Here is a 57,671-nt window from a genome sequence, read left to right on the forward strand (position 1 = left end):
TAATCGTGGACCACAGCAAAGGCCGCACCCGTGGCGACCATCAGACTTGCGGCGGCAAGCAGGAGTTGGCGGTGATCGTACCGGGCGCCAAGGAGTCCGACGGCGATGGTCAAGAGCGCTGAACCGAGTAGCGATGCGGTCGCGATGATGCCGACCTGCAGAGGCGTGAAACCCAATGCGAGCAGGTAGACTGGCAACAGAACGGCCACGAACCCATCGCCCATATCGCGCAGGGCTCGGGCCGCAAAAAGAAAGGTCGTCGGGTGGATCCGCTGCACTGGCCTAGCCTACTCTCATGACCTGCGTCGGCGTCACCGCGCTCGGCAGCGACGCTCGGCAAGGCGGAAAGATCATGACGGAGTCGCGTTAGATATTCCAGCGAGGCGAGCATCGGTTTTGTTGGACTGGAACAGAGAGAACCTGTTCCGGGTAGATGGACGGGCGTTTGAGGTACGGATGGATGGATGAAGGAACTTGTTAGGGCCCGTGAGCTCGCACGGTCACTTCATCGAACGGCCGATGCCGAGCGCGTCCGTTTCGCGTGGGCACCTTCTCGCTCGCTCCACGCCTGCGAAATCCGCGGCGAAAATGGTATCGGACCGATTGGTGCTCCAATATGGACATGTAGAGTTGTTGTCTTCGAGCGTTCCGTGAGAAATGGCATCCAGGCAATGACAGACTGCCAGAGGGGGAATAGATGCGTCGCATCGCTCGGATTTCGCTTGCCATCATCCTTTCGCTAGCCGTCGCAATCCTGACTGCCTGGGCCGGACTTGCCATGTGGTATCGTCTGCCTGTGGCTGAGCTTGGACGGGCTCTGGCCGGCGTCCTGTTCACCTTGTTCGGCCTCGCCACTATCATCGCCCTCTTCAGCCGGTTTCGCATCAGGGCGCTTGTCCTGTTTGCAGGTGCGTTAGCTGTGGTTCTGGTTTGGTGGAGCACCATCAGGCTTTTCGATCACGCGGACTGGGCGCCCGACGTCGCCCGTCAGGTAACCGGCACACGCGACGGAAACCTGTTGACGCTGACTGATGTGCGCGACTTCGAGTGGCGTAGCGCTACTGATTTCACCGAACGCTGGACAACGCGGACCTACGACCTCTCCAGCGTTCAGACGGTGGACCTCTTCATGTCTTATTGGTCCGGGACCAAAATCGCCCATGTCATCATAAGCTTCGGCTTTGCAGGAGGTGACTATCTTGCCTGGTCTATTGAGGTGCGGCGCCATGGAGGCGGCAAGTTTTCACCCATGGCAGACCTGTTCAAGAGCAATCCCCTGGTCATTATTGCGGCTGACGAGCGAGACGTCGTCGGCGTCAGGTCAAACGTTCGCGGAGAGGATGTCCAAATCTATCGGCTAAAAGTGTCACCGGAAGCGGCCCGGGCGCTCTTGCTGGAATACGTCTTGGACGCAAATGCACTTTCCACGACTCCAGAATTCTATAATTCCATCACGACGAACTGCACGACCACGATCGTCAAGATGATGCGAGCCGTCGGTGACGTGGTCCCCCTTGACTGGCGCCTCATCGTTAACGGCTATCTTCCCGAATATGCGTATGCACGGGGTGCGCTCGATGTCAGCTTGCCGATGTCGGTTTTGAGGGAGGCAGCCCACATTGACGGCCGTGCGCGGGAGTCGGGCCTTTCGCCAGACTTTTCGAGATCGATCCGGATTGGCGTGCCATCCCCCGGTCCAATTTATTGATCTCTGGAATCGTGTTTGGAAACGCTGGGCGGTTCGAACCGGACCTCATCCCGGCTTCACGGCGCCCTTCTACTTTCTCCACCTGTCGACTCGCATTGGCGGACGCCGCGCCTTGATAAGCACTGCGCCGGGGCGGAGCGATGCAGAAGGACCTGAGCATGCCTGAACAAATTACCCTGACTAAAGTTGAGCAGATCACATTGAACGATGGCTCAGCCATTCCCCAGATCGGCCTTGGCGTTTGGCAGGTCGATCCAGCCATTACGGCCCAAGTCGTGAGTTGGGGAATCGAGGCCGGCTACAGACTGATCGACACCGCCGAAGGCTACCAGAACGAGGAGGGCGTCGGGCAGGCGATCCGCACGGCTGGCGTGCCGAGAAGCGAGCTGTTCATCACCTCGAAGCTGCGAAACGGCGCGCATCAGCGTGACGCCGCCCTGCGGGCTTTCGACGAGACGATGAACAAGCTGGGCATCGAGCAAATCGACCTATTCCTGATCCACTGGCCGGTGCCCAGCCAAGGCAAATATGTCGAGGCGTGGAAGACGCTGATCGAACTCAGGCAATCCGGCCGGATCAAGTCGATTGGCGTTTCGAATTTCAACCAGGACCATCTGGAGCGGATCATCGGCGAGACTGGTGTCACACCCTCAGTCAACCAGATCGAACTCCATCCCCGGTTTCAACAGCGCCAGACCAGAGAATTTCACAGCACGCACAACATCCGCATCGAAAGCTGGAGCCCGCTGGGCAGCGGCCGGCTGTTGAGCGACCCGACCCTCGAAAAGATCGCCGGAAAACACCGCAAGTCCGTGGCGCAGGTGATCATCCGCTGGCATCTTCAGGAAGGGCTGATTGTCATTCCAAAGTCGATCCATCAGGACCGGATTGCCGCCAATTTCGACGTCTTCGATTTCGAGCTGGATTCAAAGGACCTCGAGCTCATTCGAGGCATGGATTCATCAGACGGCCGTACGGGCGCGAACCCGGCCACGGCGGCATTCCTGTTCTGAGGGTCTGAGAGAAGGGAGCCGACAGCGGAGCTGCCAATCTCCCCCCTTGTGGGGGAGATGCCAAGTGGTGGCAAAGAGGGCAGGACAGAGGGGGGCGCTGTCCCGCCGGCGTATCAAGTCGTACCGGCGAGCCCTGCCTCGATCACAATATGCTGGCAGACATTGTCGATGTCGCGAATGACGTCGTCGTTCCAGAAGCGCAGGATGGTCCGGCCGTCTTGTTCAAGACGCTTTGTCCTCGCCTCGTCGCCTGTATTGGCGTCGGCATGCTGCGAACCATCGACTTCGACGACGGGCTTCTTATCCTGACAAGCGAAGTCGACAATGTAACCGGCAATCGGAAATTGAGGTTGGCACTCTACGGCGCCCCCCTCTGTCCTGCCGGACATCTCCCCACTTGGGGGGAGATTGGCAGCTGTGACGATCGCGCTCAGCCTCATATCCCCGACCCATCCAGCAGTGGGACATCTTCTTCGTCCCAAGGGCTCGGCAAAGAACCCTTGCTCAGATTGGCGGTCGGCAGTGGCATCCAGCATTTCAGCTCGGGTTCGGCGTATTCAACCACGCGTCCGGGCGACGAGTCGGAAGCGCGCCAGCCTTCGCTGCCGAACTGGTCGGCTCGAGACCAGTAAGCCAGGTCGACTTCCGCCGGCCCCTGTTCAGACGGCCGAACCGTGACAAGGATTCGGCTGCCATCCCTTGGCGCGCTCGACATGTGACGCCAGCGGTCGGGCTCGTCCATCGTAATCTCCTCGCGCAATCTGCATCTCGGCTGTCCAGACGAATAGTCGCTTCGCGCACAAGGCCGGTCAACCCGAACTTTGCGCCGGCAGTCTATGATTGGCCGCCTGCCGGTTTGGCGCGACATGGCTGCCGGTCATCAGCGCACCTTCGCCTTGACTGCCCAGGCTCTCGTTTTCAGGGGAATGGACCCGTCCTCGCCGCGCGGCAGACTATCGCGGAGCCTCTCCATCAATCTCTGGCGAGCTGCGGGTTCGAGGCTCATGCAATAGCCGGGCGCCGGCCCCGCACCCAGGGTGAAGGGGTGCCAGTAGTCTTGAAAGTCCTTGAACACAGCGGGCATTTCAATCCGGGTGGAGTCGATGGAAACCAGGCCGGCCTTCTCCGCGAGATCGGTCAATCCATCTTGTGTGCAAAATGGAAAACGCCTGTCCTCGGTAAGGTCGATGGCACCGGGGTCAAGCGCCGTTGCAGCGGTCCAGAAGGCCCGCATGAATTCCACCCCGCCGCCAGGATAATCCCACACATAGAATCCAATCGTCGCTCCAGGGCGGGCCACTCGCCGCATCTCGGCGAGCGCCTTTTGCCTGTCGGGGACGAAGTTGAGAACAAGCGCCGACACGACCATGTCCTTGCTGTCCGATTCGACTGCCAAGGCCTGCGCATCGCCTGCGAGAAACGCGACACGCTTGTCCGGCACGTTTGCCCGCGCCTTGGCGAGAAACCCCTCCGACGGGTCTATGGACACCAGGCTCCTGGGATTGCAACGGGCCAGGATGGCTGCCGACAGCGCCCCGGTTCCGCAACCCACTTCCAGCCAGTCCAGACCCTCCACCGCATCGAGCCAATCCAGAAACGGTGGAGCGATCTGACGGCTCCATCGCCCCATATAGAGGTCGTAGCTATCCCCGGCCTGCCAGGCGTCGTGGCGCGTTGCCTCAGCCATCGCATCTCCTCCCCCGCTAATTTCGACCCGTCGGACCGCGAGAATACGCCCGCCGCGCTCGCGGGAACAGGGGCCAGGAAGGTCTGCCCGGAATCGTGCTCGGATGCCCACACGCTCGGCCCCGGGCCGGCAAGGCAGACGATCCGGGCGCTGGACATCTCAGATCCGAAAGCAAACCGCTGCTGCCGTCACCCGGACGCGTTCGTGCTCAGCCTGCCCGGAAGGCGAGGCTCCGCCTCATCAGTTGGATGCTGAGCGCCAGGTCTCCGCTTCCGATGAACCAGGGCGACAGTATCCGGGACGACCTCAGTCCGCGATAGAGCAGATAGGGAAGTCCGAGCGACAGGGCGATCAGCGCCAACTCGGAAGACATCCCGAAGTCACGCAGCGTGAAATGAACGAACTGATGGACGAACATGATCACCAGGGAGGCCGCGCCGATTTCCGCCAGCGGAGCGATGCGCAAGCTCGGCATATGCATGAAGCGGATGAGGGCGAGGATAAAGGTCGAGATCGCCAATGCAACGAGCAGGCCGAGAAGTGGCGGGCCGAAAATGGCGTTCTTCATGCTGAAGGTAAAGTCGGACCCTGTCCGCGCCGCCGCGAGCGCGACCCCGGCAACCGCCACGACAAACACCGCCGACCACAGCGCGCTCATGCCGCGTTCGCGCAGGAAATGTCCGAACCAGAATGCGCCGATGGCGAGCGGCACATTCGTCAGAGCCAGCGGCGCGCGCACCTCCTGCCAGTAGGCCTGGATTGAATAGGCGAGGCCGACGGATGCGCCGACGAAGATCAGCATGCCGGGATCGGTCGGTCCGCTGGTCCTGATCGCGACCTCGTTGTAGACGAGTTGCGTGGCGACGAGGCAGGTGACGAACCAGAACACGCCGAGTTCGCGCGTCAGGTGCCGTCCGCCCAGCAGCGCGTCGATGATGAGTTCCCTGATCTGCCAGGGCGCCGGGGTGTCGCCGCGCAAAAAGTCCACAACGAGCACGCTCGCCATGATCGCGCCGAGAAACATCACATAGGGAATGAGCAGGCCCTGGACGCGCTTCCGGAAAAGCGCCTTCCTCTCCGTGACGGCAAAAAGGTAGCCGGATATGATGAAGAAGAACGGCATGAAGAACAGCGATGCCATAAAGTAAATCGGGTGCGCCCAGCGCCAGGTGCTGTGGTCGAGGACGTGGGCCATGACGACAAGGGTGATTCCCAAGCCCTTGGCGGTGTCCAGCCAGGTCTCACGTATGGGCAGGTTCAACTTCAGCGTTTCCTGGATACGGCTTATCGGCCGGCCCGGTCCTTCGGTTTCGATGGCGATTGTGCACCGCATCATACTTTGTGGCAAGTGCGAACTGGCCCGGCTTGACGGATTGCCGATCGAATTTGCCGCCGACTCAATGTCACATACAGTCGGCGAAATTCTGCATTCCGCTTGATTTTCCGCCGATCTTGACCCATTGTTGCATTGCACAATAACAGGCTGGTGCCGACTATGGCAGTTCAAGCGATAGGAAACCTTGGCCGGCACGGGCTGCCGTTCTTGCAGCCAGGCGGCTGTTGAAATCGATCGCGCTTTGACGTCGGATCGACCAGGTCCGCATCAAGCAGAAAAGGACCAAGATGCTTCGCGACTTGTCCGCCTACAAGAAAATGTTGATGCTCGGCATTGTCGGGCTGGTGCTCGTCGCCATCGTCGACGCCTTCAGCAACCTGCCCGTCGTCTCCGGCTGCGCGTTCTACGGCAATTGCGCGATCGATAGCTCCGTAGAAGCACCGATCGGGCACAGTCAGGATCCGGCGCTGCAATGAAGCCACCCGGGAAGACGGCGCTTATCGTCTATGACGGCGACTGCATCTTCTGCCAGAGCTATGTCCGCTTTGCCCGGCTGCGCGATGCGGTCGGTCCTGTCGAGCTGCTCGACGCGCGCTCCGGCGACCCGCGCGTTGTCGAGTTTCAGCGCCAGGGCTTCGACCTGAACGAGGGCATGCTCTTCGTTTTTGAGGACCGCGTCTACCACGGCGAGGAAGCCATCAATCTCCTGGCGATCCTCAGTTCCTCTTCGACGCTTTTCGGATGGCTCAACCGCAGGATTCTCTCAAACAGGACGGCCGCGCGGCTGATCTATCCGGCGCTCAAGCTCGGACGCCGGGCCACCCTGAGGCTTCGCGGCCGCTCGCTGATTCCTGCCGATCTCGAACGGCGCTAATTCAATTCACGTCGCCCAAAAGCATGCCCTCGGGCCCTGACCCGAGGGTGCGCAGCGGCTTTGCGATAACGACATGAACTTAAAGCGCCGCGTGACTCTTGCAATCGCGACGCGCTTTGGACATTTCACGGCGAAATGGATGGCTTAAGTCGACTGCCCGGCGACATCTATCAGGTTTCGTTCGTGAGAGCGGCGCTCAGTGGGTGCAGGCCTTCGGCCGCGAGAAATCCACCAACTTGAACACAAGCAACTTGCGTTCGATGAGGCTGGGCATTTCGCCCGCGAAGGTCGACGCGTTAGCCCGGGTAATCGTCTCGCCGTCCTTCACGTAAGTCACCCAGGCCTCCGGCTTCCGGCGCAGCTGTTTCTTCAGATCGAGGAGGACGTGGTAATTGCCCGCCAGCGACTGCCGGACGAGATGGGGCTCCGAGGAATCAACGATCTTCACCACCTCGTTTTGATAGTTGAACAGGTATGGTGGCCTGGGAAAGAGCAGATGGTTGGTCTGGCCGGCTTCCGTGTGCAGATTGCTGAACATGTTGATGGAACTCTCCGTCTTGAGCCCGACATAGGGTGACAGGCAGGAGAGGAAGAACAAGCCCGGCACCAAATAGACCCAGAGCGGCTGGCGCGGCGAGGAAACGGTCTGGCAAGGCAGATTCTGCAGAGCCACATGGGCCAGCACGACCATCGCCGCACCGCCCACTACCGCCCAAATGAGGATCCAGACGGAGTGGACCATCATGTCGAAGGAGCGCCCGGGAAAAGCATAGGTGAGCAGAATGACGAGAGTGACCGCGAACAGCATCACGGCCGCGCCCGGCAGCAAGATCCCGATCCGGCCGAACGTCTCGCGCAGCGGATTGGTAAACTCCAGCGAGCTGCGATAGAGCGCCTCGCTGGCGGGCGTGGGGATGCTCAGCACATACAGCGCGAACACCAGGCTGGAAAAGTCCATGTACCAGGAATAGGCCGAGATCGGAATCACGTAATGGAAGACGAGCGCGAGGATGAACCCCACGGCGAAATAGCGCTTCCAGTAGAGAGACACGATCGCGATCGCCTCAATGACGAAGGTGGCGAAGATCGCAAGATACCGGCCAAACAGATTGTCCTCGAGGCCGAACGGACGAGCCAGCGGAGCGTAGAGGCCTACCGCGCAACTCACGGAAGGATCGAGGAAATCGGTGTTGATCTTGTGGAAGATGCCGTAGAAATACATGATGGCGAGCATCGCCCGGGCGACGATCCGGATCTGCTGATAAAGGGCCATCCGGTCCAGGGCGGCGCCGCGGCCAGCGGCCCGTAGATAGAGCACCGCTGCGCTGAGCAGGATAGCCCCATTCATCACCGCCGTGATCGTCTTGTTGTTCGAAGCGACCGGCATGCGCAGCGCGTACAACAGCAGCGATACCATCACGAGCCCGATCAAGAACTCGGTTCGCCGCGGATACAGCAGGAGTAGCAGGCTGAACAGGACGACCGACCAGCTCAGGGCGGCAAAAAGCGGCCCCTTGTAGCCAAGCATGGAATAGATATCACCGGCGATACTGAAGATCGCCGCCATTGCCCAGAAAGGGGCAAATGCGGACAACCCGTCAAATGTGGTGTCCCGTCCGCTGACTTTCGTGATCTTGCCGCGACCAACGTTCCATAACGGCGTCGTGCTCGAGTACTGTGGCTGCCCAATAAACACCAGTTAAGCCCCTCAAGTTCCCCTGCAGGTTCTTTGGCGTCCAACTGGGGACGACTTGCCGCCTTCGGAACCGTTGCTCTATGTTGCAGTGCAATATTGCACTGCAACATCAGCATGAGCGCAGATAAGAGTCAATCCGACGTCGTCGGTAGCTCCTGCTGCCGAGCATCATCCATTGGGAGAGGGTACGGCGGACCCGAAGCGGGATGCGTTTAAATTGAACTGGCCATCCCGTTCCCTTTGTTTCGCCCGCGACTGCATGTCGGTTAAGGCATGCCCTCGGGCCTGACCCGAGGGGGCGCGGCGATGTTAAGACAATGACATGTATGGAAACATGAACTTGAAGCGGCGCATTAATCCTCCGCCTGTGCCGCGCTTTAGGAGTTCGCTCACTGTCGCTGTGTTGCCGTTCTGGGAAATTCCACCACGTCCGCGGGCGGACGCTTGTACTGGGCTGCGACAATTGCATCGATCAGGATGTCCAGGGCGGCACGAGCCGCGCTGCTCGTCTCGTCATCGCCGCGCAAATAGTGGCAGGCTCGTTCAAGATGGAGGTGGGCTGCGGCAAAGTCACTTGTCATGGATTCTCCTTTTGCCCGCCGCCCGACAAGGATGGCCCATTCGATTTACCCAAAGGCGAACATCCACAGCTGGATTTGAATCAAATATGGCCGGTTAACCAGATCTTCAGCATCGCGAGGCGACCTTGCTGCTGCGGACATGTGTTGAGTTCCGCCTCAGGCAACAGACCCGCTCCGGAGACCGGGGCGGGTTTTTGCTTGAATGTCGCCGGGGCAGAATTTGACATGGCTCGACGGCCGGGAGTCCGCCTTGCGTCCAGATTGGCCAACCGACTCTAGCATGCCTGACGTGGAAACCAGCCGGGGATGGAGCTACGCGCGCGCTCTCTTTCGCCCGCCACCAGCAGATCGATGAGGGCGCGCACCCGGTCGGCCTAAAGCGCGCCGCGAGCCGGCCCGACGCAACATCAGCCATGGTATCGATGCTACACGTGCGTGGCAGGCTAGGGCAGCCGGTGCCCGGCATGGCCCTAGCCTGGGCTACTGTTATAGCTGCAGGTATATTAGCGATTTCTTGACAAACGCTCGGAGCTCTGCTTTCCTTGGTTCATTGATAATTAAGTAAGTCGTGCGTTTTTTGGGGACGGTGTTCGCATGTCAACGTTGGTTGTCGCGGACCCGCGGGGGGTATATCTCGCCGGTCTGGAGTGGGTTCTGCGGAAGGCTGGCCACAGCGTTGTGGCAAACTGCCATCGCATAATTGACGTTGTCCCGCATGTAGAGCGTCATCGGCCTGATATTGTCGTCATAGGCGTGGACATTGCCAGTCAGCAGACGGCCAGTCTCTCCTCTCGACTCAGAACTATGAACAGCGCGCTGGGCATAATTTTCATCCTGCAACCAAACGGCGGGTTCGGCGTCAAGGACATACAGGAGCTCGACGCCGACGGTTTGCTGCTGGACGGCATCAGCCATAGCTATCTTGCCGAATGCGTAAATGTCGTAGCGGCCGGTCGAAAATGGGTCGACAACAACATCCTCCAGCATCTTCTAATACCGCGATCGCTGCACCAGGCCGAACACAAGCTCACCGAGCGCGAGAAGGAAGTCGCCGACCTGGTTTCGCGCGGCTTGCGGAACAAGACCATCGCGCAGCGGCTGCATGTTTCCGAAGGCACGGTGAAGATGCACTTGCATCACGTCTACGAGAAGCTCCACCTCGGCAGCAGGGCAGAGCTGGCCTGGGCGGCACATGGCGAAGGCGCCGACCATCGGGGAACAGGCAACAAAGGCCTGCTGTAATATTGCTTTCGACCCGGCGGCGAGGCCGCCGGCGTCGGCAAGCGCCGACAATGGACAGCAAACCGCGTGGCTACCGGGCCCGTCATGCCACAGTGGCAAATTCTCAAGTCGAATCGTGTCGCCGATCTGTCTCTTTTGTTTGAGCATTGGATTTTCCCAAAGCGGTTTCCGCCTTTGGATCATCCAATGCTTTAGCGCGGCTAGCGCAAGCGCCTGTCGCACCCTGATAAATCGAAGGATCTATATCGTTCGATCAGGTGCGGGCATTCACCACAATACTATCGAACCGAGAATGGACGCGTCCTCTCCATCGGCGAACAATAACAATTGAGGGCCGCCAATCAGTACGCGATCGGGGTGCACCCATGCAGGTGCATTCCGGCGTCATCGGATGTCTCAGGTGACTTTGGCCGGATAGTTCGGGGCACCTGGGGGGTGGATCCCTTTTCTTGAAGCGTTTTAACCAAGGAGAATCTCCATGGCACTCGACATCGAGACCCAAGACATCATCATCGACGAGACCACCGGTCTTCAGGACGATGATATTGACCCGTCCGTTTCGCCGCACAGCACCAACGCCACGCTGCTATATCTGCTAAGTCTCGACGATGCGGGCGGGCTGACCTCACCGGAGGTCGCCTTCCAGACCGACTTCGTGGTGGCCTCGGCGAGCGCAGGGGAAACCATCACCTCGGTCGTTCTCGCCCAGAACTCCGACGGGGACCCGTTTTCCACCACCGACGGCGTGAACAGCGGCATTCGGACGGTCGATGGCAATTATGTCTGGCTGTTCCAAGACCCAACTGATCCAAACGTCGTGATCGGCGTCATTGGTACCTCTGATCCGCTCGTCGAGCCCGCTGAGACCGGGCCGCTCGCCTTCTCGTTTGCGCTGATCCCCACCAGCGCCACCAATGCGGACCTGTACACGGTCGAGTATGTGCCGTTGCTCCATCTGGACCCCACCTTGCCGGACGACCAAATCGATCTGACTGATAAGGTGTTCGCCTCTGTCACGGGGACCTCCGTGGTTAATTTCAGCCAGCTTGGTGACGCCCCTCCTGGACACAACAATTGGTATATCCTCGACGCCGACGTAGCGAGCCCGCAGAAGATTCTTGTCACGGCTCACGACAATGGCGTGCAAACTGAAGTCAACATCAGCACGCAAGGCTTCGGTGTCGCATCTCAAGACGTGCGCTTTGGCCGTGAGCTTCAGATCGACCTGATCAACGGCGGCACCCAGAGCGCGGGTAAGAACTTTACCAACGCGCCAATCGCGCCTGACTACATCGACCACATCGAGAACGTCTCCAGCGCGGGTTTTTCAGTCTCGCAGTCCACGCCGACCAACACCGTGGCTGACATCGAGATCCACGCCTATAATAATGACGACAACGCGGAAGGCGCTGCGCTCCCCGGTGATGACAACGATGCGGAGATCAATATCACCGGAGTGACTTTCAAACTGAACGGCGTCGCAACAACAGCCGCGGCCCTGGGCATCACGGTTGATCTCACCGGCACTGGACTGATCCTTCTCGATGTCGGCGAGGGCGTGACGGTCGATTTCACGACCGCAGGCGGGGCTGGCGGAACCTTTGACCGCTTCACCATCAAAAATATCGACACGGAGCATGACTTTTTCGATGTCAAGGAGTTGCACTTTGGCGGTGAAGTAGCCAACGCTCACAACGAAGAGGTCGGCTCCTTCATCAACTTCGACGACGACGGGCCGAGCATTTCGACGACCGGCACCCCGGCGACCCTGACGGTCGACGAGACCGACCTCACGATCGACGCCAGCGCCAGCTTCGCGGCCAACTTCAGCCCGGCCTTCGGCGCCGACGGCGCCGGCACGCTGACCTACGCGCTGAGCGTGGTTGCGGGTCCCTCGGGTTTGGTCGACACGGCGACCAATCAGGCGGTCGTTCTGTCAGTCACCGCCGGCGGCGTCGTTGAAGGCCGCACCGCTGTCAGCGACGACCTGGTGTTCACGGTCAGTGTAGACGGCACCGGCAATGTGACGCTCGACCAGAAGCGTGCGGTCGTGCATACGCCCGAGAGTGGGCCGGACCAGTCGACGACGCTGGCGGCCGCCAACCTCGTTCAGCTCACCGCGACCATCACCGACAAGGACGGGGACGACGAGTCGGCCACCCTCGACATCGGCCAGAACCTCGTCTTCGAGGACGACGCGCCGAGCATCACGGCAAGTGGTACAGAGGCGATTGCCACGGTTGACGAATCTGATCTCGCGACCAACGGCACAGCTAACTTCTCGACAAACTTCAACGGTGTCTATGGTGCCGACGGGGCCGGGACCACGACTTACGCGCTGAGCGTGATCGCGGGCGATTCCGGTCTTGTCGACACGCTGACTGGTGAGGCGGTCAACCTGTCGGTCACTCCCGGCGGCGTTGTCGAGGGCCGTACGGCTATCGGTAACGCGTTGGTGTTCACGGTGACCGTGGACGTCGCCGGCATCGTGACGCTCAACCAGGATCGTGCAGTCATACATGATCCCAATAACGGGCCGAACGATACCGAGACGTTGTCGGCGGATAATCTGGTCCAACTGACGGCGACCATCACCGACAAGGACGGTGATACTGCCGCAGCTGTCCTCAACATCGGCCAGAACCTTGTCTTGACGGATGACGCTCCGACGATCACGGTGCCGTTCGACGGTGACCCCGCTACCGCAGGTATCCAACACGAGACTCTGGCTAACACGCTGAACGCGTCGGGCACCGGAGCCTTCGGGTACGACATCGGCGCGGACAGCCGCCCGGCTTCGTTCTACGACGCCACGCATTCTGACTTTGTCGACGCCAACGGTGCCCTTGCCGGTATCCAGATCGGGCTCACCGGCACGGTCAGCGGCGTGAACCCGGCACCGACGACTCTCCTCTCTCAGGACGTGACGCTCGCGTCGGAGAGTGACACCTCCGCGACGTTCAACTTCACCTTCACCTACGACACGGACCCGGCGGCTGGCGACCAGACGGGCACGGCGGGCGGCACCCTTGTTTTCGACAAGGTCGCCGACACTTACACCATCAACCTGACCGACCCGCTCGAAGGCTTCAGCTTCGACGTTATCCACACCAGTGAGCTCTTGTCCAAGCAGCCCACGAGCAACACGGGCCACCCGCCGATCGTGTTGGAAAAGTTGCAGGCGGATGACCCGGACACGGACCCTGACGAAGACTTCTTCGTGCAGTTCACGGGCAACGCGATCAACAACGCCAACCCGTCGTTCAGCTTGACGAACAATGGCGAGGGGTCATCCGCTGACTCCGTGTTCAACGGCGTTCCTCCTCACGAGATGGTGAGTAACGCCAATGAAACGTGGGTGTCTGCGACGCGGAGCACCAACGGTGTCGCCGGTGACACGATCCAGAAAAACGAACTGCTCACGTTGCGGTTCTTCAACAGCGACGTCGGAATCGCCACCGAGGCTACCACCCCGACGGCGACCGCCGGCACCATGGCCATCAAGTTCGACGGCATCGGCAACAGCGAGGACCTGATGCTGATCCTCGACCTGATCGACAAGAACGGTGCCGACAACATCGCCGGCACCGCGGACGACAACTCCACGATCACGCGGGCTGTGTACGTGTCGAACGCCGACATCTTCAAGACGGGTCAGGTCCCGGCCCCGTACAGTAGCGAGTTCACGCTCGACAATAACGACGGCCTCGTGATCATCGAGCAGAACGACTACAACGCAGCCGGCGAAGACTATGTGATGCAGGGTGCCCAGATCATGCAGTCGGGCAACGGGATCACCGGCACTGCGATCGACCTGACTAGGGCGACCGGCGCTGGCGGCGGCAGCAATGCGACCACCAACCTTGTGGCCTTCGACGCCACCGATAACGACGTGCTGAAGATCACGGACATCGGCTTCACCACGACCGTGACCCAGACGCCGGATGCCAACCTCGACTTCGCCTTCCAAGTGGAGGACGCGGACGCGGACCAGACAGCGATACAGCACATACTTGTTGACGTCGCCTGACACTTGTCCAACGGGGGCAGCTAATGCTGCCCCCGTACTGCCACCCGCGATCTGTTGCACGAGATGTCATCCAAATGATGAAAGCCAACCAACAACAGCCCCCTGCCCTGCAGGTGGTGATGAAAGAGGCCAGACGCGCGATCCGGCCGCTTATCTGGTTCAGCGGCGGCATCAACGTGCTGATGCTGACCGGGGCGCTTTATATGCTCCAAGTCTATCAGCGCGTGTTGTCCAGCCACAGCCTGGAGACGTTGGTGATGCTGTCGCTGATGGCGGCAGGGGCACTCGCGACAATGGCGGCGCTGGAGGTGGTGCGCGGGCGTCTTCTGGCTACCGTCGGATCGTGGATGAACGCGCGGTTGGCACCAGTTCTCCTGACCGCCTCGGTAGAATATGCCGCCTCGGCGCCCGGTCAGGCCAACGCCCGTCCGCTGCGCGACCTGGATCAAGTACGGAATTTCTTCACCAGCCCGAGCATCTTCCCGATCCTTGACGCGCCTTGGGCACCACTATTTTTCATCGCCATATTCTTTATGCACCCTTGGCTGGGTTGGTTGGCGCTGGTCGGCGGGATCGTGTTATTTGCGTTGGCGTTGCTCAACGAACACCTCACACGCAAGCCGCTGACCGAGGCCGCAAGCGCACAGTCGCGGGCATACGTGCAGGCTGAGGCGGCGATCCGCAACGCCGAGGTCGTACAGGCGATGGGCATGTTAAAGCCGCTGCTGGAGGGCTGGAAGGCGCAGCAGGACGAGGCAAACAAAGGACAAGTTCTTGCTGCCAACCGTGGCGGCGTCATCGCGGCCATCGCGCGTTGTCACCGGCTGGCCCTGCAAATGGCCATACTGGGCCTTGGTGCTTATCTAGTACTTCGGAACGAGGCTTCACCCGCTATCATGATCTCCGCCGCAATCCTGATGGGTCGCGCGTTGTCTCCGGTCGAGCAAGCGATCGGCACATGGAAGGCGACGGTCGGCGCGCGTGCCGCTTACCGGCGTCTCACCGCAGTCGCCGGACAGCACCCGGAGGCCACACCGGTTCTGCCACTACCACGTCCGAAAGGTAAGTTTGAGGTCGAGAACATCGTACTCGCCCGACAGGGTGGCGAGCCTATCCTGAAAGGGATTAACTTCCAGCTCAAGCCGGGTGAAGCAATGGCGTTGATCGGCCCGAGCGCGGCCGGCAAGACGAGTCTGGCGCGAATACTGGCCGGTGCTTGGCGTCCATCCGGGGGGCGTGCATTACTGGACGGCATGGACGTTGCCCAATGGGCGGCGGAGGACCGTGGTCATTATGTCGGTTACTTGCCGCAGGACATCGAGCTCTTCGCCGGTACCGTCTCCGAAAACATCTGCCGCTTCGCGCAGCTCAATCCAGCGGTCTTCAACAACGTGGTCAAGGCCGCGCAGTTGGCGGGAGTTCACGAACTGATCAAAGGACTGCCGAAGGGTTACGCCACCGAGATCGGCGAATCCGGCGCGGTGCTGTCAGGCGGGCAGCGCCAACGCATCGGGTTGGCACGGGCACTCTACGGCGACCCGGCACTCATTATCTTGGACGAGCCCAATTCCAACCTCGACCGCGAGGGTGAGGACGCATTGATCGCAGCCCTCAGCACGGTCAAGGCGGCGGGCACGACCATTGTCCTGATCGCGCACCGACCGAACATCATGGAGAAGGTTGACAAGATATTGGTCCTCAATCGGGGCCAACAAGACCTCTTCGGTCCACGTGACTATGTCTTCAACGAACTCGCCGCGCGCATCCGCAAGGTGAGTCAGACGCCAACTATAGTGGCGAACCAGGCATGAAAACGAGAACAGATATGAACGTCGTGCCGTTACCTGTCCCGCCACCCTCCGTACTGGAACCGGTACCCCTGCGTCTCACGGGCGTGACGCGCACCGGGTTCGCGATCATGTTCCTGTTCTTCGGCGTGGCCGGGGGTTGGGCGGCGCTGGCACCGTTGGACAGCGCCGCAGTGGCTCCGGGCGTTATCAAGGTCGCCGGCGACCGCAAGCTCATCCAGCACCTCGAGGGCGGCATCATCGCGGAGTTGAACGCCGCCAACGGTGATATCGTCAAGGCGGGCAAGGTCCTCATCCGACTCGACGACACACAGGCAAAGACGCAGCTTGACCTGCTCCAGAACCGGATAGCAACGCGTGAGGCGCTGGCCGCGCGTCTCAGGACTGAGCGTGACGGCAAGGCCGAGATCGAGTTTGATCCGGCGTTGCTCGCAAACCCCGCCACTGCCGCAAAGGATGCGGTGGCCGCACAGCGTGACGTGTTCGCGGCGAAGCACCACAACTTGAAGGACGAGCGGGAAATGCTCAGTCAGCGCCGTCACCAGACCGAGGAAGAGATAACGGGACTGGAGCAGCTTATCGTCACCGAGGACAAGCAGATCGAGGCGATCGAGGGTGAAAGCAAGGATCTTGAGAGTCTGCTCAAGAGGGGGCTGACCACCCGCGAGCGGAACCTGTTGCTCAGACGACAACAGCGGGAGATCGAGGGGGAGCGCGCTACCAACGTTGCGGCAATCGCTCGTGCCAGAAGCGCCATGGCCGAGATTGGCATGCAAATCTTGAACCTCAACACAGTGCGGCTGAACGAGGCCGTCGAGGAGTTGAGCAAGGTCGAGGCGGAGTTGTTTGACCTCAGACAGGAGGAGCGTTCCGCCAAAGACGTGCTTGCCCGTACCAATGTCGTCGCACCAGTTGACGGCATCGTCATGGAGCTGAAGGTCCACACTGCGGGCGGTGTCGTGAAACCCGGTGAGACGTTGATGACAATCGTGCCGCTCGGACAGCAACTCGTGGTCGAGGCTATGGTCAAACCAGAGGATGTCGAGACGATCGCCCCCGGACAGCGCGCGCGCGTCAGCTTCCCGGCCTTCGCCCGCTACAACCTGCCGCCACTCGACGGCGTCGTGGGGATCGTGTCGGCTGACCGCATGGTGGAGGAGCGCAGCGGGGCACCGTATTTCGCCGCGATCGTGTTGATCGACAAGAGCGAACTCGCCAAGCTGGAGGGCCGTAAGCTGCTGCCCGGCATGTCGAGCGAGACGATGATCCGGACGGGTGCTCGCACCGTGCTTTCTTACCTCGCTGAGCCGATCACGCAGAACTTCCGCCGAGCCATGCGGGAAAAATAGTCACCTCTACTACCCGAGCCGAAGGCAGAACTCGCCGGCCTTTGCCGTGCTGGTCGACGCGCTGCGCTATCGCGGCCGAGCCGACGTACCTTCATGCATCGAAGCGGTCCGCTGCAAAGGGTGCGAGGCGGTCAGGATCGCCGCGTCCGGCAACCAGGTCGGCAACCAAGCGGGCCGTGATCGGCGCCAGAGTGAGGCCGAGATGACCGTGACCGAAGGCATGGATCACCCTGGGGCTGCCACGTGACCGACCGATGACGGGCCGGGAATCGGGCAGCGACGGCCGGAACCCGAGCCATTCGGATGAGGTCCGGCCGAGTGAGGGGAAGAACTGCCTGACACCGCGATCCAGCAGCGCCAGCCGGCGCGGATTTGCCGGCGCTGCAAGCCCGCCGAGCTCGACGGTTCCGGCGACACGCAGCCGGCCGGCCATCGGCGTCATGTAAAAGCCGAGATCGACGGGACAGACCGGACGATTGAGCAAAGGCGCTTCGGTCGGGAATTCGAGATGATAGCCGCGTTCGGTCTCGAGCGGGATGCTGTCGCCGGCCTGCATCGCCAATGCCCGCGATTGCGCACCCGCGGCGATCACCACCGTGCTCGCCTTGATGCGAAGGCCGCAACCGCTGAGCCTGGCACCGTCAGCCTCGACCTGCAGCCCTGATATGGCAGCCTGCGCCACCGACACGCCGCGGGCGGTTGCGGCATCGAGCAGCCGCCGCATCAGCGTCTTTGGATCGGTGACGTTCATCGAATCCGGGAAGTACAGTCCGCGGGCCCCGGCCGGCGGCAGGCTCGGCTCCAGCGCGGCCACCTCTGCCGGCGTCAGAACCTCCTGATGCACGCCAAACCCGGCGCGCAACGCCCTGCCCCCAGCGGCCTTGGCGAAATCGCTCTCGCGACGATACAGGTAGAGGCAGCCGTTGCGGCGCAGCAGGTCGGCCATATCGGCCTCTTTCACCATCTCCTCCCAGGCCGGCAGGGCCTCAGCCAGAAGCCCGGCGAGCGCCATCGCGTTGGCGCGGGTGGCCGCCGGAAGCGACTCTCTGACAAAACTGACCAGCCACGGCGCCAACTGGAACAGAGCCGGCCAGCGCAGCGAAAAAGGGCTGTCTGGATCGAGCAGCAGTTTTGGCAATTGGCGCAGCACGGCCGGGTTGCCGACCGGCATGCAGGCATATTCGGCAATCGTTCCGGCATTGCCGAACGAGGCGCCCGAGCCAGGCTCGTTGGGGTCGATGAGCAGCACCTCGCGCCCCTCGGCCGCAAGCCGGAGTGCCGTTGCCAAACCGACGATGCCGGCGCCGACTATGGCGACTTCCACGGTTTCCGGTGCTGCCATCCTAGACGAAGCCGGGCAGTTGCAGATGGCCGGCCGATAACAGTTCAGCCATGGTATTCAGGGCCGCGCGCAGATCATCGAGCGAGCGCGCGGCGCCAACATTGATGCGCACCCCGTGCTGCACCGGTTCGCGGCCGACAGCGAAGGCATCCCCAGGCAGGACTGCAACACCACGTTCCAGGCAGGTGCGAGCGAAACCCGCGCCCCGCCAGGGTTCTGGAAGACGCAGCCAGGCATGGGTCGAGATGGCGTGGCTCTGGACATCGTAGCGGCCGAGGATTTCGGTCAGCACGGCTTGGCGCTGGCGAAGTTCCTGCTTCTGGGCTTCGATGATGCGTGCCGCCGCGCCCTCCTCTATCAGCCTCGCGCCGATCAGCGCCGTCAAGGGACTGATGCTCCAGCAGTTGATGCGCAAAGCCGCGGCGACCTGGCCGGCTATGGCGCGTGGCGCGATCACAAAACCGAGGCGCAGTCCTGGGGCAAGGCATTTCGACAAGGCGCCGACATGGATCGTCAGTTCGGGCTCGAGGCTGGCAAGCGACGGCGGCGGATTGTCCGCCAGCGGCCGGTAGACGTCGTCCTCGATGATGAGGACGTTGTGGCGTCGGGCGACAGCCACCAGCTCGTGCCGGCGCTCCTCGGATAGCGTGATGGTCGTTGGGTTGTGCAGGGTCGGCACCAGGAAGACCGCGCGCGGGCGGAGCTGCGCGCAGGCCGTCTCGAACGCGTCGGCCCGCATGCCGCCGCGGTCCATGGCGACGCCTCTGAGGTCGAGCCCATGCACCCGGCACAGGGCGTTGATGCCCTGATAGGTCACTTCGTCGGCGAGTACGACCTCGCCCTGCCTGGTCACCGCGCCAAGCACGCAATCCAGCCCATGCTGGGCGCCCGCCGCCAGCACCATCCGGCCGGGATCGCCGTCACCAGCCACCGGCCGCATCCACTCGGCGATTGCCGCCCTCGCCCAAAGCGGCCCCTCGGGCGGGTGATAGTCCTGAAGCGTGGCGTAGTGCCGGTCCTTGGCCAAGCGCGGCAGCAGCAGGGCCAGGGCATCGAGATAGGCCGAGGTCGCTGGTCTGTTGACGGAAAGATCGATGACGCCGCTGTCTTCGCTCGGCGCCGACACGAAACCTGGTCCTTCGCCGCCGTTGCGGGCGGCGACCGTGGTGCCGCGTCCGGGCCGCGCTTCAAGCAGGCCGCGCTGCTGCAGTGTCGACAGCGCGCGCGTCACCGTGGTGACGTTGATGCCAAGTGCGCGAGCAATCTCGCGCTGCGGCGGCAGCCGGTCTCCAACTGCAAGCGTGCCGGCTGCAATCCGTTCGGCAATAGCGTCAGCAAGGCGCCGGTAGACCGGGCCTTCATCCGAGGCGAGTTGCAGGTCCTGAAGCATCCGGATTGGCGGTTTCGGTGTGTTGACGCTCTGGCTACCGGCGCATCTAGCATAAGACAATGCTCCGGACAATAGCACTTGTCCGGTACCTGTTTTCAAAATCCGGTTGGAAAATCTCACACAATCCCGAAGAAATCCGCTTGACGGGCAAACTTGTCTGCATCTATGCTGCTTTAGCGATTGATTGTGTGAGCATACAAGTTTGGTTGCCGCCCTTGCGCGGCCAGCGTCATGCGAGACCGACACATGCACAGCAAGCACCACCTCGTTTCGACAAGCGGCCATTGCCGCCGCTCAACGGATTTCCGTTCGTGATCGCCGAAGCGACAGTCCTGTCAACCGATAGTGCCGCTGCGGCACCAGGCGCCCGCCGGCAGGGATTTGTCGAATTCGTCGATGTCGAGAAATCCTATGACGGCCGCACTTTCGCGGTAACACGGCTGAATCTCAGCGTGGCGCGCGGCGAGTTCCTCACCCTTCTCGGCCCCTCAGGCTCGGGCAAGACGACGACGCTCAACATGCTTGCCGGGTTCGAACGGCCGACCAGCGGCGTCATTACGCTTGAAGGCCGGTCGGTCGACAGGCTGCCACCCTACGAACGCAACATCGGCATGGTGTTCCAGAACTACGCGCTGTTTCCGCACATGAGCGTTGAGGAGAACGTCGCCTTCCCGCTCTCGGTCCGCAAGATCACCAAGGCGGACGTTGCATCCCGCGTCGGCCGCGCACTCGATATGGTGCGGCTGCGGCAGTTCGGCGACCGGCGGCCGGCACAGCTTTCCGGCGGCCAGCAGCAGCGTGTCGCGCTTGCCCGCGCGCTGGTGTTCGAGCCAAGCCTGGTGCTGATGGACGAGCCGCTCGGCGCGCTCGACAAGAAGCTGCGCGAGCACATGCAGATCGAGATCAAGCAGCTGCACACCATGCTCGGCGTCACCATCGTCTATGTGACGCACGACCAGAGCGAGGCGCTGACCATGTCGGACCGCGTTGCCGTATTCAACAATGGCGGGATTGCCCAGCTCGGTTCGCCCGACGATCTCTACAACACGCCAGAGAGCTCGTTCGTCGCCAGCTTCATCGGCGAGAACAACACGCTGGAAGGCAAGGTCGAGCGCGTCTCCGGCAAGGAGTGCCGCGTCGCGCTGCACGGCGGCGGTTCGGTCTCCGCGCTGGCCATCGGCGTCGCCGAAGGCGTGGCTTGCCATGTCGCCATCCGCCCGGAACGGTTGAAGCTTGCGCCCGCTTCGAACGGAGCAAATGCGTTAGCCGCCACGGTCGATGGCCGCATTTATCTCGGCGACCACCAGCGCCTTCTGGCCAGGCTGGAAAGCGGCCAGCTGCTGACCGTCAAGGTCGGCCCCGAAGCGACCATGGGCAACGGGGAACCGGTCACGGTTTCCTGCGCGCCCACCGACTGCCGCGCCTTTCCGGCCGATGCCGGAACGGGCGGTTCCATCTCGAAAACAGGGGAATAAGAACAATGAAAATCACAAAAGCCCGGCTGTTCGCCTTCGCGGCAGCCACAGCATTCATCACCATGGGAAATGCCGCTTTCGCGGAAGAGCTTTCGATCATGGCCAGCGGCGGCGCCTGGCAGGATGCCCAGCGCAAGGCATGGTTCGAGCCGTTCAGCAAGGAAACCGGGATCAAGATCGTCGAGCAGGAATATCTTGGCGATCTCGGCAAGGTCAAAGCGATGGTCGATACCGGCAACGTGCCGATCGATCTGGTGACGGTCGAGACCGCGACCGTGCTGCAGGGTTGCGACGCCGGCATTCTCGAGCGGCTCGACTATTCCAGGATCGCCCCGCGTGAAAAGTTCATCGAAGGTTCGGCGCTCGACTGCGGCGTCGGTCTCGACGCCTATGGCGATGTCCTTGCCTATGACCCCAACGTGCTGAAGGAGGCGCCAACCTCGGTCCTCGACATCTTCGACACGACGAAGTTTCCGGGCAAGCGCGCGATGCGCAAGTTTCCGGCACAGAACCTCGAATGGGCACTGATGGCCGACGGGGTCGCGGCGGCCGATGTCTACGAGGTGCTGGCAACCCCCGAAGGCGTCAACCGCGCTTTCAAGAAGCTCGACACCATCAAGCAGGACATCGTCTGGTGGGATGCCGGCGCACAGCCGCCGCAGCTCCTCGCATCCAAGGAAGTGGTGATGACCACCGCCTGGAACGGCCGTATCCAGAACGCCATCGACAAGGACGGGGCGCCGTTCAAGATCGTCTGGAACAACCAGATCCTCGAATATGATATGATCGCCATTCCGAAGGGCGCCAAGAACCCGGATCTGGCCTACAAATACCTTGCCTATATCAGCCAGCCGGAAATCAACGCCAAGCTCGCCAGCTACATCACCTACGGGCCGGTGCGCATCGATGCGGCCTCCTTCGTCGCGCCGGACGCCCTGCCGAAATTGCCGAACGCACCCGACCACATGACCGCTTACCTGGTCGCCGATACCGAATTCTGGGGCGACTATGGCGAGGATCTGGTCAAGCGCTTCAACGCCTGGCTCGCGCAGTAGGGAAAATGTCGGCGCTCGAGCCCACGAAACTGGACCGGCCGCGGGCAAGCCGCGACTGGTCGGCCGCCGATTCCGGCGCAGCAAAGTCGGTTGCGGCAGCACTTCGCCGCGCCGATCTCGGCGACCACCTGCGATCGCTGACGCTGGCAGCACCTTTGCTCGTGCTGCTGGCATTGAGCTTCGGCATCCCGATCGTCCTGCTTCTGTCGCGCGCCGTCTATGATCCGACGATTGCCGACGCCTTGCCGCAGACCAGTCAGGCCTTGCGCGGCTGGAGCGGCACCGGACTGCCCGACGACGCTGCGTTCTTGGCCCTTGCCGCCGATCTCCGCAGCAACCAGGCCAAGGGCACCGCCTACGAACTCGCCAAGAGCCTCAACGCTCGCCTGCCCGGCGCGCGCAGCCAGGTGCTCAAGACGGTGCGTCAACTGGAGGCTGCCGACAGGCCGCCGCTGGAGGTGATGAAAGCGGTGCCGTTCTGGTCGGCGCCGGGCACATGGCCGGTCATCGAGAGCGGCACCCATAGCGTCACGTCGTTCTATCTGCTGAGCGCGCTTGATCTGCGCTGGAATGCCGATGGCGGCATCGAAAGAGTGCCACCCGAACAGGCGATCTTCGTGCAGGTGTTCATGCGCACATTTTTGGTCGCCGCAGCGGTGACGCTGGCCACGCTGGTCCTGGGCTTCCCCCTCGCCTATCTCATCGCCTCCGTGCCCAAGGGCCTCGCCGCCATCCTCATCGTTGCGGTGCTGCTGCCGTTCTGGACGTCGATCCTGGTGCGAACCGCGGCCTGGACGGTGCTGCTGCAGAAATTCGGCCTGGTCAACGACCTGCTGCTGTGGCTCGGCGTCGCCGACCACCGGCTCGATTTGATGTACAGCCGCATCGGCCTGATCATCGCCATGACCCACATCCAGCTGCCGTTCACCCTGCTGCCGATCTACAGCGTCATGCGCACCATCCAGCCCTCGCAGATGAAGGCTGCCTATTCGCTCGGCGCAAAACCGTTCACCGCCTTTCGCCGCGTCTACCTTCCACAGGTCTTTCCGGGCGTCATGGCCGGTTGCCTGCTCACCTTCATCCTTTGCCTCGGCTATTACATCACGCCGGCGCTGATCGGCGGCGCCAGCGACCAGCTGATCAGCAATTTCATCGCCAGCTATGTCAATGTCGAACTGAATTGGGAGATGGCGGCGGCGCTCAGCTTCATCCTGCTCGTCTTCACCCTGGCGATGTTCGGCATCTTCGCCCGCATCCTCGGCCTCGACCGCCTCAAGCTGGTGTAGCCATGTTGCTGTCTCCCTATCCAACGACAGGCGAAAGAATCCGCATCACCCTGCTCTGGCTGTGGTGCGGCATGGTGATCCTGTTCCTCCTCGTGCCGATCCTCATTCCCGTTCCCTTGTCGTTCAACAGCGGCGCCTTCTTCATCTTTCCGCTGGAGGGAATTTCGACGCGCTGGTACGAGGTCGTGCTCGGAACCCAGCGCTGGCAGGCAGCCATCGGCAACAGCCTGATCGTTGCCTTCGGGACGACGCTGATCGCAACGATACTCGGCACGTTGACGGCGATCGCACTTTCCGACGAAAAATTTCCCGGCCGCCGCATCGTCATGCCGCTGCTGCTGTCGCCGTTGATCGTGCCGGTGGTGATCACCGCCGTCGGCTCGTATCTGTTCTATGCGCGCGTCGGCCTCGCCAGCACCTATGCCGGCATCATCCTGGCGCATACCGCACTCGCCAGCCCCTTCGTCGTCGTCACGGTGGGGGCGAGCCTCTCCGGCTTCGACCGCAATCTGATGCGCGCCGCCGCCATCTCCGGCGCAAGACCCATCACATCGTTCTTCAGGGTGATGCTGCCGCTGATCCTGCCCGGCGTGCTGTCAGGGGCGGCCTTTGCGTTCGTCACCTCGTTCGACGAGGTCGTCGTGGTGCAGTTCCTGGCCAGCGCCAATCAGCGCACCATGCCGCTCGAGATGTTCATCGGCCTGCGCGAGAAGCTGAGCCCGGCAATCACCGCCGCCGCGACGCTGATGATGGCACTGTCAATCGTGCTGCTCGTCGTCGCCAATGTCCTGGCCCGCCGTGGCAAGCAGCGACAGCGCATCGACTAGCCGTGCGGCGGTCGGCCGAGCCGCTATAGGTCTGCCCGCGCCAGGCCGCTTTACGCTGCGATTTCCATGTCTCGTGCTGCTTGCCCCACTGTTGAACCCGAGGGAACGCGACGTCGTCGCCTATCACGAAATGGGCCATGCGTTGGTAGCCATGGCGCTGCCCGGGGTGGATCCCGTGCACAAGGTATCGATCATCCCGCGCGGCGTCGGCGCCTTGGGCTACACGATCCAGCGGCCGACCGAGGACCGATTCCTCATGACGCGCGAGGAACTGGAGAACAAGATGGCGGTGCTGCTCGGCGGCAGGGCGGCCGAGCAGATCGTGTTCGGGCATCTGTCCACGGGGGCCGCCGATGACCTGGCCAAAGTGACCGATATCGCCCGCGCCATGGTGACGCGTTACGGCATGTCGGAAAGGCTCGGCCATGTGGCGCTGGAAAAGGACCAGCGCTCCTTCCTGAGCCCCAACCCACTTGCCGGCGGTCCGCGCGAGCACGATTACGGCGAGGCCACCGCCGAGGCTATCGACGCGGAAGTTCGCAGCATCGTCGACACAGCTTTCGCGCGAACCGTCGGGCTCCTCACCGAGCGACGGGATCTGCTGGAAAAGACGGCGCGCAAGCTGCTCGAGATCGAGACGCTCAGCGAGGCCGAGCTCGCATCGCTCGTCGGAAACGTCGCGACACCGGATCGCACAGCGGCATCCGAACCGCAATCGAGGAAGCGACCGATACGACGAGGCAAGGCTGCGGCGACAAATTTTTCGCGCCGGGCCGAGTGAATACGCACGTTGAACCGAGCACTTCGTGCTGCAGACCGCCGCGCAGCCGGCCCGCCCCCCTACGCCGGTTGCAATTCCCTGCGGCGGGAAGGCGACCGCGGCAAGCAGAATCGCAATCCCTCATCAATCCATTGATTCATGCTGGTAAAGCTCATCCATGCTGAGCGTCGCCAGAGCGGCGAAAGGCGCCTGCTTTTTCACGCGACCGCCGCTGAGGATCACCACGTCGTCGCAGAATGAGATGGTGCTGTGATGATGACTGATCACTATGGTCGTGCGGCGGCCTGCCCTCGACTTCAAGGTCTCGACGATTGCCGCTTCCGACAGCCCGTCCACCGCATTGGTGGCTTCGTCCAGGATGAGGATATCGGGATCGCGCACCAATGCTCTCGCCAGTGCGATCCGCTGCCGCTGTCCCGCTGAAAGATTGACGCCCCTGTAGCCGACGACCGTCTGGTAGCCTTGCGGCAGATGTTCAATGAATTCATGCGCTTCGGCCAGCTTTGCAGCACGCTGGGCGTCGCCGGCCGAGGCTGCGTCCTGCCCGTAGATTATGTTCTCAAAAATGGTGCCATCCACCAGTTCCAAATCTTGGCTGGCAAGTGCGATATGCCTTCGCCAGTGGCTGGGATCGATCTGGTCGAGGGGTGATCCATCGACGAGAATCCTACCGGCATCAGGCTCGACGAAGCGGCACAGGAGATTGACGATCGTCGTCTTGCCTGCGCCTGAGCGGCCGATGAGCGCCGTCGAGCGGCCGCTGCGGATCTCGAATGCCGCCGAATGCAGCACCACGGCACGCTGGTGCTTGCCGGAATAGGTAAAGGTCACGTCATCGAACTTGATCCCTTGCGCCAAGCCCTGGAACGGTCGGTGTCCTCGCGGAGGTTCGGGCTTGTCGGTCGGGTCCAGCATCCAGACCACCTCTTCAAGCGATCCGCTCAAGCCTTGCAGCTGGCTCCAGGCCATTTGCAGGGCCCGCATATACGGCTGCAGCCTGTAGAGCAGGATGACGAACGCGACGATCAGCGGGAAACTCACGCCCACGAACCAGGCGCCGATCACCACCGCAAGAAACAGCATCGCGTGGAGAACCTCGGTCAGCGGCGGCAACGCGCCCTGACGCGTAAGCAGGACGAAAGCTGCCCGGCGAACCGCGTCCGACGCCTGATCGAATGTCGCCTTCTCGCGGCTCTCCTGTCCGAAAATGCGGATCAGACGCCCGGCATGCACGAGGTGGAGCATCTGCGATGCAAGATCGCTGTTGCGCGAGGCGACGCTGCGGCTCGGCGCCTTCAAATTGGCTGACAGCACGGCGTGCGCGATCTGAACGACGACCAACCCGAGCGTGACCAACAGTGTCATCTGCCATGAAAGCAGGAGCAGAAAAGCCAGCAGAATGATTGCGGCCGATGCGCTGACGATGGCCGTCAGCATGAGCTGGATCGCATCCGATGCCCGCCAGGATTCGTTGGAGATGATGTTGAGCAGCCGTCCGGGACTTTGCTGCAGGAAGAATGGATAACCGACCCGCAGCAACTGCTCCGACAGTGCGCTGCGGATCGAATGGCTGGCCTTGCCATAGATGAAGGTCGTCAGCAGCGTGTTTGCGAAGGCGAAGACGTTCTTCAGGACGATCGAGGCGAGAATAGCGGCCGAGATGACGATCAGCCGGTCGCGCTCGCTCAGGTCAGATCCGAAATGCTGGAACACGGCAGAAAAGCCGGCCATTCCGGTTTGATCCCCCTGCCCCATGATGATGCCCAGCAAGGGGATGATCAGGCCTATGCCGAAGCCTTCAAGGGCCGCGCTGGCAAGACCCAGCATCACCACGGCAGGAAGCAGCCGCAGTTGTTTACTTCCAAGCGCGCGGCGCAGCATCGGCAGGCTCGGCGGTACCAGTCGCATTACGGCGTATTCACCCTCGCCTGGGCATTTGCCCGTTGATCCTGTGCTTGTTGATCCTGCCGCACTTGCGGCGCCTCTGGGCGTCTCGCCAACAAAAGAACCGCGAACTTGGCCGCGCCGAGCAGATTCATGACGACGATCGGCCAGTGCGACAGCTTGAGTTCGCAATCGAACCGAGGCCCGTTCACCAATTCCCGGAAAGCCGATCGCACGGCCCAGTAGAAATGGCGAAGCAGCCAAGGCGCATGGCGAACATGTTTCAGGCACAGCCCGCCATTGCCCAGGCAGTAGTCGCGGTGGAGCTTTTCGATGGCCTTGCGATCTCGCCGGCCGTGATGGTGGAAAATCGTCATGTCGGGCACATATTCGACTGGGATTCCGAGCAGCACCGCTCGCACAAGATAGTCCGTATCTTCCGCGGAGCGCAGCGGGCCGCCTGCGCCGAACCGCTCGTCGAAAAGGCCGATACGGGTAGCAGCATCGCGGTGCATCGTCATGTTGCAGCCGAGCACAAAACCGCCGGGATGAACATCCGATGTAAGCCGCTCGCGGACCAACGATCGCTTGATCGTGAACGGCAGATCCCTGGCATCGCCGATCTCGACGCGGCCTCCCCGGACGACCCGTTCCCCGGTCCCATAATGTCGCTGCAAATCACTGAGGTAGTCGCCATGGACCTGGCAATCATCATCGACGAAGACCAGCACACGGCCCCGTGCACGCGCCAGACCGGCGTTGCGGGCCGCCGCCAATCCGCGTCGTGGCTCGCAAACAGCCGTCAATGGGATGTCCGACAGTTCGGCGATGCTGGCCAGGCGTTCTGCCGTGCGGTCGGTCGATCCGTTGTCGACAACCACGAGTTCGGCCGCGAAGGCAGGATGGGCGCGGCACGCAGCCTGGATCGACTTGATGCAAGGCTCGAGCACCGCAACGCGGTTGCGCGTGCAGACGATGAAGCTGACCTCCGGTGCGGGGCCGTGCTGCGGCCGGGGATCGGCCGAAATGGGCGCAAGCATACTCGAGCGACTGTGCTGCAGAGGCTGGTGGGATTTGACTGTCATTCTAGCTCGACCCAAGGGAAGGCAGAACCGCCGCGGCCGGCACGGATTGCAAGTACCGCGACAAGGCGTCTACCTGCCTGGTCGCCGACATCGAGACGAGACTGAACCGCGGCGCGTAGGCGCCGGCACGCAATGCGTACCGCTCGCGACGCCGAATGCGGTCCCATTTGGCAGTCCGCGTCAGGAACTCATGCGTCAACAGCGGTTGCATCTCATCGCCTATGAGTTGGTAGAGGAAATAAAACAGGTTCAGCGTGCCGGCCTCATAGCTCGGCCTCGTTTCCGCCGGCAGTCCGGAAATCCTCTCCTGCAGCGCAAGCATCCAATCGGCGGCACGGCGGACCGTGTCCATTGAGGCAGCATCACCGATGTCGCGGAGGTCCCGCGCGTTTGGCGCGAGGCCTTCCCGCTCAAGGGTTTCGGCCACGATCTTCAAATGCGTCCTTCGCATCTCCCGCTTGTGCCGGTTCGTCACGCTGTCGCCATGGATACGATAGGCGATCAGGTTTTCGGGGATCATAGCCGCTGGGTAACGGTCGGTAAGCCGTCTGAAGAGATCGAAATCTTCGGCATGGGTATAGCTCTCGTCGTAATATAGATCGCCGTCCTTTATGGCGTTCCTATTAAAAACTACTGTAGGATGCATGAATATCGTGAAGAACATTGACAATATGCCCAGGATATTTTCCTGAAGAGCTGGATCAGGCAGGCCTTTGACGATGCGGTTGCCAAGCAGGAAATCGACACCTGCGCCGCACAGGGCGAGGTCGGGCCGCCGGTTGAAGAGTGCGACCTGACGCGATAGGCGCCAGGGATAGGCGATATCGTCGGCGTCCATCCTGGCGACCAGATCACCCCGAGCCACCGCCAGCCCTTCATTCAGGGTTGCGATGAGGCCCCGGTTTTCGCGTGAGACGATGGAGATGCGGTTGTCAGATTTGCGGAAATTCTGCAGGATCTGCAGGGAATTATCCGTCGATCCGTCATCGGTCGCGATGATCTCCAGGCGATCGTAATCCTGCCGCAGGATGCTGGCGAGCGCGGCTGCCAGAAAAGGTCCGGCATTATAGATCGGCAGCAGAACGGACACCAAGGGAGCTGCCATGGTCAGCTCCGATCCGTTCGCGGGAGGTCGCGTGCCAGGGATGCTTTGCGGCCATCGAGCGGGCCGCTGAAATAAGCTCCTGTTGTCCTTCCAAGCCACCCGGCGTCATTCGATTTGACACCTGTCAGGATGACGGCGCCAGTTCCTGGAGTAGCATAGGGGAAGTAGCGCTTGAGGCTGTTGAGCGGCTTTTCGAAAAGCAGCCATGAGACCGAAGCCACAATGATGGTCGCCGCTCCCGCAACCAGGAATCGCCCCGGCCCTTGCTCAGAGACGTTGAGCGGGATCCAGGGCTGGGACATGACCGCGAGTGACAGGACGATGGGATGGTAGAGATAAACCCCGTAGCTGATGCGGCCGAGCGCCAGCAGCGGTGGCAGGTTGAGAAACTTCCCCCGATAACCGTCAATGCCGGAGGAACAGCTCGCAACGACCACGACCAGCGGCGCGAGAGGCAGGACTTCCAAGAGCAGCCAGCGGCCCCATTCCTGCACGGAATTTGCCGGCGTCGGAGCAAACCACTGCAGGACGAAAAAGGCGGCCGCGAGCGCCGGCCAGCCAAATCGCAGCCACTGAGGCAAGACAGCGGTTCTGGTTCGGTAGACTGCAAGCAGCGCACCTGACGCCAGCGCGTCCATCGATGCTGGCGGAAGCAGGTCGCGCGCGAGGTCGGGACTTCCGGTGATCGGCCAATAAAAGCGATACGACAACGACAGCAGGATGACGCCGATACAGATCGACTGAAGACGCCGGAGCGGCGCCAGCAAAACGATCAATGGCCAGACGATATAGAACTGCTCCTCGATGCTCAGGCTCCAAAGATGGGCGAGCACCCAAGGCGTCCATTCGTTGCGCAGCGCGAACCAGAAATTCGACAGATAAAGCGCATGCCAGACCAGCGATCCCCTCGACTGCTCCAGGTCGACCAGCCAAACGAAAGCCAACACGGCAAAGTAGGGAGGGAATATACGCAGCGCCCGCCTGATGTAGAAGGATTTGAGTGCGGGTGCGGTTTCGAATTCAGCGGCCGCGCGCGCGTCCAGAAGAAGCCGCGTGATCAGAAAGCCGCTCAGTACGAAGAACAGTCGCACGCCGATGTGGCCCCAGAAGGAAGACCCTCCCGCCGCAAAGAAATGCGAATACATTACCATCGTCACGGCGATGGCCCTCAGCGCGTCCAATTGCGTGTCGCGTCTCATCGGCCGCTTCCGCCAGTTAGATGTCTCCGATGACATCGTTGCCGCGGGTCGCCGCTGCTCACTCTGCGGACAGCGGCGCCTGCGCAATGCGGCTGATCGTTTTCGCTCAAAGCGCTGCGTCTCGCGCGGGCTGCGGAGGTTCGGGCGGAGCGACCAAATGGCTCTGCGCCATCCCCCGCCAGTGGGCCCACGAGATTGCAGATTGCCTCAACACCACGGAGTCTCTTCACGCCATCAAATGCCCCAGCGCGACGATAGGAAAAAAATGCTGCGTCGCAACACAAAATGTTAACGCGTTTGAAATAGTCGCGTGAGGCACGGCCTGAGAAATGCGCGAAAACCGCCCGAATCTGGCTATTTTTGACAGTTTTTGACCGAATCTCGGACTTACTCACACTTCACGTTGGCGCGACCGTGCTGCATTGCAGCATTATCGATCGCTAATAGGGATGAGAACTCGGGTCCTGCACAGACCTGAGCTCGCAGAGCAAACTCCCATCGTGGGCGATGGAAGCCTCGTAACTGGGGGTCAAAAGCCGGCATAGCCGATGTCCGCTTTCGACCCCCTGCGTTCCCCTCTCCGCCAATCCTTAAGCCGGTTGCAATTCCCTGCGCGGCAGCCGCGGGAAGGCGATCGCCACCGCCACCGCGCCGAGCCCGACAAGGGCCGAGCCGATGAACAGCCAGGAATAGCTGGCATAGGCGTCGAACACCATGCCGCCGGCGAGCGGGCCGAAAGCCATGCCGATGCTGGACAGCATGGTAACCGCACCAAACACGGTGCCGAGGATGCGCTGGCCGAAATATTCGCGCGCCAGCACCGCATAGAGCGGCATCACGCCGCCATAGGTGGCGCCGAAGATGACGGCGAGCGTGTAGAATTGACCAAGCTCACTGACCGCAAGATAGGCTGCAATGACCACCGACTGTATCGCCAGACCGGTAATCAGCACCGGCTTGACCCCCAGCCGGTCGGCAAGCACGCCGTATAAAAGCCTGCCGCCCAGTCCAGCCAGGCCCTCGATGCTGTAAATGCTGACCGCCGCCATCGGCGCTATGCCGCACAGCATCGCATAGCTCACCATGTGGAAAATTGGCCCGGAATGCGCCGCGCAGCAGGCAAAGAAGGTCAGTGCCAGAACGATGAATTGCGGCGAGCGCAGCGCCTGTGGAACCGACATGCCGGTATCGTCGGCGGCAAGATCGGAGGCGGCGTCGTCAGCGGCAGGCTTGGGCGGCTGGCGCACCAGCAATGCGGCCGGCACCAGCAGCGCCCACGCCGCGATACCAATGACCAGCATGGCGGTGCGCCAGTCATAGGCCGAGATCAGCCAGCGCGCGAAGGGCGAGATCGTCATTGGTGCCACGCCCATGCCGGCCGAAACCAGCGAAACCGCAAGGCTGCGGTTCTTGTCGAACCACGCCGTGGTCAGCGCGATCATCGGCGCAAAAAAGGCGCTTGCCGCGAGGCCGACGAGCACGCCATAGGTGATCTGGAAGACAAGCAGCGAGCCGGTGCGGCTGGCCAGCACCAGCGCCAGCCCGAGCAGCACCGCCCCTGTCATCACGACGATGCGGGCGCCGTAGCGATCGTAAATGGCGCCCCAGGCGAAACCGCCGAGGCCCATCACCAGGAAGTTCAGCGTCATCGCGCTCGATATGCCGGCGCGCGACCAATCCGTGTCGAGCGCCATCGGTTCGAGGAAGATCGCCAGCGAGAACATCGCCCCGAGGGCGACGCAGGTCATCAGGGCGCCAGCCGCGACGATGACCCACCGATAGGAAATGCGCATATTTTTCTCCCGAGATCGTTTGGACACGGCGCGACTTCTTTCGAGATTCGTCACGCCGCTTGCGTCCGAAGGACGACGGCGACATTTCCAATCCTACAATCCGGTTGCATTTTTTATCCAGTCGCGAAATCGCGCCACTCGATTGCTCCATTGCCCACTCGATTGTCCATTGCATTGACCGTGCGCCGTCCTGGGCTAGATTTCCAACCTGGCGATCAGGAGCTATCAGGCATGGAACTTCATCGCGGCCGTCTCATCGACCACGTCCAGTTGGTGGTCAGCGATCTCACGGCAAGCCGGCGCTTCTACGAGGCGGTTTTAAAGGTGCTCGATGTTCCCATCGGCGGCAGCGCCGAGGATTATTTCTGGGCCGACGAGCTGTTCGTCTCCAGCATCGACAGCCGGGCGGCCAACGGACAACTGACCGGCCGCCACCACCTTGCCTTCCAGGCCAAGGACCGCGCGATGGTCGACGCCTTCTACAAGGCCGGCCTCGTCGCCGGCGGCGCGGACAACGGCGCGCCGGGCGAGCGGCAGCACTACCATCCCGGTTACTACGCCGCCTTCCTGCTCGATCCCGACGGCAACAACATCGAGGCCGTCTTTCACGGGCCGGCCAACCGCAGCGCCGCTTCGGTGAAGATTACGTTTTAGGCTGCGGCCAGCCCCTTCTCCCCGTCATTATACGGGGAGAAGGGGCCGGCAGGCGGATGAGGGGCGGCGCCAACGCTTGATATTAAAACTTCAACGCCGAACTCTGTGGCTGTTTTTCGGGATTTCAGCCCGGCACACGCTTCAGCGCCTGCGCCATGCAGTGGATGCCGCCGCCGGTCTTCGAGATCTCGCTCATGTCGACCGCCGCCACCTCGAAGCCGCGCGCCTTGAGCTGACCGATCAGCGTCTGGCTCGAGGTCGGCGCGATCACCCGGTCCTTGCCCAGCGACATGAAGTTGCAGCCGAGCGCCATCGTGTCCTGGAACGGCACGTCGATGATCTCGTGGCCCTTGCCCTTCAGCCAGTCGACAATGCCCGGCTCGGTGCAGGCGAGGCAGACGGCGGTCAGTTTCTCGGCGATCGGCACCACCATCAGATCGATATGGACGTAATATTCGTCGATGAAGGCGATGCGGGTTTCCCAGCCCTCCTTGTCGAACCAGGCATGGACCTGACGCGCGCCCTCCTCCTGGGTGCGGGCGCCGCCACAGCCGATCAGCACCACGCCGTCCTCGATGACGTTGAAGTCGCCGCCTTCGAAAGTGCCCGCGGTGACCATGTCGTAGATCGGAATGCCAAGCTTCTCATAGGTGCGGATCGCCGCATAATTCTCGCCGCGCCGCCACCATTGGGACATCGCGGTGATGATGGCGCCATACGGCGTCATGACGCTGGAATCGCGCGAATAGACCTGCATCGGCAGCTCCGGCGTCGGCTCGTGCCAGTGGATGTTGACGCCGAAATGCTCGTAGGCGGCGACCAAATCCTTGTGCTGCGCCTGCGCGATCTGGACGTTGCACGGCGCCTCGCGCAGATGCTTGCGCGACAGCGAGCTGGTCGAGAGATGGCGCAGGAAATTCGGCGAGCCGAGCAGCACGTCGGTCAGGACGTCGGTCTCGTTGGCAAAGCCCCAGGCGGTCAATGGCTTGGTGCCGCCGGCCGGATTGCGGCGCTGCAATGAAAACGGTTCTGCTACGATGCGGTCATGGACGGTCATGGCATTCTCCTGGCTTCGAGTGATCACGCGGCTTGCGGTTGCTTGGTATCCACCAGTCCCGTCCGCGCGGGGTGGCGACATATTCCGGCCAGCGGAAATGGATCGGCGGTTCGTAGTCGCAGAGCGGCGCCAGCCAATTGCCGCCACCAATGCCGCCGCCGGTGCGGGCGACGAATTCGTCCATCGCCGCATCGCGGGCCGCCTTGTCTTCCAGCAGGCGAAGGGCTGCCAACGCAATCGTCTTCGACGCGCAGGTGACCATCGGATCGATCGTCGCGGAAATGCCGCCCAGCGCGTTCATCGCCCAGGACGGATACGCCTGGCCGTTTTGCGAACGCAGCGCCGGGCGGGCGACGTAGAACCGCGCCGTCGGCGTCTGCCACGACATGTCGGTGTAATCATCGGAGGTGGAATTCAGTTGCGACGGCGGCAAGTCGCGGCGCAGCAACGCCTCCGCCTCCTCAGGCGCAATCAGCTGCTCCAACTCGGCGATGAACGGCTCGTCGGTCGCCGCACCGCTGGCATTGACCTGGATTTCGCGGGCAATCGCCTTGGCCGTCTCGTCCCAGCGCGGCGGCCCGACGGTCGACAGCGCCTCATAGGCAATACCCGCCATGGCATGATTGGCGAGCCCCGGCCGCGACTTCGACACCCAGTGCCGCTCGTGGCGGCAGCCGCTCATCTTGGCGGCGGCCTCCGCGTTGTGGTCGAGCACGGCGACAACCTGCTCGGCCATGGCAATCGTCGGCACGCGGATCATGTACTGGATCTCGGCCAGTCCGGCCGGCAGATTGTCGGCGGTCGCCTGGCCCGCGGTCAGGATCGCCTCGCTGATCGACCAGCCGCCCTGATGCGGCAGCATGGAATCGCGCAGCGCTTTGGACGCCATGTACATCATGACAAGCGCGTCGTTGGCGCCGGGCGCCCTGACCGCCGAATGCGCCTGCGGAATCGGTGCACCATCGTTTGCGCGGACCCAATTTTCGGGTTCATCGCACACAAAGCGATAAATCATCGCATAGGCCGCGCCGCAATGGGTGTCCCAGCGCGCCGTGTTGCAGAGCGGCAGCATGTAGAAAGGATGGAAGGAGATCATGCCGGCAAGGCCATCGTAGTAGCCTTTTGCGGCATGGATCGGCTTCGACCCCCGCACCTTCTCCGCCGGCTCGCCGGTGAAGCGCAGCGTGCCTGATATGCCGTGGCGCTGCATCGCCGCTTTGGTCGCCAAAAGCCCGCCCAGGCTGGCAACGCCGAGTCCGGAATGCGGATCGGTGTGGCCGCCGGCCTCAGCGCCGAGCCCCGGGCGTGGTCGCTTGACGGTCGCCGCGTCCTGGCAATTGCCCGGCACCGCGTCATACTCGGCATACATGCCGATCGTCGGCCCGGTGCCGTTGGTCCAGTGGGCGCAAAAGGCGGTCGGCATCCCGCCGGAGCCTTCCTCGACCGAAAAACCCTCATGCTTCAGACGCTCGACATACCAGGCGGCCGACTGGTATTCGCGCCAGGCGGTCTCGCCGAAATCGAAGATCGTCCGCGTCCATGCCGACAGCGACGGCTGAATATCGTCCAGACAGGCAAGCGCGGTCGCTTGAGCCGAGTTCGTCACCGGATCCTCCATCGGTCAAAGAAAGCAGTGAAGCGCCTCGCCAAAAAGTGATATGTTTTCCCGGCTCATGCAAATTCGGTTCACCTCTTGAGAATTCCCTCGACTCAGGCGCTGCGCGCCCTCGACAGTTTCGCCCGCCACGGCAGCGTCTGGCGCGCCGCCGACGAACTGCATCTGACCCGCAGCGCGGTCAGTCATCAATTGCGGCTGCTCGAACGCGATCTCGGCTTCGACCTGCTCGAGCGCATCGGCAAGGGCGTGGCGCTGACGCCGCGCGGCCAGCGTTACGCCAGTGACGTGCGCAAGGCGCTGACGGTGCTCGGCGATGCGGTAACGCGCCATGCCGGCACCGGCGTCGGCGGCTCGTTCAGCGTCAGCTGCACGCCGGGCTTCGCCTCGCTGTTCCTGTGCACGCACATCGGCGAATTCCGGCAGATGTACCCCGATGTCGCGCTGCGCATCCTGACGCCGCGGCGGCTGGACGACGTCAGCAATGCCGAGGCCGACGCCTTCATCGCCTTCGGCGTCGGCAACTGGCCGAACCGGGCGGTCGAGCTGTTGTGCGAGATCTCGTTCACGCCGCTGTGCAGCCCGACGCTGCTCAACAAGATCGGCGGGTTTTCCAAGCCGGCCGACGTGCTGCGCGCCAATCTCCTGCATCTCGGCGACACCGAGGACTGGGCGCGCTGGCTGGCGCTGTCGAAGGTCGAAAATCCCGACACCGAGGGCGGCATTTTCTTTTCCGACATGAACCTGGTCTTTTCGGCTGCCATCGCCGGCCAGGGCATCGCCATGGGCGACGAGCTGACCAGCCGCCGGGCGCTGAGCGAAGGCAGGCTGGTGCGCCCCTTCGACATCGCAATCAGTTCGCCACGCTCCTATTTTCTCGTTTCCGAGCATGCCAAGGCGGCGCATCCGGTGCTGGAGACGTTCGGGAGGTGGCTGAGGTCGAAACTGTCGGAGAACAGAATCCATCCGTATTGAGCGGGACGATGGAGCGCCAATCTCCCCCCTCGTGGGGGAGATGCCCGGCAGGGCAGAGGGGGGNGCGAAGGATCGCTACCTTTTGCAGCAACTCTGAAACCACGATGGGCAGCTCCAAATAGTTGATAGGCTGGCGGGACAGCGCCCCCCTCTGTCCTGCCGGACATCTCCCCCACACGGGGGGAGATTGGCAGCTCGAGCGTCCCGCTCGCCTCTCCCGCGTCGACAATAGATGAATCAAATTTGCCGGTCAGGCGAAAACTATTCGGTTGCGGTGAGCCGCCGCCCTGCCTACGATTTCAATCAGCATTGAGGACAAGGCAGGATGCAACAACCCGGCCGTGCCGCAGAGATCAAGGCAATCGGGATCGGCAAGAGCTTCGGCTCGTTCCGTGCACTGGACGATCTGACGCTCGATATCGGCCGCGGTGAGTTCCTGACCCTGCTCGGGCCGTCGGGTTCGGGCAAGACCACCTTCCTGATGATCCTTGCCGGTTTCGTGCAGCCGACCGACGGCCGCCTTTACAGCGACGGCGTCGATATCACCGAGCGGCCGGCCGAGCAGCGCGCTGCCGGCATGGTGTTCCAAGGCTATGCCCTGTTCCCGCATATGAGCGTCGAGGCCAACATCGCCTTCCCGCTCAAGGTGCGCAAGAAGTCGGCGGCCGAGATCAAGCGTCGCGTCAGTGAGATGGTCGAGCGCGTTGGGCTGAAGGGCCACGAGAAGAAACTGCCGTCGCAATTGTCCGGCGGCCAGCAGCAGCGCGTGGCGCTGGCGCGTGCCTTGGTGTTCGAGCCGGGTGTGCTTTTGCTCGACGAGCCGTTCTCGGCGCTCGACAAGGGCCTGCGCGGCCAGATGCAGGCCGAGATGAAGCGGCTGCACCAGGAAACCGGCACCACCTTCGTCTTCGTCACCCATGATCAGAGCGAGGCGCTGGCGCTATCGTCGCGCGTCGCCATCTTCAACCACGGCAAGCTACTGCAGGTCGGGGCGCCTGACGAGGTCTACGACCGGCCGGCCAACCGCTTCGTCGCCGAGTTCCTCGGCGAGATCAACATGCTGCCGCTGAAGGGCGTGCGCAACGCCGACAACGGCGCCACCGGCCTGTGCGAAGACCGCACCATCACCCTGCGCGGCAATGCAAGCGCCGTCGGCAGCAACGCCATCCTGGCGATCCGGCCCGAATACATGTCGATCGCCCCCGAAGCGACAGCCGGCGAGAACGGCATCGCCGCGACTGCGGTCGCCTCGACCTATCTCGGCGCTGCGACGCGGCTCGATCTCACCACGCGCCAAGGTGCCAAGGTGACGGTCTCGGTACCGAACGAGGTCGCCGCTTCGGCACTCAGCAAGGGCAATTCCGTATGGCTGACATGGCCGGCGGAAAAAGGGTTCCTCCTTCCGGACGGAGGACAATGACGATCGGCGTGGCGAAGCTGAAATTCGCCAGGCTGGCTTTCGGGAAATATCAACGACAAAAAAAGGGGAACTGACATGACAAACAATTCAGAGATGAGCGAAACCAGGAAACACGCCATCGAGACGCTGTCCGCAAGGGCGGTGCGCGGCGAGATCTCGCGCCGACAGTTCACGCAGCTGGCTGCGCTCGTGCTGGCCGGCACGCCGATGCTGCTGCGCTCGACCGGCGCCTTCGCGCAAGCCAAGGAACTGGTGCTGGTCAACTGGGGCGGCGACGCCATCACCGCCTATGACGCGGCCTATGGCCAGGCCTTCACCAAGGAGACCGGCATCACCGTCAAGATGGACGGCTCCGGTCCGACCGAGGGTGCGATCGCCGCACAATTCAAGAGCGGCGCCCCGACCTGGGACCTGGTCGACGTCGACCCGTTCTCGGCGATCACGCTCGGCGCGCAGGGCATGCTCGAGCCGATCGACTATTCGATCGTCGACAAGAACAAGATGCGGCCTGGCTTCGGCTGGGAGCACGCCGCCTCGACCTATTTCTTCTCCTATGTCATCGCCTACGATTCCGAGAAATTCGGCAGCCAGGCACCGACCGGCATGGCCGACTTCTTCGACGTGACGAAATTCCCCGGCAAGCGCTCGCTCTACAAATGGGGCGTGTCGAGCTGGGAAGCGGCACTGCTGGCCGACGGCATCGCGCCGGCCTCGCTCTACCCGCTCGACCTCAAGCGCGCGCACGACAAGATCGCCGCCTTCAAGGAAAACGTCGTGGCCTACTGGGGCGGCGGCGCCGAAAGCCAGAGCGTGCTGCTCGACGGCGAGGCTTCGATGGCCATCGTCTGGTCGACGCGAGCCTCGCTGATCGAGCAGGATTCCGGCGGCAAGATCAAGTTCATCTGGGACCAGGGCCTGATCTCGCCCGGCGCGCTCGCCGTGCTCAAGGGCAATCCCGGCGGCAAGGACGCGGCGATGAAGTTCATTGCCAGCGCCCAGGATCCGGAGAAGCAACTGATCATGTTCGACAAGCTCGGCCAGGGCCCGGCCAATCCGGCCACCGACGCGCTGATCCCCGCCGACAAGAAGCGCATCAACCCGGTCGACCCGGAAAACATGAAGAAGCAGATCCCGCTCGACATGGAGTGGTACGCCAAGAACTACGGGGCCGCACTCGACGAATACACGAAGATCATCTCCGCCTGATAGACCGGGATAACCGGAGCCGAGATGAAAGCATATCTCTCCGACAGGATGGGCGCGGCGCTGTTGATGGCGCCGCTGCTGCTGTTCCTTGGCGCCTCCTACGCCTGGCCATTCTTCGGCGTCGTCAATTGGAGCTTCACCCTGCCCGAGCCGGGGCTCGGGCAATATGGCACGCTGCTTAGCGACCCACTGGTGCAGTCGGTGTTTGTCCGCACGCTGCGCATCGCCGCGATCGTCACGATTGTTTCGGTTGCCGCCGCCTACGCCATCACCGTGGTGTGGGTGCGCGGCACGCCGGCGCAGCGGGTGATCGCCGAGTTCTGCATCCTGGTGCCGTTCTGGATCTCGGTGCTGACGCGCGCCTTCGGCTGGGTGGCGCTGCTTTCCAATCGCGGCCTGTTCAACACCTGGCTGCAGGCGATCGGCTTCATCTCGGAACCGCTGACGCTGGTGCGCAACGAATTCGGCGTTATCGTCGGCATGACGCATTTCCTCATTCCCTTCGCCGTATTTCCGCTGGCGTCTTCGATGCGCAGCCTCGACGACCGCGTGCTGCTGGCGGCGCGCGGGCTCGGCTCCAGCCGCATGCGCACCTTCTGGTCGGTGTTCGTGCCGATGACCCGCTCCGGCATCATCGGCTCGGCGCTCATCGTCTTCGTGTTTTCGCTCGGCTTCTTCGTGACGCCGGCGATCCTTGGCGGCGGCCGCAGCGTGATGGTCGCCGAGCTGATCTATCTGCGCATCTTCCAGAGCCCGGATTGGGGGCTGGGGGCGGCGATCAGCGTCGTGCTGGTGCTGTTCGTCGGCGCGCTGATGGCGCTGCTGTTCCGCTATGTCAGACCGAAGCAGCTGATCTGATGCCGACCTACCGCCCCGGCCCCGTCTCGCTGATCCTCGCCGCACTGGTGGCGCTGTTCCTGCTGTTGCCGCTGATCGCCGTCATCCCGGTGTCGCTGACGCCGACCCGCATGCTGGCGATGCCGTCCGGCGAATTGTCGCTGCGTCATTACCGGGCGCTGATCGAAGATCCGCGCTGGATCAATTCGATCCTGCTCTCGATCAGGATCGGCGTCGTCAGCAGCGCCTTTTCCACCGTGCTGGCATTGTGCTTCAGCCTCGGCGTGTGGATGTTCCAGCCGCGCTTCACGGCCGCGCTGGTCGGCTTCGTGCTGCTGCCGATGGTGGTGCCGCCGGTGGTCTCGGCGATCACACTCTACTTCCTGCTGACCTCGATCTCCGGGGTCTCTTCGTTCTTCGGCTACGACACCTGGCTCGGTGTCGCCATGGCGCATGCGGTGATGACGGTGCCCTTCGCAACGGTGCTGATCCTGGTGTCGCTCAGCCAGCTCGACCGGCGCATCGACCTTGCCGCGCGCGGTCTCGGCGCCACCGTGTGGGAACGCGCCACCCGCATCATCATGCCCAACATCAAATTCGGCATCGTCACTGCCGCCCTGCTGTCCTTCGTGCTGTCCTGGGAAGAGATCGGCGTCACCCTGTTCATCACCTCGGTCAACGCCATCACGCTGCCCAGGCTGATGTGGATGGGCCTGCGCGACAACATCGACCCGGCGATCGCCGCCCTCTCGGTGATCCTGATCATCATCACGGTGCTGGTGCTGGCGGCGCGCAGTGCCGTGGTCAGGCTGCGCGCGGGGCAGTAGGGCGACCGAAGCTTGGAAAAAACCGATCAAGTCAAAGGGTGGCAATCCTTCGCGCCCCCCTCTGTCCTGCCGGACAGAACTTGGGTTCCTCGCCCCGCGCGAAGCGGGGGGAGAGAGGTGGCCGCGAAGCGGTCGGAGAGGGGTCTTTCTTTGCAGGCGCAGTCCCCTCTCCGTCGCGGCTTTGCCGCGCCTCCCCACTTTCGTGGGGCGAGGAACCCAAGTCCTTGGCCAGCAGGTCAGAGGGGGGCGCTGTCCCGCCAACTGTCGAGCGATATGCGCTCCGCTTCGGGCGACGGTCTTCTACCCCATTGCGTGGCGAATGGTCTTGGACAGACGGCTCAGGAATGCCGGTCTAGACGATGCGTCGAGCTTCCACGACACCACCGCCGTCGCCAGTTTCCGCGGCAGCACCCCGACCGACAGGAACCAGGCGGCAAGGACGGCGCGCCGGCGCAGCGACGCGGTCATTTCGAGGCTGGCGACGGCGCCCGCCGCCCCAAGCGCCAGCCGGGAATCATTGGCCACGGGGTGCCGGCGCCTGTCCGCGCACAGCGACGCCAGCCGCTCTTCCAGGTGGACCGGATCGTGGCGGACAGCCTCCGACGGGACGATGGTCAGGCCGATCCCGGAGGCTTGGTCCGACAGCGCCTGCATGCGGCGGAAGTCGTGGGTTACCCGCCAGCGTGCCCGCTCGGCGAGCTTTTCACCGAACACCGAATGGTTGGCGCCGTGGATCCGGTAGGCGCCGACGCATTCGTCGATGGACTGGACGTGTCCGTACATGGGCGCCAGCGTTACAAGGTAGCCATCGGCGCCCTGGCGGAACTCCGCCTCCGGTATAGGCATGATCGATTCGAGGGTTGTGCGATCAAAGGCCAGCCCGCTGGTCACAGTCGTCTGATAGCGGCCCTTGTGCAGGAGTTTCGGCATGACGTCACCGCTGTCGAAGGGCAGTTCGGGCGGCGGAAAGACGTCCTTGATGCGTTGTCGTTCGTCGACGATATGCAGCCTTGACTGCACCTGGGCGGTTGCCGCATCCCAGGTGTCGACGATCCTGGAAATGGCGGTCGGATAAAGAAAATCGTCGGCGTCGAGGAACAGGACGATCTTGCCCGAGCTTGCCGCGAACCCGGTGTTGAACGCCGCCGCATGCCCGCCATTTCGCGCGCGCGGGCAGGCGCGGATCCTGTCCCCATATGATCCCATGATTGTCGTGGAATTGTCCTGCGAGGCATCATCGACGACGATGACTTCGACATCCGCGTAGTCCTGCTCGAGGGCGCTATCGATGCTGCGTTTGAGGAAACGCGCGTAATTGTAGTTCGGAATGATGATGGATACCGGAATCCTCGGGACAGACTGCATCGCATTTGACCTCGCATCTTGCTTTGGTTTCAGCAAACCCGCGCGCGGGCCTGGTTCCTCCTCAAGCGCGTCCCACGAATTCCTGGGAGAAGGCTCGTGCCTTTCGTCAGGACGGGTCACGTCTCTTGCTTTGCGACTTCATGCTGAGGCCGCCATTGCCTTCAAGAGCTGCCGCCGAGATCATGGTCGACGGCAGCAAGGGCTCCGACGGTTCGGCTCGGATGACACGACAACCGAGCCTGACGGAAAGGCTTGAGTCGCGATCAGGTCGGGACCGAAGCGGACAGGCACCTTGAAGGCATGGCGGATACTGGCCTTCAAATGCGGCTGGAGCAAGCCCCACGCCAAGACCAAAGGCTCACAAGCCTGTTACGTCTCAGGCGGCATGCAGCGTTGGAATGGCGCTGACATCCACTTCGCGCTCCGCGTGCCAGGCATCATAAGCGGCCTGCATCCGGAGCCAGATCGCGGCGCCGTCGCCGAACATCTTTCCAAGGCGGGCGGCGACAGCCGGCGACACCGGCTTCTTCTCGCGGATGATGTCGTAAAGCTGCTGGCGCGAGATTCCGAGCAGATTGGCGATTTCCACCTTGGTCTTTCCGGTTGCCGGGATAATGTCGTCGAGCAGCGCTCCAGGGTGGGAGGGGCAGCGCTTCATCGGACGCGTCGGCTCATACACGCTCATATCCGATTTCTCCAATCTATCGCGCGGCAACCGGCAGGATACGACCTGCGACGATCGGCTTACAAGGCCGATGGTCTTTCCCGGAGCCGGCGAACCGGCTCCGGGCCGTATGGTGGTAGGCCTGAACAGTCACGCAGCCTGCAGCCCCGGCAGCGACAGATCGGCTTCCTCAGGCAAGTCGCCGGCCATCGCGGCAGCGAACCTGGTCTGGTCGAGTTCCCCTTCCCAGCGCGCCACGACCACGGTCGCCACCGCATTGCCGATGAAGTTGGTCAGCGCCCGGCATTCCGACATGAAGCGGTCGACGCCGAGGATCAGCGCCATGCCGGCGACCGGCACTGCAGGCACGACCGAGAGCGTCGCGGCCAGCGTGATGAAGCCGGCGCCGGTAATGCCGGCGGCGCCCTTGGAACTCAGCATGGCGACGGCGAGCAGCAGGATCTGGTCGCCGAGGGTGAGCGGCGTGTCGGTCGCCTGGGCGATGAACAGCGCGGCCAGCGTCATGTAGATATTGGTGCCGTCGAGGTTGAAGGAATAGCCGGTTGGAACGACCAGCCCGACCACCGAGCGGTTGCAGCCGGCGCGCTCCATCTTGGCCATCAGGCCCGGCAGTGCCGCTTCCGAGGACGAGGTGCCAAGCACCAGCAGCAACTCTTCCTTGACGTAGCGGATCAGCGCCAGGATCGAGAAGCCGTTGTAGCGGGCGACCGCGCCCAGCACCACCAGCACGAACAGCAGCGAGGTCAGGTAGAAGGTGCCGATCAGCATGGCGAGGTTGGCGATCGAGCCGATGCCGTATTTGCCGATGGTGAAGGCCATGGCGCCGAAAGCGCCGATCGGCGCGGCCTTCATCAGGATGGCGACGAGGCGGAAGATCGGCGTGGTCAGTGCCTGCAGGAAATCGACGACAGGGCGGCCGCGATCGCCGACCGCGGCAAGAGCCAGCCCGAACAGCACCGAAAAGAACAGCACCTGCAGGATGTCGCCCTTTGCGAAAGCGCCGGTGATCGTGTCGGGGATGATGTTCATCAGGAAACCGACGATGCTGGTGTCGTGCGCTTTTTCGGTGTAGGTCGCCACCTTTGTGGCATCGAGCGTGGCCGGATCGATATGCATGCCGGCGCCCGGCTGGACGACGTTCGAGACGACGAGGCCGACGACAAGCGCCAGCGTCGAGAATGCCAGGAAGTAGATCATCGCCTTGCCGGCGACGCGGCCCACCTTCTGCAGGTCGGAAACGCCGGCGATGCCGGTCGCCACCGTCAGGAAGATCACCGGTGCGATCACCATCTTCACCAGCTTGATGAAGGCGTCGCCGAACGGCTTCATCGCTTCGCCGGTTTCGGGATAGAAGTGGCCGAGCAGCACGCCGGCGGCGATCGCCGCCAGCACCTGCACATAGAGATGCCGGTAGAACGGAAGTTTGCCGCGCGGCGCGGCGGCAGCGAATGCTGTCTGCATGACGTCCTCCATTGTGCTCCGATCGAAAGCTCGACCTCCCGGAGCGTTTGCATTTGACCCCCAGCAGCCTCGTGACCGCTGAAGTCGTGTTTGCAACTGCCGTGCCAAGTGCGCGGAAAAGAGCCTCTCCCTTTGATTTTATTGGTATTCCAGAACTGGCAGTTCGTCTCGCACACACACAAAGTGCGGATGTTCGCATGGCCGAATTGTGCTTTGTGCGAAATCATGCACAAATGGGCGATGCTGCAACGCCCCGCCGCTGCCTTGCCTTCGACGCCCGAGCAACTCGGCAGGCGAGCGCGCCGTGCCTGGCTGCTGTTTGCGGCCATCGCCCTTGCGACGGCCACGGCCGCACTTTACGGCGCCGGTCTCTATGGCCGTACCACGGAGCTCAGGGGACTGGCGGCGCAGGGCCGCACCGACGCCAATTTGAAGGTCGCGCTATTGCGCGCCGTTCTGGAAAGCCCGCGCGCCCTGCCCCTGCTTTTGTCGGAAGACCAGCAGGTGCGTGACGCGCTGGCGCAGAAAAGTGCTGCTGCAATCGATGTGCTGAATCGCAAGCTTGAAGGGCTGGTCTCCGGCACCAAGGCCTCAGTACTCTATGTCATCGGCACCGACGGGCTGGCGATCGCCTCCAGCAACTGGCGCGACCCGATCAGCTTTGTCGGCAACGACTACCGATTCCGCGACTATTTCTCCGCGGCGATGCAATCCGGAACCGCCGAATATTTCGCGCTCGGCAATATCAGCAAACGCCCAGGCCTCTACATCTCGCGCCGCGTCGGCGATGCTGCCGCACCGCTGGGCGTCGTCGTCGTCAAGGCGGAGTTCGATCAGCTCGAGGCCGACTGGCACGAGGTGAACCGCCCGGCCTATGTCAGCGACGAGCGCGGTATCGTCCTGATCACCAGCGTGCGGTCCTGGCGCTTCATGACGACGGCGCCGATTGCCGCGTCTGATCTTGTCGCCATCCAGAACAGCCAGCAGTTCGGCGATGCACCGCTGATGCCGTTGCCGATCACGCGCCCGCAGGCGCTCAGCCCGGACACATCCATCGTCCACGCGGTGACGCCCGGTGGCAGCGACGCGGAATACCTCAGACTTTCAGCCCCGGTTCCTTCGACCCCCTGGCGGCTCGACTATCTCGTCCCGGCCGAGGCGCCGATCGCCGCCGCGGCGCGTGAAATGCGGCTCCTTGCGCTCGGCGTCTTGGTCCCGTTGCTCGGCCTTGCTGCGTATCTGTTGTGGCGCCGGCAGTCGGGACAAATGCGGATTGCCGCCGAACAGGCGGCGCGCACCGAACTTGAGCGCCGCGTCGTCGAACGAACCGAGGATCTGAGCCGTGCCCGCGATCGGCTGCAGGCGGAGATATCAGACCATCGCAGCACGGAAGCCAAGCTGCAGGTGGTGCAGCAGGATCTGGTCCAGGCCAACCGCCTCGCCATCCTCGGCCAGGTCGCCGCCGGCGTCGCCCATGAGATCAACCAGCCGGTTGCCACCATACGCGCCTATGCCGACAACGCCCGCGTCTTCCTCGACAGGAAGCAGACCGCGCCCGCCGAGGAGAACCTCGGCGCCATCGCAGCACTGACCGAGCGCATCGGCACCATCACCGAAGAATTGAAGGCCTTTGCCCGCAAGGGCCGCACCGCCGCCGAGCCTGTCGAATTGCGCGGCGTCATCGAGGGCGCCGTCGTGCTGTTGAGAAGCCGCTTTGCCGGCCGGCTCGACGCACTGGCGATCGACCTGCCACCGCCGAGCCTCAAGGTCATGGGCAACCGGGTCCGGCTCGAACAGGTGCTGATCAACCTCTTCCAGAACGCGCTTGAAGCGCTGGACGGCCGCAACGACGCTCATGTGCGGGTTTCGGTCGAGGAGACCGCGGACGGCGTGACGGTCGGCGTGTCCGATAACGGACCTGGCATTCCGCCAGGGATTCTCAAATCGCTGTTCACGCCGTTCAATACATCCAAGGAAAAAGGCCTCGGTCTTGGCCTTGTCATCTCGAAGGATATCGTCGCCGACTACGGCGGACGCATCGAGGTTTCGAGCGACGGCAGCGGCACCCGCTTCGCCATCCATCTCTTGAAAGCAGCATAGTGGCCAAGGCAGCATGACGAACGACGACGCAGCGCCGGTCATCCTGGTCGATGACGACAGCGATCTCCTCAAGGCCACCGCGCAGACGCTCGAGCTTGCCGGCTTTTCGGTCTCGCCTTTTTCGGTGGCGGCCGAGGCGCTGGCCAGGCTCGACACCGGTTTTGCCGGCGTGGTGGTGTCGGATATCCGCATGCCTGAGATTGACGGCTTGCAGCTTTTCAACCGCATCCTGCGGCTGGACCCGGACATTCCGGTCATCCTCGTCACCGGGCATGGCGACATCGTGGTTGCCGTCAAGGCGATCAAGGACGGCGCCTACGACTTCATCACAAAACCCTTCGCCGCCGACCGGCTGGTGCAGAGCGTGCGCCGCGCCGCGGAAAAGCGCCGTCTGGTGATGGAGAACCGCGCCTTGCGCGAGGCGGCCGGAGAGGCGCAGGACGGCCTGCCGCTGATCGGCCAGACGCCGGCGATGGAAAGGCTGCGCCGCACGCTGCGCCAGATCGCCGACACCGATGTCGACGTGCTGGTGACCGGCGAGACCGGTTCCGGCAAGGAAGTGGTGGCCAGCCTTTTGCATCGCTGGAGTCGCCGCGCCAAGGGCAATTTCGTCGCGCTGAACTGTGGCACGCTGCCCGAAACGGTCATCGAGAGCGAATTGTTCGGCCACGAGGCCGGCGCCTTCACCGGCGCGCAGAAGAAGCGGATCGGCCGTATCGAGCATGCCAGCGGCGGCACGCTGTTCCTCGACGAGATCGAAAGCATGCCGGTCTCGACACAGGTGCAGATGCTGCGCGTGCTGGAAATGCGCGAGGTCACCCCGCTCGGCACCAACGAAATGCGGCCGGTCGACCTGCGCGTCGTTGCGGCCGCCAAGGTCGATCTCGGCGATCCGCGCCAGCGCGGCGCTTTCCGCGAGGATCTCTATTACCGGCTCAACGTGGTGACGATCTCCATTCCGCCGCTGCGCGAGCGCCGCGACGACGTCGCACTGCTGTTCTTCTACTTCGCCGAGCGCGCCGCCGCCCGCTTCCGGCGTCCGCTGCCGGCGGTGCCGGCCGCGGTGCACCGCCATCTCAGGGAGCATGACTGGCCTGGCAATGTACGCGAGCTCGCGCATTTCGCCGAACGCTTCGTGCTTGGACTGGAGGAAGACGCAGGAGTGGCATCCCCTGCCCCAGCCCAGCCGGATGCCGCCATGAAACTGCCGGAACGGCTGGAGCGCTACGAGGCCGACATCATCCGCGAGACGCTTAACCGCAACGAGGGCGACGTCAGGCGCACGATCGAAGCGCTGGGGATTCCGCGCAAGACCTTTTATGACAAGCTGCAGCGCCACGGCATCGTGCGCAGCGAGTTTTCGAGGTAGAGGGGCCAATGTCGGCGCTGCCCCTCATTGCCCTGCCGGGCATTTCTCCCCGTAGAACCGGGAGAAAGAAGCCTTCGCCGAAGATTTCGCCAAAAACCAACGTTGCAGAAAGAGCGCCCGAGGTTGCAGCCAGCCCCTTCTCCCCGTTCTACGGGGAGAAGGTCCCGGCAGGGGGATGAGGGGCAGCGCCAACGTCTGCAAACGTCCCTCCCGCAGCAACTCTCCTGACGCGAACCCGATTCCGGTTTTCGCCATCCTGCGCTACACTTGGTCCACTTCAACCGGACCACTCTCATGATTGTCCAGACCTGCATCAATGGCGCGCGCAGCGCCGATTTCCATCCGCAGCTGCCGCTTGACGCGGACGCCATGGCGCGTGACGGCGCCGCCTGCGTGGCCGCCGGGGCGGCCGAGCTGCATGTCCATGCGCGCGGACCCGACGGCCGCGAAAGCCTTGCCCCGGCGACGATGGACCGGACCGTGTTGGCGCTGCGCCGCGCCTGCCCGGGAACGCTGATTGGCGTGTCGACCGGCGCGTGGATCGAGAACGACGACGAGCGCACACTTGACGCGATCGCCGGCTGGAGCGAATTGCCCGACTACGCCTCGGTCAATCTGAGCGAGAAGGCCGCGCCCGAGATCATGCAGGGACTGCGGCAGCGCGACATCGGCATCGAGGCCGGGCTCGCCTCCGTCGCTGACGCCGAACGCCTGGTCCGCCTCGACCACGGCAGCCAGGTTCTGCGCATCCTGATCGAGATTTCCGAGCAGGAGTTGGACGAGGCGCTGGAAGCCTGCGACGGCATGGCCGCGGTGCTCGACCACGCCGGGCTGCGTCGCGCCATCCTGCTGCACGGCGCCGACGCCACGGTCTGGCCGTTCGTGCACCGGGCGGCGGAGCGGCGCTGGTCGACGCGTGTCGGGCTGGAGGACGGCAAGGCGCTTCCGGACGGCACTACTGCATCAGGCAATGCCGCGCTGACGGCTGCTGCGGTTGCGATCTTCCGGGCCGGTCGTTGATTCATCCCGTAGGCTTCAGGCGCCTTGCCGATCTTCTCGGGATGCTGCGTCAGGCCACGTCCCGCAAAGTCGAACGCGGCGTAGCCGATTTCGCGGTTGCGGGATCCTCGTGAAGCGCGAACCCTGCTGCGCCCGGGTCGCCCAGTTCAGAGCGGAGCTGCATGCTTGGGATGTGATAGTCGCCGCCATTCTGCTGCCGATAGGGAATGGGTCGGGTTGTCTCGAGCGTCCGCATCCTTTCGCGCAGCCGCTCCGCGACAGGCTCGAAATCGGCCTCGCCAAAACGATCCACTCTGTAGACGACGAAAGGCGGAAGCACGTCGTAGCCCGGATAGTAAAGGATCCCGTGATTGATCGGGAACAGCAGGTCGTCGATCGGGCCATTGACGCCGCGGGCGGAATAATGCTCCTCCCAGCCGCCGGCGGTCACGATCAGCATCGCGCGCCTGCCGGCGAGCGTTCCCTCGCCAAAGCGGTCACCCCACCGCTTGTCGCTGTGCTCGCCGACACCATAGGCGAAGCCGTAGGCGTACACCCGATCGACCCAGCCCTTGAGGATTGCCGGCATGGCGTACCACCACAGCGGGAACTGGAGGATCAGCGTGTCGGCCCACAGCAGCTTGTCGATCTCTGCTTTAACATCTTCGGTTAGCCTGTTGGTTGCAAAAGCCTTTTTGGATGCCACAGCCGGCAGGAAGCGTGCTTCGGGCGGCCACGACGGAAAGTCGGCACGGTCCACCTCGGCTTTCCAGCCATCGGCATAGAGGTCCGATATCAGCACTTCATGGCCCTGGGCCTCGAGTTCCCTGATGGCGACGTCACGCAATGCGCCGTTGAGCGAACGCGGTTCAGGATGAGCAAAAACAAGCAGGACTTTCATGGGGCCACTCCGAAGAAGGATGATGGCACTGAAGGTAGCTAGGCCAGAGATGATCCGCTACATCTGAGCAATGCATAAGATTATGCCGAATAATGGATAGGTCTGACGTCACACTCGAGCGCATGCGCACCTTCGTTCGCGTCGCCGAGCGCGGCAGCCTGTCGGCGGTGGCGCGCGAGCTCGGGGTTGGGCAGTCGACAGTCACGCGGCATTTGCGCGAGCTCGAAGACGCCGTCGGGGTGCCCTTGCTCAGCAGGACCACCCGGCGTGTCACGATGACCGATGAAGGCAGCCGTTACTATGCCGACAGCGTCCAGATCCTGCGCCTCGTCGAGCAGGCCGGCGACGAGGCACGGGGCACGCGCGGGGCTTCGGCCGGCACGATCCGGATATCCTGCACGGCGGCGCTCGGGGTCTTGCACGTCAGCCGGCTGATCTTCGCCTTTCAGGACCGCTTCCCCGACATCGGTGTCGATCTCAGCCTCACCGACGAGCGCATCGACCTTGTGCGGGAGGGCGTCGACATCGCGCTTCGCCTCGGTCCGCTCACCGACAGCTCGATGAAACTGCGGGCGCTCGGCCAGTCCCGGCGACTGCTGGTGGCGGCGCCCGCCTATCTGGCGGCGCGGGGCAGACCGGCCGTCCCACAGGATCTGCCTGGCCATGAAGGCATCCGGATGTCGAACATCGCGGGAAGCGACACGCTCGCCCTGCAGGGGCCGGGCGGCGACCGCCATGCCGTGCCCTTTGGCGGCCGATTTCGGGTCGACCATGGGCTTGCCGCACGCGAAGCCCTCGTCGCCGGGCGCGGTATCGCACCTGCCCATCACTGGCTTGTCGACGACCTCCTCGCCGCCGGCCGGCTGGAAGTCATCCTGCCGGACTACGCCCCGCCTCCCATACCGCTGAGCATGCTGATCGTCCCGGAGCGCGCAGGCATTGCCAGGGTCCGGCTGCTGGTCGATTTTCTCGCCGAGCGGATCGGCGGCATTCCGGGGATCGAGAAACCGCGTTAGTCGGCATGCCCTCGGTCGGCTCCGGCTGGCAAAATTCTCCCGTCTTCCGGGATGCGGCCTTGTTGACAGCGGCCGAACGCTCTTGCGATTTAAAAAGATATACCCTAAGCTGTTTTCATATCAGAAAGAAAACTCGATAAATTCTTTCCATTTATGAAAGCCTGAGTGCTTGCGGGAACATCTCGATCAGACTGACCGGCGACTGGTCAAGCTGCTGTCGCAGGATGCGCAGCTTGGCGTCAATCGGCTCGCAGAGAAGATGGCCGTCTCGGTGCCTACGGTGCGCATGCGGCTGCGCAACCTGCTTGACCGCAACCTGCTCAAGATCGTCGGGCTGCTCAACCTGACCGAGCGCCCAGAATTGATCTCGGCGATCGTCGGCATCAATGCGCAGGGGCGCGGCCGCGCCCGGGAACTGGCGCAGCGCATCGCCGAACTGCCTTTCGTGAACTCAGCCTCGGTGGTCACCGGACGCTTCGACATCATCGTTGACGTGACGGTGGCCGGCGATGTCGCCGATCTCTATCGCGTCACCAGCGAGCTGATCCCCGGCGCCGGCGAGCCGGGCGAAGTCGTGCGCAGCGAGACGTTCGTCGTCATGGCCTCCTGCAACAAATGGGTCAGCCTGCCGGAAGGCTGCTGGTCGGACGAGACCAAGCGCGACGAAACTGGGCGCGACGAAACTGGGCGAAAGGAAATACCATGAAGGTCGCGGTTCTCGGCGGCCTCGGCCTGCAAGGCCGGGCGGCGATCGCCGATCTTGTCGCCAGCGCCGGTGTCGAAGAAGTCGTCTGCGTCGATACCGCCCGGGATGGCGCAGCCCGGCTTGGCGGCCTGACCGACCTTGCCCGCGTGCGTTTCGTCGTGCCCGAAGGCGCGATCGCCCCTGTGTTGGCGAACGTGCTGGCGGGTGTCGACGCCGCCATCGACCTGTTGCCGCAGCCGCTGATGCGCGAGGCGGTGCTGGCCGCGATCGCGACGCGAACGCCGCTGGTCACCACCAATTACGGCAAGACGATCGCCGACCTTGCCCCGGCAGCGGAAGCGGCCGGCGTTTCGATCATGACCGAATGCGGGCTCGACCCCGGCATCGACCTTGTGCTCTACGCGCGCGCCGCCCGTCAGCTCGACGCCATCACCGCGATCGATTCCTATTGCGGCGGTATCCCCGAGCCGAAGGCGATGGCCAAGCCGCTATGCTACAAGGTGAGCTGGAATTTCGACATGGTTCTGATGAGCCAGAACCGCGACAGCGTGGTGGTCGAGGACGGCAAGCGGGTCGATGTGCCGGCGAGCCGCCAGCACGACAATCCGTTCATCCATCAGATCGAGATCGCTGGGCTCGGCAGGCTGGAAGCCTTCCCCAATGGCGATGCGCCGCATTATGCGGGCATGCTTGCTGCCGCCAAGGGGCTGCAGCGCTCCGGCCGCTATTCGTTGCGCTGGCCGGGTTGGTCGGCGTTCTGGGCGCCGCTGAAGGAGCTTGGCTTCCTTTCCGAAGACAAGGTGCCCGGCGTTGGCGCCAGCCCACGTGAATTTCTCGGCCGGCTGCTCGCCCCGCAACTGCAATACGGCGCCGACGAGAAGGACCTGTGCGTGATGCGCAATGTCTTTACCGGCACCCAAGATGGCCGCCGCAAGACGGTGATGTCGGACCTGGTCATCGAACGCGACCTCGCCTCCGGGCTGTTCGGCATGAGCCTCGGCGTCGGCTATCCCGCCAGCATCGTGGCGCAGATGCTGGCGCGGGGCGAAATTACCGAGCCCGGCCTGCTCAACCCGCTGTTGCATGTGCCCGACGGCCGCTTTCTCGATGAACTGGCCAGACGCGGTATACGCGTATCCGAAACGATCGACTGGGACTGAAGGATTTTCGAACGGTGGCCGCCGCCGGCAACGGCGCTGCCGCTCAAAAAGCACCCCCAAAGGGGTGAACAACAAAGTGAAAATAACAAACGACAACAAGGAGGAATGCCCAATGACTATTGCCAAGCTTTTCATCGCAGGCCTTGCGCTCGCCGGCCTCACTGCCGCGGCCAGTGCCGGAACGCTCGACGAGATCACCAAGCGCGGCGAGTTGCGCGTTGCCGTGCAGACGCAGGGACCGCCCTTCTCGCTGGTCGGCGCTGCCGGCGAGCGCACCGGCAGTTCGGTCGAGCTTGCCGAACTGATGGCCAAGGAAATGGGCGTCAAGATCACCTTTTTGGATTTCGATTGGGACGGCCTGATCCCGGCGCTGCTGTCGGGCAAGGCCGATCTTCTGGTCGCCGACATGACGCCGACGCTGGCACGGGCGATGAAGGTCGCCTTCACCAAGCCTTACATGTACACCGGCAGCACCGTCTTCACCAAGGCGGACGGCAAGTTCAAATCCACCGAGGATTGCAAGGCCAAGGGTACCAAGATCGCCGTGCTGCTCGGCGCCACCGGCGAGAAGGAGGCCAAGAAGGCCTTCCCCGACGCCGACATCAAGAGCTACAAGGGCGGCGGCCCACTGCTGCTCGACGCCGTCAACAACGGCCAGGCCGATTGCGGCGTCAACGACGTCTCGGCGGTCAAGGGCCAGTCGACCGCCTATCCTGCCGGCAGCTTCACCATCATGCCGGAGATGCTATCGAAGGAGCCGCTGGCCTTCGCCACGCGCTATGACGAGCAGGACCTGCTGACCTGGATGAACCTGTTCCTCGATCAGGTCAGCCTCGACGGCCGCCTGCAGAAGAACCTCGACTACTGGGTTAATTCCGACGACTGGAAGAAGGATCACTGAGCATAGTGAATAGTGAATAGTGAGTAGTGGGTAGTAAATCGCTACTCACTACTCGCTATTCGCTAATCCCTATTCACCATTCACTACTCCCTATTTCACTATTCACCATTCACCATTCACCGCCCAGCGATGCTCGAAAATTTCAGCTTCCGCACCATTGTCGAATATCTGCCCCTGTTCGGGCAGGGCCTCGTCACGACCGTGTGGCTGTCTGTCCTCGCCTTTGCCGGGGCGCTCGCCGTCGGCATCGCGCTCGCCGCCATGAACCTGCAGCGCGGCCGGCTGTTCCGCATGCCGGCCAAGGCCTATATCGACGCGGTGCGCGCCACGCCCTTGCTGGCGCAGCTTTATTTCCTCTATTTCGGCCTGCCGCGGCTCGGCATCATCCTGCCTGAGCTCGTCGTCGGCATCCTTGCTTTGTCGCTGAACAGCGGCGCCTATGTCGCAGAGATCATCCGCGCCGGCATTCTGTCGATCCCGCGCGGCCAGGTCGAGGCCGGCGTCGCCTCGGGGATGACCTATGTCCAGCGCATGCGCTTCGTTATCCTGCCCCAGGCATTCAAGGTGACGATCCCGCCGCTGCTCGGCCAGGCGATCGTGCTGGTCAAGGATTCCGCTCTGCTGTCGCTGATCGCGGTCGCGGAATTGACGCGCGCCGGACAATTGCTCGCCTCCGACCGCTTCATGCCGGCGGAAGGTTTTATCACCATCGCCGCCTTCTACCTGCTGCTCTATTACGGGCTGAAGGGACTGGCGGCGCTGTCCGGGCGCTGGCTCGGCCTGGCGGGGGCACGGACATGATCTGGCAGCAGCTGCAAAGCCTCGCCGGCAGCTATCCCCTCGCCCTGCGCGGCCTCGGCATGACCGTGATGCTGTCGCTGGTCAGCCTGGTGCTGGGCACGCTGATCGGCTTTGGCCTCGGCATCCTGCGGACCGGCGGCAACCGGCTGATCAGCGGTGTAATCGGCGCCTGGGTCGACCTGATCCGCGGCACGCCGTTCCTGGTGCAGATCTTCCTGATCTTCTTCATCCTGCCGGAACTCGGCATCGAGCTCGATGCCTTCACTGCCGGCATCATCGCGCTGACCAATCTGGCCGCCTGCTTCATCTGCGAGATCGTCGTCGCCGGCATCCGCTCGGTGCCGACCGGCCAGGTCGAGGCGGCGCTGGCGTCCGGCCTGTCGCGTTGGCAGCGCATGCGCCAGGTGGTGCTGCCGCAGGCGATGCGCATCGTGCTGCCGCCGCTGGTCGGGCAATATGTGCTGCTGATCAAGGATTCCTCCGTCGTTTCGGCTATCGGGCTCACCGACCTCACCCGCGTCGGCTGGCTGGTGGTGCAACGCGTGCCGAACGGCCTGCTGGTCTTCTTCCTCGTCGGCGTCGGCTATTTCATCGTCTGTTATCCGCTGATCCTGCTGGCGCGCCGGCTTGAGCAGCGCATGGGTGCGGCCCATGGCGAGGTGCAGTTGTGACGTTGAACCTCAGCAAAAATGGTACCGGTATGATCGAGTTTCGCGGCGTCAACAAATGGTTCGGCGCGCTCAATGTGCTCAAGGAGATCACGCTCAGCGTCGAGCCGCGCGAAGTGGTCGTCGTCTGCGGGCCGAGCGGTTCGGGCAAGAGCACGCTGATCCGCTGCATTAACGGTCTGGAGACGATCCGCGACGGCGACCTGGTGGTCGACGGCCAGCGCCTCGGCGACCCCGCCACCGACATGACGCGGCTGCGCACCGAGATCGGCTTCGTCTTCCAGTCCTTCAACCTCTATCCGCACAAGACCGCGCTCGAGAACGTCACGCTGGCGCCGATCCATGTCCGCAAGATCCCGCGCGCTGAGGCCGAGAAGGCCGGGCGCGAGCTTCTCGCCAAGGTCGGCCTTGCCGACAAGGTCAACGCCTATCCAGCGCAACTCTCAGGCGGCCAGCAGCAGCGCGTGGCGATCGCCCGCTGCCTCGGCATGCGCCCCAAGATCATGCTGTTCGACGAGCCGACTTCGGCGCTCGATCCAGAGATGATCTCGGAGGTGCTCGACGTCATGGTCGCGGTGGCCGAGGAAGGCATGACCATGATGGTGGTGACCCACGAAATGGGCTTTGCCCGCAAGGTGGCCCAGCGCGTGGTGTTCATGGACGCCGGCGCCATCGTCGAAAGCGGCACGCCCGACGAATTCTTCTCGCACCCCAAGACCGACCGCAGCCGCGCCTTCCTGAGCAAGATTCTGCGGCATTAGAGTCAAAACTCACCCAGCTGGCTGTCGCCAATGGCCGAGACGGGTGGAATGCTGCCCATTCGTCTCGTCGATGGGAACGAGCAATTAGCGCCATGACCCGACATTTGTGCTGGATGCAGCGAAGGTCGCGATCCGGTCCTCGCGGAGGTCCTTCAATCCGGAAGCATATCGCCCGATCCGCCGAGTTCCTCAGGCAGGTCTTTCAGCTTGGCAAGGCCATCCTTCATTGGGAGAACCGTCTCCTGGTTTGGACGTGAACTGCCGGTTCGAACTTGAGCGACGGAATGAGCGGGGCGTACAGGTCGACACGGTTCCAGGCCGGCAGTTCGGAGAAAAGGTGCCCACCGCAGGCCGTGCACCAGCGGCGCAGATTCCTTCCGCTACGACTGTAGGTCGCGATGTTTTCGGCTCCCTTCAATATGGTCAAGGCGGACGGGGGCCAAAGAGTGAAGCCGTTGACAGGTGCCCCCGACCAATGGCGACAGGAATTGCAGTGACAATAGCCCATCGCGACCGGTTGCCCAGTGACGCTGAATTCGACTGAACCGCAAAAGCATTTTCCCGAATGCGTTTCAGCGCTGCTCATGACAGGCTCCCGCACGAACGAGGGGTGCTAAGTTCCCAGACGATGTTGCCAACGATCGACGGCGGAGGCAATAGATATCGAGGAGTTCGGCCCGAAACCATGGTCTTGCCGTACCGGGAGGTAGCCGTGCCGCAACGCGTTATCAGACGGCTGGCAGCGATCGTCGCACTTGACGTCGTCGCTACAGCCGACTTACCGGCCTCGACGAGGAAGGAACGTTGGCCCGTCTAAAGATATTGCGGGACGCCATCATCGAGCCGGCGATCGCAGATGCACATGGGCGCATCGTCAAGACAATGGGTGACGGGCTTCTGATCGAATTCCCGAGTTCTGTGGATGCCGTTCGTTGTGCCATCGCGATCCAAAGCGGGATGGCGACCCGCAGTTCTGATACCGAGGCGGACCGGCGCGTGGAGTTGCGCATCGGAATTCACGCCGGCGACGTCGTGGTCGATGACACCGACCTCCTTGGGGAGGGCGTCAACATTGCCGCACGGCTCGAGGGTGTAGCTCCCGCAGGCGGGGTCTCGATCTCTGAGGACGTCTGGCGCCAGGTCGACGGCAAGGTACCCACCACCTTCTCTGACATGGGCGAGGTCGTTCTGAAGAACATCTCGCGACCCGTCCGCGTCTATCGCGCCAACCTTGCAAGGAAAGCACGGACCAGCCCCCGTCGCATGCGATGACTCGGGAAGATCTGCCGACGATCGCCGTGATGCCGTTCTCAAACCTGAGCGGCGATCCGGAACAGGAGTTCTTTGCAGATGGCCTCGCCGAGGACATCATCACCACCCTGTCCAAGCTCTCGGGCCTGCGGGTGATCGCCCGCAATTCCAGCTTCATCTATAATGGCCGGGTCGCTGACGTCCGCAACGTAGCCAAGCAACTGGGCGTGCGCCATGTCCTTGAGGGCAGCGTCCGGCGGAGCGGCTCCCGCATTCGCATCTCGGTGCAGCTTATCGACGGGCGGTCCGGCTCTCCCATCTGGGCTGAGCGCTACGACCGCACCATCGCTGACATCTTCGCTGTCCAGGACGAGATCACCCTCGTCCTTG

49 protein-coding genes and 3 pseudogenes (1 of these 52 running past the window's edge) are annotated in these 57,671 nt (G+C 62.9%); 31 read left to right on the forward strand and 21 right to left on the reverse strand.

The genetic code is table 11. The features are described 5' to 3' along the window. A pseudogene (locus M727_RS37520) lies at positions 1–224 on the reverse strand (MFS transporter); the annotation flags it as partial. A 473-nt stretch (positions 225–697) separates the two neighbouring features. Here M727_RS37520 and M727_RS0125885 point away from each other — a divergent pair. Together M727_RS0125885 and M727_RS0125890 are read left to right on the forward strand one after the other, a co-directional pair. Next, a complete protein-coding gene (locus M727_RS0125885; protein ID WP_027155065.1) occupies positions 698–1,708 on the forward strand; it encodes a DUF4105 domain-containing protein in 1,011 nt (336 codons plus the stop codon). Between the two features lie 158 nt (positions 1,709–1,866). Continuing rightward, a complete protein-coding gene (locus tag M727_RS0125890) occupies positions 1,867–2,721 on the forward strand; it encodes an aldo/keto reductase (RefSeq protein ID WP_027155066.1) in 855 nt (284 codons plus the stop codon). Positions 2,722–2,834: 113 nt separating this feature from the next. On the opposite strand, the gene M727_RS37525 is transcribed toward M727_RS0125890, so the two are convergent. The 4 genes from M727_RS37525 to M727_RS0125910 all read right to left on the reverse strand — a co-directional run bounded on the left by M727_RS37525 (position 2,835) and on the right by M727_RS0125910 (position 5,669). Further along, the gene (locus M727_RS37525; RefSeq protein ID WP_036263515.1) at positions 2,835–3,110 is read right to left on the reverse strand and encodes a DUF559 domain-containing protein; all 276 of its coding nucleotides are present in this window, start codon (positions 3,108–3,110) and stop codon (positions 2,835–2,837) included. 47 nt (positions 3,111–3,157) lie between these two features. Then, positions 3,158–3,463, reverse strand: a complete 306-nt coding sequence (locus M727_RS0125900) for a hypothetical protein (protein WP_023799134.1) — start codon at positions 3,461–3,463, stop codon at positions 3,158–3,160. A gap of 138 nt (positions 3,464–3,601) precedes the next feature. After that, positions 3,602–4,408 (reverse strand): class I SAM-dependent methyltransferase, encoded by an 807-nt coding sequence (locus M727_RS0125905; protein ID WP_027155067.1) that lies wholly within the window; start codon positions 4,406–4,408, stop codon positions 3,602–3,604. 208 nt (positions 4,409–4,616) lie between these two features. Continuing rightward, positions 4,617–5,669 carry an acyltransferase family protein gene (locus M727_RS0125910; protein ID WP_198032696.1) on the reverse strand — a complete coding sequence of 351 codons (1,053 nt, stop codon included), beginning with the start codon at positions 5,667–5,669 and terminating at the stop codon, positions 4,617–4,619. Positions 5,670–6,067: 398 nt separating this feature from the next. On the opposite strand from M727_RS0125910, the gene M727_RS0125915 reads away from it, so the two are divergent. Together M727_RS0125915 and M727_RS37530 are read left to right on the forward strand one after the other, a co-directional pair. Continuing rightward, complete coding sequence (locus M727_RS0125915; RefSeq protein WP_198032697.1) at positions 6,068–6,220, forward strand: hypothetical protein; 153 nt, start codon at positions 6,068–6,070, stop codon at positions 6,218–6,220. Then, positions 6,217–6,618: a DCC1-like thiol-disulfide oxidoreductase family protein gene (locus M727_RS37530; protein WP_036263505.1), complete on the forward strand. Its 402-nt coding sequence runs from the start codon at positions 6,217–6,219 to the stop codon at positions 6,616–6,618. Before M727_RS0125915 ends, M727_RS37530 begins: the two co-directional genes overlap by 4 nt. A gap of 196 nt (positions 6,619–6,814) precedes the next feature. On the opposite strand, the gene M727_RS0125925 is transcribed toward M727_RS37530, so the two are convergent. Both M727_RS0125925 and M727_RS0125930 read right to left on the reverse strand, forming a co-directional pair. Next, on the reverse strand, positions 6,815–8,314 hold the full coding sequence (locus M727_RS0125925; RefSeq protein WP_198032698.1) for a thiol-disulfide oxidoreductase: 1,500 nt from the start codon (positions 8,312–8,314) through the stop codon (positions 6,815–6,817). 389 nt (positions 8,315–8,703) lie between these two features. Next, entirely contained in the window at positions 8,704–8,895 is a 192-nt protein-coding gene (locus M727_RS0125930) for a hypothetical protein (RefSeq protein WP_027155071.1), read from the reverse strand. A gap of 804 nt (positions 8,896–9,699) precedes the next feature. On the opposite strand from M727_RS0125930, the gene M727_RS0125935 reads away from it, so the two are divergent. The 4 genes from M727_RS0125935 to M727_RS0125950 all read left to right on the forward strand — a co-directional run bounded on the left by M727_RS0125935 (position 9,700) and on the right by M727_RS0125950 (position 17,324). Next, positions 9,700–10,137: a response regulator transcription factor gene (locus M727_RS0125935; RefSeq protein ID WP_245269008.1), complete on the forward strand. Its 438-nt coding sequence runs from the start codon at positions 9,700–9,702 to the stop codon at positions 10,135–10,137. 478 nt (positions 10,138–10,615) lie between these two features. Continuing rightward, the gene (locus M727_RS0125940; protein ID WP_027155073.1) at positions 10,616–14,167 is read left to right on the forward strand and encodes a DUF5801 repeats-in-toxin domain-containing protein; all 3,552 of its coding nucleotides are present in this window, start codon (positions 10,616–10,618) and stop codon (positions 14,165–14,167) included. 77 nt (positions 14,168–14,244) lie between these two features. Further along, the gene (locus M727_RS0125945) at positions 14,245–15,978 is read left to right on the forward strand and encodes a type I secretion system permease/ATPase (protein WP_027155074.1); all 1,734 of its coding nucleotides are present in this window, start codon (positions 14,245–14,247) and stop codon (positions 15,976–15,978) included. A 14-nt stretch (positions 15,979–15,992) separates the two neighbouring features. Then, positions 15,993–17,324 carry an HlyD family type I secretion periplasmic adaptor subunit gene (locus tag M727_RS0125950; RefSeq protein WP_245269009.1) on the forward strand — a complete coding sequence of 444 codons (1,332 nt, stop codon included), beginning with the start codon at positions 15,993–15,995 and terminating at the stop codon, positions 17,322–17,324. 91 nt (positions 17,325–17,415) lie between these two features. On the opposite strand, the gene M727_RS0125955 is transcribed toward M727_RS0125950, so the two are convergent. Beyond that, positions 17,416–18,666 carry an FAD-dependent oxidoreductase gene (locus tag M727_RS0125955; protein WP_027155076.1) on the reverse strand — a complete coding sequence of 417 codons (1,251 nt, stop codon included), beginning with the start codon at positions 18,664–18,666 and terminating at the stop codon, positions 17,416–17,418. Position 18,667: 1 nt separating this feature from the next. Then, positions 18,668–20,056, reverse strand: coding sequence for a PLP-dependent aminotransferase family protein (locus M727_RS0125960; protein WP_027155077.1), 1,389 nt, complete (start codon positions 20,054–20,056; stop codon positions 18,668–18,670). A 332-nt stretch (positions 20,057–20,388) separates the two neighbouring features. Here M727_RS0125960 and M727_RS37535 point away from each other — a divergent pair, with 332 nt between their 5' ends. The 5 genes and pseudogenes from M727_RS37535 to M727_RS0125985 form a co-directional block, all read left to right on the forward strand. Continuing rightward, a complete protein-coding gene (locus tag M727_RS37535) occupies positions 20,389–21,531 on the forward strand; it encodes an ABC transporter ATP-binding protein (RefSeq protein WP_036263524.1) in 1,143 nt (380 codons plus the stop codon). Between the two features lie 5 nt (positions 21,532–21,536). Continuing rightward, positions 21,537–22,586, forward strand: coding sequence for an ABC transporter substrate-binding protein (locus M727_RS0125970; RefSeq protein ID WP_051505746.1), 1,050 nt, complete (start codon positions 21,537–21,539; stop codon positions 22,584–22,586). Positions 22,587–22,591: 5 nt separating this feature from the next. Beyond that, a complete protein-coding gene (locus tag M727_RS0125975) occupies positions 22,592–23,872 on the forward strand; it encodes an ABC transporter permease (RefSeq protein WP_027155079.1) in 1,281 nt (426 codons plus the stop codon). 2 nt (positions 23,873–23,874) lie between these two features. Continuing rightward, positions 23,875–24,699, forward strand: coding sequence for an ABC transporter permease (locus M727_RS0125980; RefSeq protein WP_027155080.1), 825 nt, complete (start codon positions 23,875–23,877; stop codon positions 24,697–24,699). Between the two features lie 88 nt (positions 24,700–24,787). Further along, positions 24,788–25,480 (forward strand): annotated as a pseudogene (locus M727_RS0125985) (cell division protein FtsH); the annotation flags it as partial. A 123-nt stretch (positions 25,481–25,603) separates the two neighbouring features. Here the strand turns inward: M727_RS0125985 and M727_RS0125990 are convergent. The 5 genes from M727_RS0125990 to M727_RS0126010 all read right to left on the reverse strand — a co-directional run bounded on the left by M727_RS0125990 (position 25,604) and on the right by M727_RS0126010 (position 32,546). Beyond that, positions 25,604–27,388: an ABC transporter ATP-binding protein gene (locus M727_RS0125990; RefSeq protein ID WP_027155082.1), complete on the reverse strand. Its 1,785-nt coding sequence runs from the start codon at positions 27,386–27,388 to the stop codon at positions 25,604–25,606. Beyond that, positions 27,388–28,404, reverse strand: a complete 1,017-nt coding sequence (locus M727_RS0125995) for a glycosyltransferase (RefSeq protein WP_051505747.1) — start codon at positions 28,402–28,404, stop codon at positions 27,388–27,390. Before M727_RS0125995 ends, M727_RS0125990 begins: the two co-directional genes overlap by 1 nt. Positions 28,405–28,450: 46 nt before the next feature. After that, positions 28,451–29,554: a glycosyltransferase gene (locus tag M727_RS0126000; RefSeq protein WP_027155084.1), complete on the reverse strand. Its 1,104-nt coding sequence runs from the start codon at positions 29,552–29,554 to the stop codon at positions 28,451–28,453. Positions 29,555–29,556: 2 nt separating this feature from the next. Beyond that, positions 29,557–30,753 carry an acyltransferase gene (locus M727_RS0126005; protein WP_027155085.1) on the reverse strand — a complete coding sequence of 399 codons (1,197 nt, stop codon included), beginning with the start codon at positions 30,751–30,753 and terminating at the stop codon, positions 29,557–29,559. A gap of 590 nt (positions 30,754–31,343) precedes the next feature. Next, on the reverse strand, positions 31,344–32,546 hold the full coding sequence (locus M727_RS0126010; protein ID WP_027155086.1) for an MFS transporter: 1,203 nt from the start codon (positions 32,544–32,546) through the stop codon (positions 31,344–31,346). Between the two features lie 231 nt (positions 32,547–32,777). On the opposite strand from M727_RS0126010, the gene M727_RS0126015 reads away from it, so the two are divergent. Further along, the gene (locus tag M727_RS0126015; protein ID WP_027155087.1) at positions 32,778–33,200 is read left to right on the forward strand and encodes a VOC family protein; all 423 of its coding nucleotides are present in this window, start codon (positions 32,778–32,780) and stop codon (positions 33,198–33,200) included. Between the two features lie 124 nt (positions 33,201–33,324). On the opposite strand, the gene M727_RS0126020 is transcribed toward M727_RS0126015, so the two are convergent. Beyond that, entirely contained in the window at positions 33,325–34,257 is a 933-nt protein-coding gene (locus tag M727_RS0126020; RefSeq protein WP_027155088.1) for a dimethylarginine dimethylaminohydrolase family protein, read from the reverse strand. After that, positions 34,244–35,875: a peptidase M20 gene (locus M727_RS0126025; protein ID WP_027155089.1), complete on the reverse strand. Its 1,632-nt coding sequence runs from the start codon at positions 35,873–35,875 to the stop codon at positions 34,244–34,246. The genes M727_RS0126020 and M727_RS0126025 overlap by 14 nt, the downstream gene beginning before the upstream one ends. A gap of 75 nt (positions 35,876–35,950) precedes the next feature. Here M727_RS0126025 and M727_RS0126030 point away from each other — a divergent pair, with 75 nt between their 5' ends. The 5 genes from M727_RS0126030 to M727_RS0126050 all read left to right on the forward strand — a co-directional run bounded on the left by M727_RS0126030 (position 35,951) and on the right by M727_RS0126050 (position 41,137). Next, positions 35,951–36,847: a LysR substrate-binding domain-containing protein gene (locus M727_RS0126030; RefSeq protein WP_027155090.1), complete on the forward strand. Its 897-nt coding sequence runs from the start codon at positions 35,951–35,953 to the stop codon at positions 36,845–36,847. A 325-nt stretch (positions 36,848–37,172) separates the two neighbouring features. Further along, entirely contained in the window at positions 37,173–38,267 is a 1,095-nt protein-coding gene (locus M727_RS0126035) for an ABC transporter ATP-binding protein (protein ID WP_027155091.1), read from the forward strand. Positions 38,268–38,360: 93 nt separating this feature from the next. Beyond that, positions 38,361–39,473: an ABC transporter substrate-binding protein gene (locus tag M727_RS0126040; protein WP_027155092.1), complete on the forward strand. Its 1,113-nt coding sequence runs from the start codon at positions 38,361–38,363 to the stop codon at positions 39,471–39,473. Between the two features lie 24 nt (positions 39,474–39,497). Then, positions 39,498–40,331, forward strand: a complete 834-nt coding sequence (locus tag M727_RS0126045; protein ID WP_027155093.1) for an ABC transporter permease — start codon at positions 39,498–39,500, stop codon at positions 40,329–40,331. Then, on the forward strand, positions 40,331–41,137 hold the full coding sequence (locus M727_RS0126050; RefSeq protein ID WP_027155094.1) for an ABC transporter permease: 807 nt from the start codon (positions 40,331–40,333) through the stop codon (positions 41,135–41,137). Before M727_RS0126045 ends, M727_RS0126050 begins: the two co-directional genes overlap by 1 nt. A gap of 300 nt (positions 41,138–41,437) precedes the next feature. Here the strand turns inward: M727_RS0126050 and M727_RS0126055 are convergent, their stop codons facing one another. The 3 genes from M727_RS0126055 to M727_RS0126065 form a co-directional block, all read right to left on the reverse strand. Further along, on the reverse strand, positions 41,438–42,502 hold the full coding sequence (locus M727_RS0126055; protein WP_027155095.1) for a glycosyltransferase family 2 protein: 1,065 nt from the start codon (positions 42,500–42,502) through the stop codon (positions 41,438–41,440). A 376-nt stretch (positions 42,503–42,878) separates the two neighbouring features. After that, positions 42,879–43,187 (reverse strand): HigA family addiction module antitoxin, encoded by a 309-nt coding sequence (locus M727_RS0126060; RefSeq protein ID WP_027155096.1) that lies wholly within the window; start codon positions 43,185–43,187, stop codon positions 42,879–42,881. 129 nt (positions 43,188–43,316) lie between these two features. Further along, on the reverse strand, positions 43,317–44,648 hold the full coding sequence (locus M727_RS0126065) for a dicarboxylate/amino acid:cation symporter (protein ID WP_027155097.1): 1,332 nt from the start codon (positions 44,646–44,648) through the stop codon (positions 43,317–43,319). A gap of 225 nt (positions 44,649–44,873) precedes the next feature. On the opposite strand from M727_RS0126065, the gene M727_RS0126070 reads away from it, so the two are divergent. From M727_RS0126070 to M727_RS0126080, 3 genes are all read left to right on the forward strand, one after another. Further along, positions 44,874–46,748, forward strand: coding sequence for an ATP-binding protein (locus M727_RS0126070; RefSeq protein WP_036263511.1), 1,875 nt, complete (start codon positions 44,874–44,876; stop codon positions 46,746–46,748). A gap of 13 nt (positions 46,749–46,761) precedes the next feature. Next, positions 46,762–48,117 (forward strand): sigma-54 dependent transcriptional regulator, encoded by a 1,356-nt coding sequence (locus tag M727_RS0126075; protein ID WP_027155099.1) that lies wholly within the window; start codon positions 46,762–46,764, stop codon positions 48,115–48,117. A gap of 294 nt (positions 48,118–48,411) precedes the next feature. Further along, entirely contained in the window at positions 48,412–49,137 is a 726-nt protein-coding gene (locus tag M727_RS0126080) for a 3-keto-5-aminohexanoate cleavage protein (protein ID WP_027155100.1), read from the forward strand. A gap of 49 nt (positions 49,138–49,186) precedes the next feature. On the opposite strand, the gene M727_RS0126085 is transcribed toward M727_RS0126080, so the two are convergent. Continuing rightward, positions 49,187–50,017 (reverse strand): NAD(P)H-dependent oxidoreductase, encoded by an 831-nt coding sequence (locus M727_RS0126085; protein ID WP_027155101.1) that lies wholly within the window; start codon positions 50,015–50,017, stop codon positions 49,187–49,189. A 92-nt stretch (positions 50,018–50,109) separates the two neighbouring features. Here M727_RS0126085 and M727_RS0126090 point away from each other — a divergent pair, with 92 nt between their 5' ends. The 7 genes from M727_RS0126090 to M727_RS0126120 all read left to right on the forward strand — a co-directional run bounded on the left by M727_RS0126090 (position 50,110) and on the right by M727_RS0126120 (position 56,030). Beyond that, the gene (locus M727_RS0126090) at positions 50,110–51,033 is read left to right on the forward strand and encodes a LysR family transcriptional regulator (protein ID WP_027155102.1); all 924 of its coding nucleotides are present in this window, start codon (positions 50,110–50,112) and stop codon (positions 51,031–51,033) included. A 169-nt stretch (positions 51,034–51,202) separates the two neighbouring features. Further along, a complete protein-coding gene (locus tag M727_RS37540) occupies positions 51,203–51,739 on the forward strand; it encodes an Lrp/AsnC family transcriptional regulator (protein ID WP_051505748.1) in 537 nt (178 codons plus the stop codon). Continuing rightward, on the forward strand, positions 51,736–52,899 hold the full coding sequence (locus tag M727_RS0126100; RefSeq protein ID WP_027155103.1) for a saccharopine dehydrogenase C-terminal domain-containing protein: 1,164 nt from the start codon (positions 51,736–51,738) through the stop codon (positions 52,897–52,899). Before M727_RS37540 ends, M727_RS0126100 begins: the two co-directional genes overlap by 4 nt. A 112-nt stretch (positions 52,900–53,011) precedes the next feature. Continuing rightward, positions 53,012–53,800, forward strand: a complete 789-nt coding sequence (locus M727_RS0126105; RefSeq protein ID WP_027155104.1) for an ABC transporter substrate-binding protein — start codon at positions 53,012–53,014, stop codon at positions 53,798–53,800. Positions 53,801–53,929: 129 nt separating this feature from the next. Then, positions 53,930–54,601, forward strand: a complete 672-nt coding sequence (locus M727_RS0126110; RefSeq protein ID WP_027155105.1) for an amino acid ABC transporter permease — start codon at positions 53,930–53,932, stop codon at positions 54,599–54,601. Beyond that, on the forward strand, positions 54,598–55,272 hold the full coding sequence (locus M727_RS0126115) for an amino acid ABC transporter permease (RefSeq protein ID WP_027155106.1): 675 nt from the start codon (positions 54,598–54,600) through the stop codon (positions 55,270–55,272). The genes M727_RS0126110 and M727_RS0126115 overlap by 4 nt, the downstream gene beginning before the upstream one ends. A gap of 29 nt (positions 55,273–55,301) precedes the next feature. Further along, the gene (locus tag M727_RS0126120; RefSeq protein WP_027155107.1) at positions 55,302–56,030 is read left to right on the forward strand and encodes an amino acid ABC transporter ATP-binding protein; all 729 of its coding nucleotides are present in this window, start codon (positions 55,302–55,304) and stop codon (positions 56,028–56,030) included. A gap of 152 nt (positions 56,031–56,182) precedes the next feature. Here the strand turns inward: M727_RS0126120 and M727_RS40520 are convergent. Continuing rightward, positions 56,183–56,616, reverse strand: a pseudogene (locus M727_RS40520) (GFA family protein). Between the two features lie 218 nt (positions 56,617–56,834). On the opposite strand from M727_RS40520, the gene M727_RS39295 reads away from it, so the two are divergent. Beyond that, positions 56,835–57,302 carry an adenylate/guanylate cyclase domain-containing protein gene (locus M727_RS39295; protein ID WP_051505750.1) on the forward strand — a complete coding sequence of 156 codons (468 nt, stop codon included), beginning with the start codon at positions 56,835–56,837 and terminating at the stop codon, positions 57,300–57,302. After that, positions 57,299–57,671, forward strand: the start of a protein-coding gene (locus M727_RS39300) for a tetratricopeptide repeat protein (RefSeq protein WP_051505751.1). The gene runs 827 nt beyond the window's last position; only the first 373 of its 1,200 coding nucleotides appear in the window; it begins with the start codon at positions 57,299–57,301; its stop codon lies off the right edge, out of view. The genes M727_RS39295 and M727_RS39300 overlap by 4 nt, the downstream gene beginning before the upstream one ends.

This window comes from Mesorhizobium sp. WSM2561 (assembly GCF_000513915.1).
GTDB lineage: Bacteria > Pseudomonadota > Alphaproteobacteria > Rhizobiales > Rhizobiaceae > Mesorhizobium > Mesorhizobium muleiense.

Coding starts and splice junctions, on each gene's coding strand:
- M727_RS0125885 (WP_027155065.1), top strand. CDS start 698: ATGCGTCGCATCGCTCGGATTTCGCTTGCCATCATCCTTTCGCTAGCC.
- M727_RS0125890 (WP_027155066.1), top strand. CDS start 1,867: ATGCCTGAACAAATTACCCTGACTAAAGTTGAGCAGATCACATTGAAC.
- M727_RS37525 (WP_036263515.1), bottom strand. CDS start 3,110: ATGTCCGGCAGGACAGAGGGGGGCGCCGTAGAGTGCCAACCTCAATTT.
- M727_RS0125900 (WP_023799134.1), bottom strand. CDS start 3,463: ATGGACGAGCCCGACCGCTGGCGTCACATGTCGAGCGCGCCAAGGGAT.
- M727_RS0125905 (WP_027155067.1), bottom strand. CDS start 4,408: ATGGCTGAGGCAACGCGCCACGACGCCTGGCAGGCCGGGGATAGCTAC.
- M727_RS0125915 (WP_198032697.1), top strand. CDS start 6,068: ATGCTCGGCATTGTCGGGCTGGTGCTCGTCGCCATCGTCGACGCCTTC.
- M727_RS37530 (WP_036263505.1), top strand. CDS start 6,217: ATGAAGCCACCCGGGAAGACGGCGCTTATCGTCTATGACGGCGACTGC.
- M727_RS0125930 (WP_027155071.1), bottom strand. CDS start 8,895: ATGACAAGTGACTTTGCCGCAGCCCACCTCCATCTTGAACGAGCCTGC.
- M727_RS0125935 (WP_245269008.1), top strand. CDS start 9,700: ATGAACAGCGCGCTGGGCATAATTTTCATCCTGCAACCAAACGGCGGG.
- M727_RS0125940 (WP_027155073.1), top strand. CDS start 10,616: ATGGCACTCGACATCGAGACCCAAGACATCATCATCGACGAGACCACC.
- M727_RS0125945 (WP_027155074.1), top strand. CDS start 14,245: ATGAAAGCCAACCAACAACAGCCCCCTGCCCTGCAGGTGGTGATGAAA.
- M727_RS0125950 (WP_245269009.1), top strand. CDS start 15,993: ATGAACGTCGTGCCGTTACCTGTCCCGCCACCCTCCGTACTGGAACCG.
- M727_RS0125955 (WP_027155076.1), bottom strand. CDS start 18,666: ATGGCAGCACCGGAAACCGTGGAAGTCGCCATAGTCGGCGCCGGCATC.
- M727_RS0125960 (WP_027155077.1), bottom strand. CDS start 20,056: ATGCTTCAGGACCTGCAACTCGCCTCGGATGAAGGCCCGGTCTACCGG.
- M727_RS0125970 (WP_051505746.1), top strand. CDS start 21,537: ATGAAAATCACAAAAGCCCGGCTGTTCGCCTTCGCGGCAGCCACAGCA.
- M727_RS0125975 (WP_027155079.1), top strand. CDS start 22,592: ATGTCGGCGCTCGAGCCCACGAAACTGGACCGGCCGCGGGCAAGCCGC.
- M727_RS0125980 (WP_027155080.1), top strand. CDS start 23,875: ATGTTGCTGTCTCCCTATCCAACGACAGGCGAAAGAATCCGCATCACC.
- M727_RS0125990 (WP_027155082.1), bottom strand. CDS start 27,388: ATGCGACTGGTACCGCCGAGCCTGCCGATGCTGCGCCGCGCGCTTGGA.
- M727_RS0125995 (WP_051505747.1), bottom strand. CDS start 28,404: ATGCTTGCGCCCATTTCGGCCGATCCCCGGCCGCAGCACGGCCCCGCA.
- M727_RS0126000 (WP_027155084.1), bottom strand. CDS start 29,554: ATGGCAGCTCCCTTGGTGTCCGTTCTGCTGCCGATCTATAATGCCGGA.
- M727_RS0126005 (WP_027155085.1), bottom strand. CDS start 30,753: ATGAGACGCGACACGCAATTGGACGCGCTGAGGGCCATCGCCGTGACG.
- M727_RS0126010 (WP_027155086.1), bottom strand. CDS start 32,546: ATGCGCATTTCCTATCGGTGGGTCATCGTCGCGGCTGGCGCCCTGATG.
- M727_RS0126015 (WP_027155087.1), top strand. CDS start 32,778: ATGGAACTTCATCGCGGCCGTCTCATCGACCACGTCCAGTTGGTGGTC.
- M727_RS0126020 (WP_027155088.1), bottom strand. CDS start 34,257: ATGACCGTCCATGACCGCATCGTAGCAGAACCGTTTTCATTGCAGCGC.
- M727_RS0126025 (WP_027155089.1), bottom strand. CDS start 35,875: ATGGAGGATCCGGTGACGAACTCGGCTCAAGCGACCGCGCTTGCCTGT.
- M727_RS0126035 (WP_027155091.1), top strand. CDS start 37,173: ATGCAACAACCCGGCCGTGCCGCAGAGATCAAGGCAATCGGGATCGGC.
- M727_RS0126040 (WP_027155092.1), top strand. CDS start 38,361: ATGAGCGAAACCAGGAAACACGCCATCGAGACGCTGTCCGCAAGGGCG.
- M727_RS0126045 (WP_027155093.1), top strand. CDS start 39,498: ATGAAAGCATATCTCTCCGACAGGATGGGCGCGGCGCTGTTGATGGCG.
- M727_RS0126050 (WP_027155094.1), top strand. CDS start 40,331: ATGCCGACCTACCGCCCCGGCCCCGTCTCGCTGATCCTCGCCGCACTG.
- M727_RS0126055 (WP_027155095.1), bottom strand. CDS start 42,502: ATGCAGTCTGTCCCGAGGATTCCGGTATCCATCATCATTCCGAACTAC.
- M727_RS0126060 (WP_027155096.1), bottom strand. CDS start 43,187: ATGAGCGTGTATGAGCCGACGCGTCCGATGAAGCGCTGCCCCTCCCAC.
- M727_RS0126065 (WP_027155097.1), bottom strand. CDS start 44,648: ATGCAGACAGCATTCGCTGCCGCCGCGCCGCGCGGCAAACTTCCGTTC.
- M727_RS0126070 (WP_036263511.1), top strand. CDS start 44,874: ATGCACAAATGGGCGATGCTGCAACGCCCCGCCGCTGCCTTGCCTTCG.
- M727_RS0126075 (WP_027155099.1), top strand. CDS start 46,762: ATGACGAACGACGACGCAGCGCCGGTCATCCTGGTCGATGACGACAGC.
- M727_RS0126080 (WP_027155100.1), top strand. CDS start 48,412: ATGATTGTCCAGACCTGCATCAATGGCGCGCGCAGCGCCGATTTCCAT.
- M727_RS0126085 (WP_027155101.1), bottom strand. CDS start 50,017: ATGAAAGTCCTGCTTGTTTTTGCTCATCCTGAACCGCGTTCGCTCAAC.
- M727_RS0126090 (WP_027155102.1), top strand. CDS start 50,110: ATGGATAGGTCTGACGTCACACTCGAGCGCATGCGCACCTTCGTTCGC.
- M727_RS0126100 (WP_027155103.1), top strand. CDS start 51,736: ATGAAGGTCGCGGTTCTCGGCGGCCTCGGCCTGCAAGGCCGGGCGGCG.
- M727_RS0126105 (WP_027155104.1), top strand. CDS start 53,012: ATGACTATTGCCAAGCTTTTCATCGCAGGCCTTGCGCTCGCCGGCCTC.
- M727_RS0126110 (WP_027155105.1), top strand. CDS start 53,930: ATGCTCGAAAATTTCAGCTTCCGCACCATTGTCGAATATCTGCCCCTG.
- M727_RS0126115 (WP_027155106.1), top strand. CDS start 54,598: ATGATCTGGCAGCAGCTGCAAAGCCTCGCCGGCAGCTATCCCCTCGCC.
- M727_RS0126120 (WP_027155107.1), top strand. CDS start 55,302: ATGATCGAGTTTCGCGGCGTCAACAAATGGTTCGGCGCGCTCAATGTG.